This window comes from Sphingomonas sp. BE138 (assembly GCF_031456125.1).
Taxonomy (GTDB): domain Bacteria; phylum Pseudomonadota; class Alphaproteobacteria; order Sphingomonadales; family Sphingomonadaceae; genus Sphingomonas.
The window spans coordinates 514537-570212 of the sequence record NZ_JAVDUC010000001.1 but is presented as its reverse complement, the minus strand read 5'-3'; the positions used below and the strand labels follow the sequence as shown (position 1 = coordinate 570212).

Genomic DNA, 55676 nt, shown 5'->3' with positions numbered 1-55676 from the left:
AGCCGCCACGTCTCTCCCTGGAGCGGCACGCCGAACCGGTCGTGCATCGCCATCTCCACACAGCGGAAGCCCTGCGCGGCATAGATGCGGCGAGCGGACTGCAGCACGCTATGCGTCCACAACGTCAGCGCCGTGTAGCCGGCCTCGCGCGCGAACCCGACGCATCGCGCGACCAGCGCCTCCCCGATCCCGCGCCGCCGCGCGAAGAATTCGACGTGGAGCAGGCGCAGGCGGGCGAGACCGTCACCCTCGTCGGTCACGAACACGGCGCCGGCCATCACGCCGTCGATCTCCGCGACCCAGCATTGCTCGCGGGCGGGATCGAAGTCGCGCAGGAAGGCTGCGGTCACTGCGCCCTCGATCACCTCAAGCTCGCGCCCCCAGCCATGGCTTTCGGCGTAGAGGACCGATTGCCGGGCAGCGATCAGCGCCGGCTCGCCTGTCCGGAACGGCCGGATGTGGAACGGTCCGCCCGACGCCGGGTCAAGCAACAGGCGGGCGCGGGTCAGCGCTTCGACGAGGTCGCGCCGGCTCGTACCCGTTACCTCGTCCAGAAGATCGCTGACGGCAGCACGCTGGCGTTCGTCGATGATCGCGAAGGCGTCGCGTCCAGTCTCGGTCAGCCGCAGGTCCCGGGCGCGCGCATCATCCGCCCGCACCACGCGAACGACCCAGCCGCGCGCCTGGAACCGTGCGATCATACGGCTGAGATACCCCGCGTCCATGCCCAGCACATCCTGCAACACGCTGGCCGTGACGGGCTCGCGTGTCGCGATCTCGAACAGCAGCCGCGCTTCGAGCAGGCTCGCATCGGTGCCGAGGAAGTGCGCATCCAGCGCGCCGATCGTCTGCGTGTAGAAGCGGTTGAACCGGCGGACCGCGGTGACGTCTGCGTCTTCCATGGCCGGCAAGCTGGGCCCGATTAGTTGACGGAGTCAAGTATCAGGGTAGCGCTGGCTCCGGCACGAGCTGCTCGCGGATCGCTGCGGCATCCCTGCCCGGCGGTGCGCCGAACAGGCGGCGATAGTCGCGGCTGAACTGCGACAGGCTCTCATAGCCGATCGCGAAGCCGACGCGGGCGACCTCCTCGGCAGCGATCAGCCGGCGGCGGGCTTCCTGCAGGCGGACCTGCTTCTGGAACTGCACCGGCGTCATGGTCGTCACCGCCTTGAAGTGGCGGTGGAAGCCGGGGACACTCATGCCGGCCAGCGCCGCCAGATCGGCCACACGCAAGGTCTCGGCATAATGGTCGCGGATGTGGGCGGTGGCGCGGCCGATCCTGGCGGCGTGAGTGTCGGCAAGCCCGATCTGGCGCAGCGCCGGCCCCAGCGCACCGCCCAGCAGCCGCCACACGATCTCGCGCCGGACCAACGGCGCGAGCACCAGCGCGTCGCGCGGGGCATCGAGCAGGTCGAGTAGCCGCCTGAGAGGATCGCACAGCGCGGGGTCGTGGTTGGCAGTCGAGAGGGCGGCAAAAGCCGGCGCGTCCACTAGTGCCCCGGCCTGGTCGGCCAGCAGTTCGGTGACCACGGCAGGATCGATCGCCAGCGACAGCGCGAGATAGGGCACCTGCGCGCTCGCCTGCGTGATCCGCGCCGTCACCGGCAGGTCGACCGAGGCGAGCAGGCACTGACCGGCGGCGTAGCGATAGGGCGTCTCGCCCACAATCGTCGTCTTGGCGCCCTGCACGACGAGGCAGAAGGACGGGCGATAGACCGAGCGGATGATGCCGCTCGGCGTCTCCGCGCGGGTGAGCAGCAACCCGTCGATCGGCGTCTCGCGGCCATGCGCGAACCAGTGGCGCTCGATCAGCGGGGCAAGGTCGGTCAGCGTCGTCATCGGTTGCAAGCTAGCGCGTGACCCGCACCGATGCACGGGCCTGTCGGTCACGTTGATAGGATCGGGCAGGACATTGATCGGATCGGCGTCGCGAAGCCGCGCGTTCGGCGCCTATCTCCCCCTGCATCCGATCCCATCAGGAGAACGATCCATGCGTATGCGCCAGCTTGGCCACAGCGGCCTCTTCGTGTCCGAACTCTGCCTCGGCACGATGACCTTCGGTGGCAGCGAGGGCATGTGGGGCCAGATCGGGCAGCTCCGGCAGGAGGAGGCCGACGCGCTGGTGAAGACCGCGCTCGACGCCGGCATCAACTTCATCGACACCGCCAATGTCTATGCGGGCGGCGAGAGCGAGCGCATCCTGGGCCAGTCGCTGAAGAACCTTGGCGTCGCCCGCGACGATGTCGTGGTCGCGACCAAGGTGCTGGGGCCGATGGGCGACGGCCCCAACGCGCGCGGCGCCTCGCGTTCGCACATCATCAGCCAGTGCAAGCAGAGCCTCCAACGGCTCGGCCTTGACCATATCGATCTCTACCAGATCCACGGCTTCGACCCCGCGACGCCGATCGAGGAGACGCTGGAGGCGCTCGATACGCTCGTCCGCCACGGCCATGTCCGCTACCTCGGCCTGTCCAACTGGGCGGCGTGGCAGGTGGTGAAGGCGGTCGGTATCGCCAAGGCACGCCGGCTGGCACCGATCCTGTCGCTCCAAGCCTATTACACGCTGGTCGGTCGCGATCTGGAACGCGAGATCGTGCCGATGCTCCGGTCCGAGAAGATCGGGCTGATGGTGTGGAGCCCGCTCGCCGGCGGCTACCTGTCGGGTAAGTATGACGATGAGGGCAAGGCGGCGGACGGACGGCGTGCGACCTTCGACTTCCCGCCGGTCGACCGCACCCGCGGCTCCGCGGCGCTGGCGGAGATGCGGCGCAGCGCCGCGGCGAAGGGCTGCACCGTCGCACAGGTGGCGCTCGCCTGGCTGCTCCATCAGCCGGTGGTCACAAGCGTGATCGTCGGGGCGAAGCGGGTCGACCAGCTCACCGACAATATCGCCGCGACCCAAGTGTCGCTTGATGCCGACGATCTCGCCGCGCTGGACGCGGTGACGAAGCTGCCGGCGGAATATCCCGGCTGGATGCTCGAACGGCAAGGCGGCTATCGCGCGTGAGCAACTGCTGGAGTAACGGGTTGGTGCTTTCACCATGCGCGACCACCGTGGCTCCAGCGCGACAAGCGGGCCGCAGGCGTCAGTCATGCCGGATGCCAAGCCCGCCAGCCCGCCGATCTCACGACAGTAGCCTTGATGAAAAGCGTGCCACCGATCGATCATCGTCCCCTTGCCATTTTGAGCACCCTTTTGCACGCCTCGCTGTGCAACTCCGCTATTTTCAAGCGCCCGCGTATGATCCGAGCGCGTGGCGAGGCGCCGTCCGTCTCCGGCAACCGGGGCCGTGCACCAGCATCGCTTTGATCTTCCCCCGATGACGCGGAATTGCGCCGGAAATATTGGCCCGCATACGATGCGGCGGCTGTCCGTCATCAATATTCGACGTCTCCGCACCGCCGCGACGGTTACGTTCGCGTCGGCGGCTATCGCTGCGCGCGTTCCAGGAACGCGGACAGGCGATCGTCGTCGCTCATCGCGACGTTAAACCGCATGTGGTCGCGCCAGCGACCGCTGGTGCTGAACACCGGGCCGGGCGCCAGCACGATGCCGTCGGCGATGGCGCGGCGGGCGAGGTCGACGGCATCGACGCCGTCCGGCAGCCGTGCCCAGAGAAAGATGCCCGCCGCCGGCTCGATCCACGGCTCGATGCCGACTGCGCGCAGCCGCTGGCTCACCCGCGCCGTGGCACGCGCGAGCCGGGCGCGGACGCCCTCGACATGGCGGCGATAGCTGCCGTCGGTCAGCACCGCATGGAGCAGGCTGGCCGTCAGCGGGCTGCCCGCCATCGATGTGGCGATGCGCAGGTCGGCGAGCGCCGCGATCCAGTCGGGCCGCGCGGCGATATGCCCGCAGCGCACCGCCGCCGACAGCGACTTGGAGAAGCTGCCGATCCGGATCGTCCGGTCGAGGCCATCGAATGCCGCCAGACGCGGCGACGCCGCATGCTCGAAATCGGCGAAGATGTCGTCCTCGACGATGGCCATGTCGTGCGCCTCGGCGATCTTCAGCAGGCGGTGCGCGGTCGGTGCGCCGAGCGCGGCGCCGGTCGGGTTGTGGATGCCGGAGTTGGTCAGATAGAACCGGGGGCGATGCACCGCGGCGGCCTTGGCGAAGGCGGCGACATCGGGTCCCGTCGGCGTCATCGGCACGCCGATCACCTCGGCCCGGTGCGCCCGCAGCAGCGCGAGGAAATTGAAGTAGCAGGGATCGTCCACCAGCACCGCGTCACCCGGTTGCAGCAGGAAGCGACAGACGAGATCGAGCGCATGGGTGCCGCTGTCGGTCAGCAGGATCTGGTCGGGACCGACCTCGACGCCCTGATTCGCCATCCGCCGCGCCAAGAGCACACGGAGCGGCAGCGAGCCGCGTGGCGAGGCATAGCCGGCCAGCGCCCCGTCGCCGCCGGCCCGCGCGGCGCCGCGCATCGCCTTGCGCAACGCGTCGCTCGCCAGCCAGTCGTCGGGCAGCCAGCCGCATCCCGGCATCAGGTCATGCCGTTGCTCGCTCAGCGACTGTCGCAGCATCCACAACGGATCGACCTCGCGCTCCTGCGGGGCGCCGAGCCGGTCAAGCGCCAGCGGCGCGAGCGGTGCGGCGACATAGAAGCCCTATCCGGGTCGCGACCGGATCACCCCCTCGGCAGCGAGCCGGTCATAGGCGTCGACCACCGTCGAGCGCGCGACGTTGCTCGTCTCCGCCATCGCGCGGATCGACGGGAGCCGCGCCCCCGGCGTCAACGCCCGCGCCTCGATGCGGTCGCGGATCGTGCGCACCACCATGCCGGTGCGGGTCTCGTCGGGTTGGATACCCATCGTGCTGCTGTTTCCACCAATACGGTTCGGCACGATCGTATCGGTCCGTACCTGTTCGCACCAGCCGGCGCGGGGTAGCAGGCGTCACCATCCGCAGGAGAACCGAGACCGTGACCCGCCCCTTCCGCCTCGTCGACGTGTTCGGCACCGATCCGCTGACCGGCAATCCGCTGGCGGTCATCGCCGACGCCGAAGGTTTGTCGTCGCAGGAGATGCAGGCGATCGCCGGTTGGCTGAACTTTTCGGAGACGACCTTCCTGTTGCCGCCGACCGATCCGGCGGCGGACTATCGGGTCCGGATCTTCACCATGGCCCACGAATTGCCCTTCGCCGGTCACCCGACGCTGGGCAGCGCGCATGCTTGGCTGGAAGCCGGCGGGAAGCCTAAGCAGGAGGGCGTGATCGTGCAGGAATGCGGGGTCGGGCTGGTGACGATCCGGCGCGACGACGACCGGCTCGCCTTCGCCGCGCCGCCGTTGCTCCGCGGCGGCGCGCCGACCGAGGCGGAGATTGCCGAGGTGGCGACGTTGCTGCGCATCGACCGGACGGCGATCGTCGACGCGGCCTGGGCCGATAACGGCCCGGGCTGGATCGCGGTCCTGCTGGAGTCGGCCGAGGCGGTGCTGGCGGTCGATCCGGCGCGGCATCATCACGGACACATCGACATCGGCATCGTCGGGCCGCACGCCCCCGGCGGCGAGGTCGCGTTTGAGCTGCGCGCGATCTTCAGCGACGCGCATGGCGGGCTGATCGAGGACCCGGTCACCGGCAGCCTCAACGCCTCGGTCGGCCAGTGGCTGTTCGCCAGCGGCCGCGCGAGCGGCAGCTACGTCGCCGCGCAAGGTACCCGGCTGGGCCGCACCGGGCGCATCCACGTCTCGCAGGACGACACCGGACAGATATGGGTCGCCGGCACGACGCGGACCTTGTTCAGCGGTTCGGTGCACGGCTGATGCAGGTTGCGATCCTCAGCTTCGACGGCTTCAACGAGCTCGATTCCTTCGTTGCCGCCGCGATCCTCAACCGGCTGCGGCCGCACGGCTGGACCGCGCACATCACTGCGCCCACCGAGACGGTGACGTCGCTGAACGGCGTCATCGTCCACCGGCAACGGCCCCTCGAATGGGTCGAGCAGGCGGACGCGGTGCTGATCGGCAGCGGCTATCGCACCCGCGAGATCGCCGCCGACCCCGCACTACTGGCGCAGCTGCGCCTCGATCCGGCACGCCAGCTGATCGCGGCGCAATGTTCGGGCACGCTGCTGCTGGCGAAGCTGGGGCTGATCGGCGACCTGCCCGCGTGCACCGATCTCATCAGCAAGCCGTGGGTCGTCGAGGCGGGCGTCAGCGTCATCGACGCCCCCTTCGCCGCGCACGGCAACGTCGCCACCGCCGGCGGCTGCCTTGCGGCGCCGTACCTCGCTGCCTGGATGATCGCGCGCGGCGGCTCGCCCGACCTCGCCCGCGAGGCGCTGCACTATGTCGCGCCGGTCGGTGAGAAGGACCGGTTCGTGGACCACGCCCTGTCCGTGATCGGCGGCGCGTTCGCTCACGCCTGAAAAGCGGGTCGATCGGGCCGGATGAGCGCCCCGATGCGAACATCCGACAGGCCGAGCCATGTCGCCATCCGCTCCAGCTCGGCCTGCAGGCGCGGCAGCGTGTCGTCGGGCGCCCCCGGCTCGAGCGTGACGCGACGCGCCAGCAGCACGCCCGCTTGCCGATCCGCCTTGAGGTCGACCCGCGCGACCAGCGCCTCGTCCAGCAGGAAGGGGAGCACGTAATAGCCGTGCGTGCGCCGGTCCTGCGGCACGTAGATCTCGATGCGGTAGCGGATGCCGAACAGCCGCTCGGTGCGGCCGCGTTCCCAGATCAGCGGATCGAACGGCGCCAGCAAAGCCGCCCCGTGCACCCGCCGCGGCGGCGAAGCGTCACGATGCCGCCACGCCTTCTGGCTACAGCCTTCGACGCGGACCGGGACGAGCACCCCATCCTCTGCCAGATCGGCGATGGCATGATCGGCCTCGTCGGGCTTCAACCGGTAGTAATCGCGCAGGTCGGCCGCGGTCGCGACACCCAGCGCCCGTGCGCTACGCTCGATCAGGGCGCGCTGCGCCTCGGCAGCGGAGGGCGTGGGCATGGCGAAGACGGCGGGCGGCAGGACACGCTCGGGAAGGTCGTACACCCGCGCGAAGCTGCCCCGCCGCGTCGCGGTCGTGATCCGGCCCGACCAGAACAGCCATTCCAGCGCGTGCTTGACGTCGCTCCACTCCCACCATCCGCTGCGGCTCGACCCGTTCTCGAACTCGGCGGCGGTCAGCGGTCCCTCGGCGGCGATGCGCGCGAGCACCGCGTCCGCCTCGCCGCGGCGCTCGGCGGCGAAGCGGCGAAGCGCGCGATAGCCGATCTCGCCCCGCTCGGCGCGCGCCATCCGCCATCGCAGCAGCGGATGAAGGTCGAGCGGCAGCAACGACGCCTCATGCGCCCAATATTCGAAGAACCGGCGCTCCCGCGTCCGCCCCCAGGCGGCGCCTTCGAGCAGCGAGCGATCATAGTCGCCGAGACGTGAGAACGCCGGCAGGTAATGCGCTCGCGCAAGGACGTTGACGCTGTCGATCTGGAACAGACCGGTGCGATCGGCCACCCTGCGAAGGTGCGCCGCCGTGACCCGTGAAGGCCGTGGCTGTCCGAAGCCCTGGGCCTTGAGCGCCATGCGCCGCGCATCGGCCAGCGAGATGGTCATGGGTCGCTGCCCGTCGCGGTCGGGCACTGCCGTCAAACGTGGTGGCATCGACCCGTCACGTCTTCGCCCGCAAGGTGAAGCGGGTGATCTCCGATGGCACCCCGAGGCGAAGCGCGAAGCCCGGCCACAGGCCGGTGCCGTTGCTGACGTAAAGAGTCATGCCGCCGACCTGATAGCGGCCCGCGACGAAGCCGGCGTTGGCGCGGGCGACGAGCCGATCCAGACCGACGATCATGCCGCCATGGGTGTGACCGGACAATTGGAGCGCTACGCCCTTCGCCGCAGCGTCCCGTGCCCGCCGCGGCTGATGATCGAGGAGGACGATCGGTGCCCCGGCCGGCGCACCGCGCAGCGCCAGCCCCACGTCCGGGGCCGCCTCGCCGACGCTCGGCGCGGACAGATCGGTCACGCCGGCCACGACCAGCGCCGCGTCGCCGCGCCGGATGACGGTGTGGGCATTCGGCAGCATCCGGACACCGAGCGACGCCAGGTGCCGCATCCACGCGCCATAGTGGAAGAAATATTCGTGATTGCCCGGTATGGCCCAGACGCCGTCGGGAGCTTCAAGCGCCCGAAGCGGCTCTACATCCTTGCGCCGCATGTCGACCGAGCCGTCGATGAAGTCGCCCGTGACGACGATCACGTCGCTGCCCGCCGCATTGGCGCGCGTCACGACCGCGCTGGCCCAGGCGGCCGGGAACAGCTTGCTGATATGAAGATCGGTCAGTTGAAGGATGCGATATCCCTCGAACTGCGGCGGCAGACCCGCGATCGCCACCTCGACGTCCCTGATCGGCGGAACCCGCACCGCATGGACGACCGCGATCGCACTGGCGAGCGCCGCCAGACCGACCGCCCCATACCGCGCTGCATCCGGCAGCCCGGCGCGCTGCCACCGGACGACAGTTGTCGCCAGCAGGCCGAGATCGAGCACGATCTGGAGGAGCATGAGCAGCACCAGCGCGCCGAATGCCCAGTTGAAGAGGATTACCACCGGGCGCGGGAACTCGGGTGCGAAGACCGACCCCGACGATAGCCGGCTCCAGAGGTGATATTGCGAGACGCCGAGCAGGAGCACCGCCACGACGACCTTGCTCCACAATGGCAGCGTCAGCGGCCAGAGCGTGCGCGACGCGACGTAGATTGCCGGAACGAGGAAGACGAGGAAGATGATCGGCATCCTTCATGGAGCATCGGCAAGCAGGCTGCCGGCAGCCGCAACGCTTTAGCGCCGCTCGTCGCGCGAGGCGACCGGCGATTGCGAACGCCGGATACCGGGCGTCGATGTCCGGTTCACTCGGCGACCTCGACGATGGAGTCCTGCCAGCCACGGTGCCTGGCGGCCCGTCCGTTCAGCGTCTTCTTGCTCGCCGCCGCGCGGGCGGAGGTGGCGTAATCCTTGGGCACCTCGGTATTTCCGTCGTCGCCGGTCTCAATCGTCGCCGGGAAGGCCGATCCTGTAGGGTCCCGATCGCGTCGGCAGCCGCTGCCCCTTCCAACTCAGCCGCACTACCCCCTCGCGGACCAGCCGGTCGATCGCCGCGTGGACGATCGGCATCGCACCGCGCCAATCCTCCGGGGACAAGGCGCGCGCCACCTCGCTCGGACAGATCGTCGCGCCTGCCGCACGGCGCGCGAGTAGGTCCAGTGTCGCCGCGCGCGCATCGCTCATCCGCGTCACGTCGCCCCCGCACGCCCCCCGGTCAAGCCGCAGGCGGTTGCGCCGACCAGGCCGGCTCGCCTATGGGGCGGTCATTCGCAAGGACCCGGTGAAATCCCGGGTGGCTATTCCGGCCGCCGATCCGCCGGACAACAACACGCACCCCTGCCCCGCGCCGCCCGGCGCCCGTGCCCTGTTGTGGAAATCCAATGACCTTCGACTTCGCTACCTATCGCCGCCAGTGGTTCACTGACGGCGCCGCCGCCCGCCGCGACATCCTGGCCGGCATCGTCGTCGCGCTCGCGCTGATCCCGGAGGCGATCGGCTTCTCGATCATCGCCGGCGTCGATCCGCGCGTCGGCCTCTACGCCTCGGTCGCGATCGCGATCACCATCGCGCTGATCGGCGGACGGCCGGGCATGATCTCCGCCGCCACCGCTGCCGTCGCCGTGCTCGTCGGCCCGCTGGTGCGCGATCACGGTGTCGCGTATCTGTTCGCCGCCACGATCCTGATGGGGCTGATCCAGATCGTCGCCGGGTTGCTGCGGCTCGACCTGCTGATGCAGTTCGTGTCGCGCTCGGTCATCACCGGCTTCGTCAACGCGCTGGCGATCCTGATCTTCATGGCGCAGCTTCCGCAGCTGACCGGCGTCGGCTGGCAGACCTATGCGATGGTCGCGGGCGGGCTGGCGATCATCTACGGCGTGCCGCGGATCACCCGCGCCGTGCCGTCGCCGCTGGTGGCGATCCTGGTGCTCAGCGCGATCAGCATCGGGTTCGGGCTGCCGGTGAACACGGTCGGCGACATGGGGCGACTGCCCGACGGCCTGCCGAGCTTCGTCTGGCCGCAGGTGCCGCTGACATTCGACACGTTGCGGATCATCCTGCCCTATTCGCTGACGATGGCCGCGGTCGGCCTGCTGGAATCGCTGCTGACCGCGCAGATCGTCGACGACATGACCGACACCGACAGCGACAAGCGTCGCGAATGTGCCGGACAGGGCGGCGCCAACATCGTCGCCGCGCTGTTCGGCGGCATGGGCGGCTGCGCGATGATCGGACAGTCGGTCATCAACGTCACCTCGGGCGGGCGCGGGCGGCTGTCGACCTTCGTGGCGGGCACGTTCCTTCTGTTCCTGCTGGCGGTCCTGGGGCCGTTGGTCGGGCGAGTGCCGATGCCGGCGCTGGTGGCCGTCATGGTCATGGTGTCGATCGGCACCTTCAGCTGGAACTCGATCCCGAACCTGCGGCGGCATCCGCCCACGTCGTCGGTGGTGATGCTGACGACGGTGGTGGTGGTCGTCGCCACGCGCGACCTGTCGCTGGGCGTGCTGGCGGGCGTGCTGCTGTCGGGCATCTTCTTCGCGGGCAAGGTGCAGCGGATGTTCTCGGTCGAGCGGTCGATATCGCCCGACGGCACCCAGGCGACCTACCGCGTGGCGGGCGAGATCTTCTTCGCCTCGGTCGACCGGTTCACCCGCGCCTTCCAGTCCGGGGACAGCGCCCCGCGCATCGTCATCGACGTGGCCGCGGCGCATTTCTGGGACATTTCGGGCGTCGGCGCGCTCGACAAGATCGTCGCCCGGCTACGCCGCGAAGGGCGCGCAGTCGAAGTGGTCGGCTACAATCGGGCGAGCGCCGACCTGATCGACCGTTTCGCGCTCCACGACAAGACCGGCGTGGAAATGGGGCTGGCGCCGCACTGAGCGGTGGCCGGCCGCTGCGGCAGCGCGCGCACCATCGTCCGGCGCTACGATCGCAGGCGCGCCTCCTCCTCCTGCCGTTTCCACTCCGCGGTCCGCAGCACGACATAGTCACGCAGAAGCTGCACCCGGCGCGGGCGGAAACTGCGTTCGCCGCGCGCCAGCGCCTCGATCCGCGGCACCTCGAACGTTCGATGCGCCGCGCGCAACAGGCACCAGCCCACCAGCATCAGCGTCTTCGGGCTGTAGGACATGCCGAGCGGCAGGATCTCGCGTTCGGTCCGCCGCCCCTTCTTGTCACGATAGGCGATGCGGACGCTGAACTCGTCCCAGCAGGCTTCGCGAAGGAGGTCGAGATCGATCGTGATGGCGGCGCGCGGCTCCGGCGGGCGCCACGATCGAATCGTCGCGTGCGCGGCCTGCCGCGCCTGCCGGTCGGGCAAGGTGGCGACGATCCGGGCGAGCGCATTGCGCCCCGCCGTCGCCAGCGCCTCGTCGCCGAAGTCGCCGAGGGTCGAGACGCCGAGCATCAGTGCCTCGATCTCCAGCCGCGAAAAGCTTTGCGGCGGCAACGCCGGGTCCTCGGTCAGCGTGTAGCCGTAGCCCGCCGTTCCGTCGATCAGCACCCCGCCCGCGCGCAGCGTCGCGATGTCGCGATAGAGCTGCCGCGTCGACACCTCGGTCTCCGCCGCGAGGCGGATCGCCGTCACCGGCTTCGGCAACCGCCGCAGCACCTCCAGCAACCGCATCAGACGATCCGATCGTGCCATCCCTGCTGCCCGAAATTGTCAGGAGCGCCTCGGTAGATGGACGGCGTCATCCAACGCAAGGAGCAATCGATGCGCACCCTCTATTACTCGCCCAATTCCCGGTCCGACACGGTCGTCGCGCTCGTCCGGATGCTCGGCGCCGACGTCGGGATGCGCGAGGTGACCATCGCGCGTCAGGACGGTTCGGGCAGCCGCGATCCCGCCAATCCGCATCCGGAAGGCAAGGTGCCCTACCTGACCGATGGCGAGGTCGCCGTTCGGGAGCGTGGCGCGATCATGCTCTATCTGACCGACGCCTATCCTGCCGCCGGGCTCGGGCCACTGCCGGGCGAGGCGGATCGCGGCGCCTATCTGTCGTGGCTGTTCTACTATCAGGGCGTCATCGAACCGCTGCTGATCCTGAAATGGGCGAACGTCAGCCATCCCGCGATCACCGCGGGCCTGCGCGATGTCGACACGATGATCGAGCGGCTGGCCGAGCCGTTGCGCAAAGGGCCGTGGCTGCTCGGCGAGCGCTTCTCGGCGGCCGACATGCTGTGCAGTTCGCCCTTCTTCTGGTTCGCCGACATGATGCCCGCCGACCCGGCGATCCGCGCCTGGGTCGCGAGGTGCGCCGAGCGGATCAGCGGCGACCGGAAATAGCGCCCCGCCGACCCCGGCGGCGGCACGTTGCACGCCCTGCCTCCGAACGAGCAGCCGAAAGTCTGGCCTTTTTCCCTTTCCCCGATATCAAGGCACTCCGATCCCCTGGCCGCTGCGAAGACCTTGGGAGGGAACACCCCTCCCGGGTCGAGGCGGAGAATGAACGTGAGCCCTGATGTCTTCTCGTGATGACAGTCTTCTCTCGGACGCGCTCGGCTTTCTTGCCGGCGGCGGCGAGATGGGGGCGCGGATGCGCGCGCACGACTGGTCTTCGTCGCCGCTGGGGGCACCGGCCGATTGGCCCCAGTCGCTGCGATCGGCGTTGTCGATCTGTCTTCACTCCAGCTTCCCGACGGCGATCTATTGGGGACCGGAGCTCCGGCTGCTCTACAACGACGCATGGCGCCCGGTGGCGGGGGATCGCCACCCCTGGGCGCTCGGGCGGCGCGGGGACGAGGTCTGGCACGATATCTGGAGCGTCGTCGACACCCAGTTCGCGCAGGTCGTCCGCACGGGCGAGGGCTTCGCGACCTTCGATCAGATGCTCCCCATGGTGCGCGGCGGGGCGGTGCAGGAGACCTTCTGGAACTACAGCTTCACGCCGATCCGCGGCGAGGACGGCAGCGTGGCCGGGGTCTTCAACCAGGGTCACGAAACGACCGAGCGGGTGCTGGACGAACGACGCTCGTTCATGGAGCGCCAGCGCCTGCGCTTTCTCGGCGCGCTCGACGACCGGCTGCGAACCTCGCGCGACCCGTTGGAGGTGATGCAGGCGGCCGCGGAGCATCTGGCACGGCATCTGGGCACGTCGCGAACCGCGTACGCCGACGTCGACGCGGACAACGACCGCTTCGTCATCCGCGACGATTACACCGCACCCGGCGTGGAGACGTCGGCCGGCAGCTACAGCCTCGATCTGTTCGGTCCCCGCGCGGCCGCCGACATGCGCGGCGGCACGACGCTGGTCATCCGCGACGTGGCGGCCGAGCTTGCCCCCGGCGCGGGCCGGGACATGTTCCGCTCGATCGGGATTGAGGCGATCATCTGCTGCCCACTGCTGAAGCACGGGCGCCTGGTCGCGATGATGGCGGTACACCAGGCCGCGCCGCGCGACTGGCAGGAGGAGGAGATCGGCATCGTCGAGGCCGCCGTGGAGCGCTGCTGGGCCTATATCGAACGCGCCGGTGCGGAGGCGCGGCTGCGCGAGTTGAACGAGACGCTGGAGGAACGCGTCACCGCGGTGCTCGCCGAGCGCAAGGTGTTCGCCGACCTGTTCGAGACGACCTCGGCCTTCGTCCAGATCCTCGATGCCGACTATCGTTTCCTCGCCATCAACAAGGCGTCGACCGACGAATACCAGCGCGTGTTCGGCTTCCGGCCGGCGGTGGGCGACAATCTCCTCGATCTTCTGAACGGGTCCCCGCAGTACGAGGCGGTCCGCGACCTATGGAGCAAGGTGCTCGCAGGCGACAGCTTCGGCCAGATCGCCGAGCTCGGCGAACCGCGGCTCGGCCGTCGCTGGTACGACATGAAATTCGCGCCGGTCGCGGACCGCACGGGGCAGATCATCGGCGCCAGCCTCTTCGGCTACGACGTCACCGACCGCGTCCACGAGCAGCAGCAACTCGCCGCGACCGAGGCGGCCCGCCGTGACGCCGACGCGCTGTACCGCGCCTATTTCGAGCATACCGCCGAGGCGCTGTTCGTCGTTCGCGTCCTCGTCGACGGCGGCTTCTCGATTGAGGAGCTGAACCCGACGCACGAACGGCTGACCGGCCTCAGCACGGCGGCGATCAGGGGCAAGCCGTTGAAAGAACAGCTGCCGGTGCAGGTGGCCGACGCGGTCACGGCGAATTTCCGGCGCGCGGTCGGCGAAGCGCGCCCGATCAGCTATCGCGAGGTCGTCGACCTTCCCAACGGCGAGCGTCACTGGGACACGATCCTCGTGCCGGTCACCGGACCGGACGGCGTCGTCTCCCGGATCATCGGCAGTTCGCGCGACGTCACCGCGCGGGTGCACGCCGAGGAACAGCTGCGGCAGAGCCAGAAGCTGGAAGCGATGGGCAGTCTGACCGGCGGGGTCAGCCACGACTTCAACAATCTGCTCGCACCGATCATCGGCGCGCTGGATCTGTTGCAGCGCAAGGGGCTGGGCGGCGATCGCGAGCAACGGCTGATCGATGGCGCGCTTCAGTCCGCGGAACGGGCACGCGTGCTGGTCCAGCGGCTGCTGGCATTTGCGCGCCGGCAACCGTTGCAGACTGTGTCGGTCGACATCGCCGAGCTGGTGAACGGCATGGCGGACCTGCTCGGGTCCACGCTGGGCCCGCAGATCAGGATCGCTGTCGAGGTCGACGACGATTTGCCGGTCGCCTCGGCCGACCCCAACCAGCTGGAAATGGCGCTCCTGAACCTCGCGGTGAACGCGCGTGACGCGATGCCGGAAGGCGGAACGTTGCGGATCACCGCCCGCGGCGAGAACGTCGATGCCGAGAACCGCGAGCATCTCGCCCCCGGTCGCTACGTCCTTCTTTCGGTGGCCGACACCGGCGACGGCATGGATCCGGAGACGCTGAAGCGGGCGGTGGAGCCGTTCTTCTCGACGAAGGGGATCGGCAAGGGGACCGGGCTGGGGCTCAGCATGGTGCACGGTCTGGCCGGGCAGTTGGGCGGCCGGCTGACGATCGCGAGCCGGCCCGGGCTGGGCACCAATATCGAATTGTGGCTACCGGTCGGGAGCGCGCCGGCCGTCGCGGCGGTGCCCGGAAACGGGGCGGCCGGCGGCCCGCGGCACAGCGGCACCGCCTTGCTGGTCGACGACGAAGCGCTGGTGCGAGCGAGCACCGCGGACATGCTGACCGATCTGGGCCTGAAGGTCGTGGAGGCGAGTTCGGCCGAGGAGGCAGTGCGCGTGATCGAGGACGGGTTGCGCCCCACCGTCATCGTCACCGATCACATCATGCCGGGACGTTCGGGAAGCGAATTGGCGGCGCAGGTGCGGGCGCGCTGGCCGGACATCCCGGTGCTGCTGATCTCGGGCTACGCCGACCTCGCCGGCGTCGATCCGTCGCTGCCCCGCTTGACCAAGCCGTTTCGCCAGGCGGAGCTGGCCGAGCTTATCGCGATGTCCAACCGGCGCTAGCGATCACCGCCGCAGAGGTCGGCAACGCCCCGTTCGTGGTCGGACGCGGGCGGCTTGCGGCGCCCCCCCCTCCCCAACCGTCCACGTCACCGATAGCGATAGAGCCGGACGCGGTAGACCTTGTTGTCGCCGGCATCATCGGCGAACAGCCGCAGCGACTGCCCCTGCCCCGTTTCGTCGCCGTTGAGCCGCCGGCCGGCGACCATCTGCCCGTCGCGCAGCCATTGCTCGTCGATGCTCTCGATCCCGACGATCGGCGCCCCCGGACGATCGGTGGCGAAGCTGAGCTGCGCGTCGCCGCTGCCGACGATCAGGAACTCGTCGGCGCCGGTCTGCAGGAACATCGCGGCGATCCGGCTGGTCTGGTCGACATCGCCCTTCGCGCCGCTCGCGCGGGTCATGTTGACGATATAGTCGCCGATCCGGCCGCGACCGGCACGTTGCGCCCCGCCCTCCATCAGCACGGTCGAGATACCGCCCTCGGCCTGCTTTTCGAGGATCAGCGGCGCGATCCGCGCGAGCTGGCCGTAGAGCGCCGTCATCGCGGGATCGCCCTCGCCGGCCGCACTCAGCCCGATGCTGGCATCGCCTTGCAGCACCACGCCCTGCCCATCGATCCCGAACGGCGAGAAGCCGACCGCCTTCAGCGCGCCGAAGCTGTAGAGCGCGTTCGCCGCCCCGACCATGCCGCCGCGCGCTTCGGGTACGAACAGCGGATTGTCGGCGCGCGCATATTGCGACGCCCAATTGGCGTAATCCTCGAAATAGATGTCGGGTGCGAGGAACTCGAGCGACGGCGCACCGGCCTTGTAGACGTCGATCGCGAACGGCAGCGGCCCGCCCGAATTGTACTGGCCGGGTTCGTAGTTCGGGCGGATCAATGCCGCGTTGGTGAACATCGGCAGCGGGTAATGCGCCTTCCCCGCCGCGGTCACGCCCTCGATGAACGTCGCATAATGCCAGGCCATGAACAGCGAATCGGTCATCGCCGCGTCGCCGAACACCTCGTGCCACGTTCCCGCGGTCCGTGCGCCGGCGGTCTCCCACGCGGTGCGCAGCGTCGGGTGAAGCGTGGTGCGATGCGCGGCCAGATAGCGCAGCAACGGCTCCGGCACCGGTGCGGCCAGCGCGGCGTCCGCGGCGGGCGAGTGATCGCGCGCCTCCGGGATGACGCCGACCTCGTTCTCGACCTGCACCATCAGCACCGTGTGCTGGGTGCCGTCGACCGCGCGCAGGTGGCGCATCAACGCGGCAAAGGCGCGCGCATCCGCGTCGCGCGTCGTCGTCGAGAAGGGCGACAGCCGCTCGGTCCCGCGCCCGTCGCTGGTCTGCGCCCGTGCGAAGCGCGCCTGATCGCGCTTGACCCAGGCCGGCACGTAGCTGGAATAGGTGTTCTTCCACGCCCCGAACCACAGCAGCACGAGCCGCAGGTTCTGCGCGCGCGCGCCCTTCAGCAAGCCGTCGACGTTGCTGAAGTCGAACCGTCCCTCCTGCGGCTCGATCGTCTCCCATGCCACCGGCGCCAGCACGGTGTTGAGGTTCATCGCCTTCAGCTTCGGCCAGATCGGCGCCATATAGGCCAGGTCGCTGCTGCTCGAATTGTGCAACTCGCCGCCCAGCACCAGGAACGGCTTGCCGTCGACGATCAGCTGCGTCGCCTTGCCGCGGCGTTCGAGGCGCGGGAGGTCCGCGGCCCGCGCCTGCGTGCCCAGCCCGAAGGACAAGGCCAGAACGGCGACGACCAGACGCGCCGACCACATCATGCGAAACATCGCAACCCTTTGCTTTACTGCACCGATCCCGGCCTTGTGACGCCCCGGGGCGCTCTGCGCAACGAGGTGCGTCGTTTGCGCCGGGTGACGGCCGGTCGTCCACGTCGCCTTTCGGATGCCGCACGGCGTCAGGCCGGGATCGGGTTGCGGATCCGCGACCGCACGCCGGCTGCGTCCGAGAGCGACCGCGTACCGCCGCCGGTGCCCGGCCTTCAGACGCTCCGCCGGTCTGGCTGGCTCGCGTCCGGCCGGTCGACGCCGCTCGTCGTCGCGGCCTGATCGCCGCGCCGATCCGCCGCGGCGCGCTTAGCCCGCCCGGCACCGAACGCCCCCGCGACCGCGATCGACAGCGCGCCCGCTGCCCCGACGAGCAACAGGCTCGGGCGGACCCCCGCGGCGCGCGCCGCCCGGTCCAGCGCCACCTCGGCGGCGCCGGTGGCGTCGACCAGCCGCGGCAGCACCTCCGTGTCGAGGAAGAATTTCGGCGCCGACGGGCCGGCGCCCTTGCGGACCATGTAGTCGCGACCGACCGACATCCGAAATCTCCTTTATTACCAGCCACCTGATCGATGTGATCGACGGCGGTACCGATCCGGGTGTCAACGTGGCGCGACGGCGAACGTTGCGACCATGCGACCCTGCCGCGACCGGAGGTATCCGATGAAGCCCACCTTCAAACCCTATCGTCTTCCCTCCGGCGGCTGGGGATCGGCGCGATCGGTCGGCAACATCCTGCGGCGCGAGGGAGTCGTCGGCAGCGCCGGGATCGCCTTGTCGCGCCACAACAAGGTCGACGGGTATCAATGCAACAGCTGCGCCTGGGTGAAGCCCGCCACGCCGCTGCCGTTCGAATTCTGCGAGAACGGCGTGAAGGCGGTGGCGTGGGAGCTGACCGCGCATCGCTGTACCCCCGCCTTCTTCGCCGAGCACACTGTGACCGAGCTGCGCGGTTGGGACGATTACCACCTCGAACAGCCCGGCCGGCTCACCCATCCGCTGCGCTACGACGCGGCGACCGACAAATACGTCCCCGTCTCGTGGGGGCACGCGATCGAGGAGATCGCGCGCGAGCTGCGCGCGGTCGACGACAAGCGGAAGGGCACCGTCTTCTACAGTTCGGGGCGGCTCTCCAACGAGGCGAGCTACCTTTATCAGCTGTTCGCGCGGCTCTACGGCAACAACAACCTGCCCGACAGCTCGAACATGTGCCACGAGACCACCTCGGTCGCGCTGCCGGTCAGCATCGGCCAGGGCGTCGGCACGGTCGACCTCGGCGACTTCGCCGAGACCGAATGCATCATGTTCTTCGGGCAGAACCCCGGCAGCAACTCGCCGCGCATGCTCCATCCGCTCCAGGAAGCGAGCCAGCGCGGCGTGCCGATCATCACCTACAATCCGTTGCGCGAGCGGGGGCTGGAGCGGTTCCTCAATCCCCAGTCGCCGACCGAGATGCTGACCGGCAAGGAAACGCGGATCAGCTCGCAATATCATCAGGTGAAGAACGGCGGCGACCTCGCCGCGCTGGCCGGCATCGGCAAGGCGGTGCTGAGCGCGCACGACGAGTCGCTCGCGCGCGGTGGTCCGGCGGTGCTCGATCTCGCCTTCATCGCCGAACACACCACCGGCTTCGATCGCTACGCCGCGTGGCTGCGCGCGCAGGACTGGGACGAGCTCGAGCGCCGCTCCGGGCTGCACCGCGCCGATATGGAGGCGACCGCACGCGTCTATGCCGCCGCCGGCTCGGCGATCGGCATCTACGGCATGGGGCTGACCCAGCATTGCGCCGGCGTCGAAACCGTGCAGATGCTGGTCAATCTGCTGCTGATGCGCGGCAACATCGGCAAGCGCGGCGCGGGGATCTGCCCGGTACGCGGCCATTCCAACGTGCAGGGCCAGCGTACCATGGGGGTGACGGAAAAGCCGGAGCTGTTCCCGCTCGACCGGCTGGGCGAACAATTCGGCTTCGTCGCGCCGAAGGAGCCGGGCTACAACACGGTGGAAGCGTGCGAGGCGATCCTGCGCGGCGAGGTGAAGGCCTTCTTCATGCTCGGCGGCAATTTCGTCCGCGCCATTCCCGACCATGGCCTGATGGAGCCGGCGTGGCGCACGCTGCGGCTCACGGTCAACGTGCTGACCAAGCTCAACCGCAGCGCGTTGCTGCCCGGCGAGGTGAGCTACATCCTGCCGGTGATCGGCCGGCTGGAGAAGGACGAGACCGCCGCGGGGCAGCAGGTGCTGTCGATGGAGGACACGTCGGGCTGCGTCCACGGCAACCGCGGCCTGCGCGCCCCCGCCTCGCCGCATCTGATCAGCGAGATACGGCTGCTGTGCGAACTGGCGGGCGCGGTCCTGCCGGCCAATGAGAAGGTGCGCTGGGCCGATTACATGAACGACTATGCGGAGATCCGGAAGGAGATCGCGACCACGCTGCCCGACAACTTCCATGACTATGAGACGCGCATGTGGGAGCCGGGCGGGTTCCAGCGCGACCTGCCGGCGAAGCGGCGCGAGTGGCATACAGACAGCGGTCGCGCGCAGTTCGTCACGCCCGAGGCGCTCGACGAGGATCTCGACATGCCCGGCGTCGGTCATGACGTGCTGCGGCTGATGACGCTGCGCTCCAACGATCAGTTCAACACCACCGTCTACGGCTACGACGACCGCTTCCGCGGCATCAACGGCATCCGGACGGTGGTGCTGATGAACCGCTCAGACATCGACCGGCTGGGGCTCAAGGTCGGACAGGCCGTGACCATGCGCACCGTCGCCGACGACGGTGTGGACCGCCACCTCTCCGGGCTGATCGTGGTCGCCTATGACATTCCGATCGGCTGCGTCGGCGGCTATTATCCGGAATGCAACGTGCTGATGCCGATGTGGCATCATGCCGTGGGCAGCAAGACTCCCGCCGCCAAGTCGATCCCGGTGACGATCCACAGCGATGGCGACGCGGTACTGGAGCCGCAGATGGAATATGCCACCGGATGAAGGGAAAAGCCGGGGCGCGGCGCGAACGTCACCGGCTCACCTCAGCGTGTAGAGGTACGCCGTCATGTCCCGCGCATCGCGGCCGCTGACGCCCTGCTCGGGCATGCCGTTACCGGGAACCACCCGTTGCGGGTGTTCGAGCCAGCGCATCATGGCGTCCGGCGTGTTCGGCAGCTTGCCCGCGATCGTCGCGCGCACCGCGACCTTTCCCAGCGCGGGTCCTACCTGTCCGCTCGCGCCGGCGATCCCCGGGATGACGTGGCAGCTGCCGCACCCGTAGCCGACGATCGCGACGCGGCCCGCCGCGCTGCTGCCGCCGCTCACCTGCTCCGCCATGACCCGCGTGTACGCGCGACGTTGCGCGACCATCGCCCCGCCTGCCAGGGCGGCGGCCAGCACGCTGGCGGCGACCAGCGCGCCGAGCCACTTGAGACTAGCGGGCATCCGACGTCCCCAGGCGCGGATCGGCGAGTAGCCGCCGCATCAGCAACAGCGCGGCGCCGGCATGGACAAGCCCGCCGGGCACCCACATCAGCAACCCCGCAAGCTGCTGGTCCTCCGCCGGAGACAGCCCGAACGGCGCCATGCCGAGGCTGGCGTAACCGGCATACCAGGGGCTTGTCGCGAACGCCATCAGCGCGCCGAGCGCGCCCGAGACGATGGCGGTGGCGACGAGGCACAATGCCGCGATTCCCGCTGCGGTACGCCGGTGCAGCATCGCGGTCCAGAACAGCAGGGCGGCGACCAGGAACGAGAGATGCTGCGCGACGTGCCAGCCCTCGCTCGCCAGCGCGCGGTCGAACAGCGCGGGGGCGTGCCACAGCCATAGCGCGACGGCCTGGAGCACCGTCGCGGTCACCGCGCCGGTCAGCCATCGCCACGGCGTCGCGATCACCGGCACGGCCGCCGCCAGCGCGCGACGCCCCGACGGCGGAAAGGCCCAGAGCATCACCGCCAGCGGCTCGGCCAGCACCAGCAGCGGCGCGCCGACCAGCATCAGCAGCTCATGCTCGAATATATGCGCCGCAAAGGAGCGCTCGCCCGCCTCGTGAAGCGGCGACACCAATGCGGCGGCGAGCACCAGCAGCCCCGTCGCGAAGAGCGCGGCGCGACGGCGAAGCGCAGCACTCCCCTGCCCCGACCGCGCGTACAGCCGCCACCAGCCACGCGCGAACAGCAGCGCCGCCAGCACGAGCGGCGCGACGATCCACGGGTCGAGCGTCCAGCCCGGCCGCGCATGATGATCGCGCGCGCCGGCCGCGTGCGCCGCCGCCGGCACCGCGCGCAGCAGCGCCGCGGATGCGATCAGCCCGATCAGCCGACGCATGGCGGCACCAGCAGGATCGCGAGCGTCTGAAAGGCGATCGCCACCGCGAAGATGCCCGCGAGCACCAGCGCCAGCCGCGCCAGCCACGAGGTCGCGAGCAGGTCGCCGCCGCGCCGCGCCAGCGGCCGGGCGAGCCAGGCGGCCAGCGCGCAGGCGACGAGGCTCGCCGCACCCCAGACGAGCCCCCAGCCCGCGAGATCGCAGCGCGCGTGGAGCAGCGCCGGCAACCCCTGCTCGAACGCGAACCATGCCACCGGCGGCAGCACCAGCGCCGCCCGGCTGCGCGCGCGCGGACTCACCATAGCCGCGCCAGCCCGTAGACGATCGCGCCGATCGGCAACCACGTGAGCACCACGAAGGTCCAGTAATTGGCATTGTCCTCGACGTCGGCGAACTGGTCGTCGCCGATCTCGTGCGTGAACAGCCACGCCGCCTGCACCACGGTGTCGCCGCAGTCGGTGACGACGTGGCTGGTGTGCAGGATCATCAGCATCCACACCACCGAACCATAAGCGTCGCTGTCCCAGCGCGTGTTGAGATGCGCCAGCTCCAGCCCGCGCGGCACCATCAGCAGCAGGCCGATGATCGTCATCGCCGCCACCCCGATCCGCACGCCCCGCGCATCCTTGGCGAGCGCGCGGCGACGCACCCACAGGTTCGGCAGCTCGCTCGCCAGCAGCCCCAGCGTGAAGACGAGTCCCCAGGTCAGGTCGGGCGGCCGCGTCCCGGCCGGCGGCCACGCCGGCGCCTGCTGCGTCATCAGATAGAGATAGGCGGCGGCGGCAAGCGCGAAGCCGGTGCCCTCGATCAGCATGAAGCCGATATTGCCCCACCAGACGAGGTGCCGCGCGCCGCTGGCGCTGGCGGGAAGCGCGGAAAGGTCGCCGACGATCTCGACGGCGCGTGGCGGTGTCGGGGTCATGACCGCACCCGCAGCGGGCCGGTCGTGGCGCGCCCCCGCTGCGGCCAGAACCAGCCGGTCAGCGCCGCCGCGATCGGCAGCGCGCCGATCGTGACGGCCCAGGCGGTGAAGATGCTCCCGAGGAACATGGCGGTCACCGCCAGCGCGGCGAGGAACGGCCAGATCGACGGAGCGGCGCTCTTCTGCCGGTACAATGGTGCTGCGTCGACGACCGAGGTGACGAGCACCTCGCGCCGCTCGGTCGCGATGCCGTCCACCACGCGCAGCACCGGCGCATCCCATAGCGGCGTCAGGCTGTCGACCACCGGCGTGTAGGCCAGGTTCCACGCCGGCGCCGGCGACTCGCCTGCCCATTCAAGCGTCGACGCGCCCCACGGATCGGCCCCCGCGGGTGCGCCCCGCCAGTAGCTCAGCAGCGCGTTGGCGACGAAGACCACACCCCCCGCCACCGCGATCGCGCTGCCCAGCGTCGCGACCTGGTTGAGCCCGTCCCACCCCATGCCGGCCGGATAGGTATAGACGCGCCGCGGCATCCCCAGCAGGCCCAGCAGGTGCATCGGCGCGAAGCCGAGGTTGAACCCGCCGACCACCAGCACGAACGCGATCCGCCCCCAGCGCTCCGACATCAACCGCCCGGTCGCCTTGGGATACCAATAGCAGAACGCGCCGAAGAGCGGGAACATCGCCCCGCCCACCAGCACGTAATGGAAGTGCGCGACGACGAAGTAGCTGTCGGTCAGTTGCAGGTCGAGCGCCGCCGACGCGGTCATCACCCCCGACAGTCCGCCGAGCACGAAGGTCGCGACGAAGCCGAGCACCCACAGCATCGGCGTCGCCAGCCACGTCCACCCGGTCGCGATCGTCGCGATCCAGCAGAAGATCTGCAATCCCGCCGGCACCGCGATCGCCATGCTCGCCGCGGTATAGAAATCGTTGCCGAGCCGCGGCAGCCCGACCGCGAACATGTGATGCACCCACAGGCCGAAGGCGAGGCAGCCGATCGCCAGAATGGCCAGCACCAGCACATGGTGCCCGAACAAGCGCCGCCGCGAAAACGTCTCGACGATCGACGAGACGAAACCGGTCGCGGGGATGAAGATGATATAGACCTCCGGATGGCCGAAGAACCAGAACAGGTGCTGGAACAGCAGCACGTCGCCGTTCGCGGCCGGCGCGAAGAAGTGGGTGGAGACGAGCCGGTCGGCGATCAGCATGCTCGTCACCAGCATGATCGCGGGCATCGACAGGATCGTCATCAGCGACGCGACCAGCATCGCCCACAGGAACACCGGCATCCGCGCCAGCGTCATGCCCGGCGGCCGCATCTTCAGGATCGTGGCCGCGACGTTGACCGAGGCGCACAGCGCCGCGACCTCGGTGAAGGTGATCATCTGCGCCCAGATGTCGGCCCGGTGCCCCGGCGCGTAGTTCGGCCCGGACAGCGGCGGATATTCGAACCAGCCGAGATCGGGGGTGATGTCGAGCGCATGCGCCACCCACAGCGTCAGCACGCCGCCCAGGTACAGCCAGTAACTGAACGCGCCGAGCCGCGGGAAGGCCATGTTGCGCTGCCCCAGCATCAGCGGCACCAGCCACAGCGCCATCGCCTCCATCGCCGGCACGGAGACGAGGAACAGCATCGTCGATCCGTGGAGCGAGAAGCTCTCGTTATAGAGCTGCGGCCCCATCCGCGTGTTCTCCGCCCACGACAGCTGCCAGCGCATGTCGAGCGCGAGCATCCCGGCAAGGAACAGCAGCAACAGCGCGGTGACGATATAGCGCGCCGCAATCCGCTTGTGATCGACGGTGGTCACGAAGCCCCACCAGCCCGGCGGATCGCGCCAGGTGAGCGAAAGCCGGTCGCGGCGGTCGAGGTCGGGGGTCATCGCAAGCCTGCCAGATAGCCGGCCACCGCATCGGCGTCGGCGGGCGTGAGGGGGACGGCCGGCATCGACGTGCCGGGCTTGATCGCCTGCGGCTGCGCGATCCAGCCCTGGAGATTGCCGCGCGTCATCGTCAGCGTGCCCGCCGCCAGCGTGCGACGCCCGGCGACGTGGGTCAGGTCGGGGCCCGCCCGGCCGCCCGCCGCGGTGCCGCGGACTGCATGGCAGGCGGCGCAGACGGTGGCGAACACCGCGCCGCCGCGCCCCGCCGCCCGACCGGCGGGCGCTGCCTGCGCGGCCAGCCACGTGCGGAACGCGTCGCTCGGCTCCACCTTCACCGCCAACGCCATATGCGCGTGCTGCAACCCGCAGAACTCGGCGCATTGGCCGCGATACCAGCCGGCGCGACGCGCGGTGACGTCGAGGCGATTGGTGCGTCCCGGAATCATGTCGAGCTTGCCCGCCACACCCGGCACCCAGAAGCTGTGGATCACGTCCGCCGATTCCAGCACCAGCCGCACCGTCCGCCCCTGCGGCAGATGAAGCTCGTTGGCGGTCTCGGTCCACCCGCCGCTCGCCGGGTCGCGGTACCGGATCCGCCACCACCATTGGTGACCGGTGACGCGCACCTCCAGCGCCGGCGCGGCGCGCGTGGCGAACAGCGCGCGATCGGCAAGGAAACTGCCGGTGATCAGCACCGTCAGACCGATCAGGATCGCCCCCGCAGCCACGGGCAACAGGCGCCTCAGTCGTCCGTCCGTACGGTGCGTGGCGTCGCCGTCACCCCGTGCGTCCGCCCCCCGCTGCCGCCACGCACGCCACAGCGCCCAGCCGAGCGCGGCGACCACGACGACATAGACGACGCCGCACACCCACATCATCAGCGCGAAGAGCGAGAACAGCGCCTGCGCCTGGTCGCCGCCTGGATCCAGCGCGCTCTGCGCCCCGGCACATCCGGACAGCAGCAGGCAGGCGACCGGAAGACGCGCGCTCACCTGACCGGCCCCGACCAGCTGCGCCCCTGCGGCTCGCCGACCTGCTCGACGCTCAGCCGCCGCCGCTTTTCCGGCGTATGCCGCGACAGATCGCGCGTGTAAGCGGTCAGCTGCCACAACGGTTCGACCGGCACGCGCGCGGCGTAGCGGAACGCGCCGTGCCGGTGCGCGACCGATGCATAGACCTGATCGAAGCCGCCGCCGTACCGCCACCGCCCGTCCGCAAGGTCGCGGACCCCGGGCGCGCCGTCGCGGTGGCACGCCGCACAGCCGTACCACGCGAAATAGCGGCCCCCCTGCGAGACCTGATAGACGTTGTCCTGGTAATAGCCGATGCGGGGATCGGCGCTTCCGCGGGGCGCGGTCTGCGGCAGCGACGGCCCGATCTCACGCGCTTCGCGCTGGCACCCTGCCAGACACAAGGCCGCCGCCGCGCCCGCCGCCACATCGCCCCATCGGATCCGCATCCCGCTCCTTTGCGCCGGCCTTTCGACATGAAATGTCACACAATCGGAAGGTCGCGCATTGTGCTGGATCAAGCCGCGACGCAGGTTCCTCCGCACGGGCCGGACCGACCCCCGCAACGCCGACGGCGGCCGGCATCAACGGAAACCTTCCCGCCGCCGCGCGCGGATCGACGTCACTCGTGCAGCACGCGTCCGATCGCCTGCGTTATCAGCCGGATGGTCGTCGGCTTCTCGCATCGAGCAACGGCTTTGAAGCGATCCGGCAGCGACGTGCCGTCGTAGCCGGTCGTGAACACCAGCGGCACCCCGCGCGCGATCAGGACATCCGCGACCGGATACGCGGCCTCGCCACCGAGGTTCACGTCGAGGATCGCGCCGTCGATCCGCTGCTCCGACCGCGCCATCGCCAGGGCGTCCTCGACCGTACCGACAGGACCGAGCACCACCGCGCCGGCTTCGTCGAGCTCCAACTTCATTTCGTCGGCCAACATGAACTCGTCCTCGACGATCAGGATGCGGCAGTTGCACAGGGTCCGCTCAGGCATGTTCCGGTACCTCCGTGCTCGCGGAAACGGGGATCGAGATCGTACAATGAACGCCGTCCGGCTTCAGCTGATAGGACGTGCGCGCGCGCAGCTGATAGGGGAGCGCTCGTTCGATCAGCTCGCGGCCTTGTCCGGTCCCGGTCGGTCTCGTTCCCTCGGGCGCGATCGTGACGCCGCTCTCGCGCCAGTCGATGTGTAGCCACGGCCTCCCGCCGTCTTCCGCGCGATCGAGCGACCATGTGACCGCCAGCTGACCGCCCGGTTGCTTGAACGCGCCGTACTTGACCGCGTTCGTCGCCAGTTCGTGCAACGCCATCGCGAGCATCTGGACCGTCGAGGACCGCAAGCGCACGCCGCTCGGCCCCGCGAGGTGCGCACGGTCCAGGCTCCCGCTCACCGCCGACAGCTCGGTCCGGATCAGATCGTCGAAGGACACGCGATCGGCCTCGTCGAGGCGCGACAGCAGCCCCTGGACGCGCGCCAGCGCGTCGAGGCGATCACGAAAGCGCGCCCGGAAATCGTTGAGATCGGCGCTGCTGCGCGCGGTCTTGTCCGCCACCGAGCGCACCACCCCGATGAGGTTGCGGGTCCGATGCTGGAGTTCGTCGACGAGCACCGCCTGACGCTCCTGCAACTCCTTGCGCTGCTGCACGTCGGTGGTGGTGCCCAGCCATTCCACGATCCGGCCCGAAGAATCGCGGACCGGCATCGACCGCGTATGATGCCACAGATACGCGCCGTCGCCGCCACGCCGGACCCTGAACTCCACGTCGATGCCGCCCGCTGCATCGGCGTCGTGCCATGCGCGCAGGGCGACGGCATGGTCGTCCGGATGGACCGCGTCGAGCCATCCGCGCCCCAGGCTGGACTCCGGGCCTTGCCCCGTGAACGACTGCCACTGCACGCTCGACCAGGTCCAATTGCCCCCGTCCAGGGAACGCCATACCAGTTGCGGTATGCCCTCCACCAGCACGCGCAGGCGCTCCTCGCTTGCCCGGATGCGCTCCTCGATCTGGCGGCGGGGGGTGATGTCGAAGCTGACACCGTTGATGATCCACGGCTTCTCGCGCTCGGCCCGCCCGCGCATCTCGACCCAGCGCCCCGCCGCCGGCCCGGCGGCCACTTGAACCTGCACCTGGAACTCCCCGCCGGGGGGGAACCCCTGCGCGGCGACGGAGCGGAACCAATCCACTCCCTCCAGAAACATCAGGTCGGCATAGATCGACACCGGGTGCGGCTGTTCGGGCGACGACACGCCCCACAACGCCTGGACGGTCGCGTCGGTCCGCACGGTGCCTGCGCGCGTGTCCCATGTCCACGCCCCCATCCGTCCGCTGTCGAGCGCGACACGCCGGATCGCCTCGCTTTCGCGCAGCGCCGTTTCGACACGGCGCCGCGCATCGATGTCGATATTGATGCCGATCCATTTTGCGATCGCACCATCGGCGTCGAGCACGGGGCTGGCACGAACGTTCGTCCAGCGCCAGCCGCCGTCGGGCGCGCGGAGGCGGAACTCCGCATCGACCAGCCCGCGCGCCGCGATCGCCTCGCGCCACTGGCGCTCGGCATAGGCGCGATCATCGGGGTGGATCGCGTCCAGCCATCCGTAGCCGAGCCACTCGTCCTCCGTCTGCCCGGTGAAGGCGCGCCAGCTCGGGCTGTCCACGACGACCACCCCCTCCGGGCTGGTCTCCCACACCGCCTGCGCCCAGCTGCCGATCAGCAACCGGTGACGCGCCTCGCTTTCCTGCAGGGCGCGGGCAGCCAGGACCTGCGTCGTCGTTTCGCGCAGCGTCCAGAGCACACCTGCGACCGCCCCGCCCTCGTCGCGCACCGGCGCATAGTCGACATCGAACCACGCGTCCTTCAGCTGGCCGTCGCGAAGGACGGGGTAGCGCTGTTCCGTCAGCCGCGCCGCCTTGCCCGCCATCCCGGCGGCGACATCGGCGGCGAACACGTCGCGCGACCGGGCGAACGTCTCGAACGCCGATCGCCCGAGCGCCGGCGCGTCATGCTCGCGCAGCAGCTCGGCGAAGGCGTCGTTGTAGAGGTGGATCGCCCCGGCACCCCATAGCAGGCTGGTCATGCCCGGCGATGCGAGCATGAAGTCGACGACCGTCCTCAGGCTTTGCGGCCAGCCTTCGATGGGGCCGAGCGCGGTCGCCGACCAGTCGAACCGGCGGATGCGCGTGGCCATCGCCGTGTCGCCGCAGGGCCATTGCGGCGGCGTCTCGGTATCGCTCCCCGCCATGCCGCCCCCCCTCCGGTCAATGGCTCCTTCGACCCGCGACGCGCGCCGGCCGCGCGGCGAGCACCTCCACCACCGCGTGCCGGCTCACCGGCTTCTGCAGGCACAGCGTGTCGGCCAGGTCGCGCGGCAGGACGAACGGGTCGTAACCGGTCACGATGACGCTGTGCACCCGGCGGTCCTTCAGGCGGCGCGCGACATCGAACCGCGCGCCGGAACCGTCGAGGTTGAGGTCGAGCACGGCATGCGACGGCGTGCACTCGTCGATCATTCGCAGCGCCTCGTCCGCGCTCGGACACGGTCCCAGAACAACAGCCCGGGCGTCTCTGAGCGCTTCGGCCGTATCGTCGGCGATGAGATATTCGTCCTCGACCACCAGGACGACACAGCCTGCCAGTTCGCGGTCCATACCACTTCCTCATCCCCGGCGGATCGATCCGCCTCGCGTTGCGACGACTATCACATGGCTGAAATCGACGCCGTCACAACAAAGGATAGCAAAGTTGATCGGAATCAAAAGCTTTCCGGAGAGGCGCCACCGTGTCGATCACGCTCCCGCTTTCCGTACCAAGAGTACGTCGAGATCGACGGGCGCGAAGTCGTGGACGTCCACCCCGACGTCGAACTGCCGCGGCATCGGCTTCAGCCGCCCGTGGCTGTGCCCGTGCAGGTTGATCGCGCCCTTGTGCTGCCCGTTCCAGCTGCGAAAGGGATAGTGGCAGAGAACGAGGCGCCGTCCACCCTCCTCCACCTCCGCGTAATCGCCGACGCTCGCCCAGCCCGCCGCGGCAAGCGTCCCGTCGGGATCGTTATTGCCGCGCAGCAGGTGCTTGGTCCCGTTCAGCCGCGCCAGCAACCCCGCCACGTCGCCCGCGCGCCGCGCCACGTCGCCCAGGTGCCACACCACGTCGCATGGGCCCACCACCGCGTTCCAGCGCGCGACGATCGCGGCGTCCATGTCCGCGACATTCGCGAACGGCCGGCGCTGGATATTGATCGTGCGGTGATCGCCGAAGTGCGTGTCGGCGGTGAAGAAAACCGTCATGTCCAGTACAGCACCCGCGCCCGCGGCAGCACCGCCGCGATCCGTTCCTCGAAGAAGGTGCGCAGCAACCGCATCGTCGCCGCGTCATAGACCTGCTTTTCCGCGCCGAACTTCGTCCGCTTCGTCGTGCGGTTCGCATCCGTCATGTCGAGCGCCGAGCCGGGATACCAGCTTTCCAGCACCCCCTTCGACCCGGCGGTGAAACGGTGCGTGATCAACTCGATGGTCAGGTCGACGTGCTCCACCCCCTCCAGCGCCTGCGCCGCCTCGTCGAGCAATGCGCCATACGCCGCCTGCCAGCCCTCCGCGGCGATGATCGGCGCGATGGTCAGCCCGATCGGATATCCGGCCGCCGCCATGTCGCGCAGCGCGGCCAGGCGGCGCGCAACCGGCGCGGTGCCGCCCTCGAACCGCGCGAACCCGCGCGGGTTGACCGAGGCGCGCATCCGCGTGCGTCCGGCATGATCGAGCGCCAGCAGCGGCGTCACATTGGCGAACTTGGTGGTGAAGCGCAGCTGGACGTCGGCATCCCACCGCCCGAACCACGCGATCGCCGCCGACAGCGATCCGGTGAGCGGCTCCAGGGCCAGCGGATCGGTATAGCACGACGCCTCGAACGTCGTTCCCTCCCCGGCGCGGCTGCGGCTGCGCGAGGTGACGGTGCCCTTCCCCAGATACGCCGACAGCCCGTCCAGGATCTCGTCAAGGTTGGCATATACCCGCGTGATCGGCGGCCCCTTCAGCGACCCGGCGAGATAGCAATACCCGCAATGCGCCGGGCACCCCTCGGCCAGGTCGACGCGCCAGTCGGCGCTCGGCGCGATCGGCTGCAAGCGCCGCTTGGACGGCGGCGCGACGACCAGCGCGAGCGTCGCCTTCGCCTCGGCATAGGCGCGGCGCGGGTCGGCCGAGAGATCGAGCGACAACCGGTCGCCGGGTAGCGCGACCACCTCGATCCCCCGCGCCGCCGCGCGCTCCGCGATCGCCCGTCCATGCGCGAAGGTCAGCGCCGAACGTGTCGCCAGCACGCGCTTCGGCGTCCATCCCGCCGCGTCGGTGCGCGCGGCCTGCCCTTCGCTGCTCATGCCCCGACAACGCCCGACCGGCACCGGCGGTGCCGCAACCGCAAACACCGTGCCCGACGTCCGGCGCTACTGCGAGCGGCGGTTGGTCAGCGCCGCTCCCACGCGTGTTCCGTCTCCAGCGACAGCCGGTCGCGTCCCGCGGTCAGGATGGCCTGCTCGCGCCCGTCCTCGGCAAAGCGGACGGCGACGTCCTGCTCCGGAACATCGCCGTCGATCGCGCGATCGGCGGGCGAGGCGACATGGCCGACGTAGCGCAGGCTCAGGTCGTAATGCCCCGACCAGAAGAACGGCACCGCATCATAGCCGCGTGCCTCCTGCCCCAGCAGGTGCCGCGCCAGCCATTGCCCCATACGCTGCGCCACCACCCAGTGTTCGACGCGGATCGGATGCCCCAGCCGACGATCGGGGACGCTCGCGACGTCGCCGATCGCATGGATCGCGGAGTCGACCGTCCGCAGATGATCGTCGACGCGCACCCCGCCGCCCGCCGCGTCGTCGGCCAGCGTCAGCCCCGCGGCCTCCGCCAGCGCGGTCCGCGGCCGGACACCGATTCCGGCGACGATCAGGTCGCCCTCTACCCGCGTGCCGTCGTCCAGCATTGCGGCACGGCCGTCCCAGCGCGCGACGCGGCGGTTGACGTGAAAGGTCACGCCCTTGGATTCGTGCAGGTCGCGGACCATCGCCCCGACCTCGGGACCCGCGGTCTTCTCCAGCGGCAGGTCGGTATCGGACACGACCGCCACCTCCAGCCCGCGCGCGACCAGCGAGGCGGCGACCTCCAGCCCGATATAGCTCGATCCGACCACGATCGCGCGCGCCGCCTGTTCGGCTGCGGCGATCAGGTGATCGGCATCGGCCAGCGTGCGGACGAGATGCACGTCGTTGCGGTCCGCGCCGTAGAAATCCGGCGCGAACGGCTCGGCACCGGTGGCCAGCACCAGCGTGTCATAGTCCAGCGTCACGCCGTCGCCGAACACGACCGCCTTCGCTTCCCGGTCGATCGCCGTCACGCGCGCGCCCGTATGCAGCGTCACCCCGTCCAGATCCGGCAGCGCCGCCGCGTCGCGATCGGCCTTCCCCGCCAGATACTGCTTCGAACAGAAGGTGCGATCGTAGGGCCCCTCGCCTTCCTCCCCGATCAGCGTGACGGACGCCCCCGCCCCGTGCCGCGCCAGCATCTCGGCGCAGGCGTGACCCGCCGCACCCGCACCGACGATCACGACGCGCCCGATGTCGGACCCGGCCGCCGCCGGCCCCGCGTCGGCCGCGCGCGGCGTCGGATCGATGCGGACGTGCCCGGCCTCCTCGACCACCTCGAACCGGTCGAGCGCGGCGAACGCCGGCGCACCCACCGCCTCGCCCGTCTTCACGTCGAACCGGGCATGATGCCACGGACAGCGGAGCGTGCCGTCGACGACGATGCCGTCGGCCAGCGGCGCCTTCAGATGCGTACAGACGCCCGACAGCGCGCACACCCGCCCGCCGTGTCGCACCAGCACCACATCGACGCCGTCCACCTCGCCCGCGACGATCTGCCCTTCGGCCAGATCGGTCGAGGCGATGCCGCTCGCCAGATCACGCTTCGCCATCAACGCTACCCTTCTGCCGCTGCCGTCGTTCAGTCCGCACGCTGCAGATCGGTCGCGGCCAGATGCTCGCTGATGAACCACACCTGCGGCTCGCCGGTGCGGATGATATCGCTGACCAGCAGGTCGTTGGTGCCGTCGTCGCCCGACTCGTCCGCGGCCTTGGCGCCCTCATGCGCCTCCTCCAGCACGATCCGGTGCGCCTCCATCAACCGCGCCAGCATCGTCGGCACATCCTCGCGGCCGCGCGGCGGGCGCGCGATCTTCGTCATCTCGGCGACGTCGTGCGGGGTCGCGATGCTGATCCCGCCCAATGCCTGGATCCGCTCGGCGACCATGTCGACCAGTTCGGCCTGCTTTTCGTAATGCGTGTCGAGCAGCAGGTGCAGCTGATAGAAGGTCGCGCCCGACATCTGCCAGTGGTGCTTCTTGTACAGGTCGCGCAGCATCATCGTATCGGCCAGCACCTGGTTCAGGATCGCGACGCTTTGCTTGCGCGCATTGTCCGACAGGCCGAGCGGCAGTTCCTTCAGCGTGCCGAACGGCTGGATTTCACGATATTCGATCTTGTAGTGCGGCTGCGCCTGATCGTTATGGGCCACGAACTCACTCCGGTATCGTTGCAACTCGGTGCCGAAGCGCTCGCATCGACGCAGAGTTCCCACGCGGATCGCTTAAACGCGTAAAGCATTGACCCGATGTGCCTTGATGCGAATTAATTTCTAGTCTGTGGCCGAACCGGGGAACGCAAGCGCCTCTGCATCGTCCAGCAGGGGATTTTGCTCCGCGAGGCGACGTGACCCAACCGACATTGGTTTTTCTTCATGCGCTCGGCGCCAGCGCGCGGGCATGGGACCTCGTGCGCGGCCATTTGCCCGATCACGCGTGCCTCGCGCTCGACCTGCCCGGCTTCGGCGATCGCGCCGGTCGGGGCTATGCCGATGTGGCGACGATGGCGGACGACGTTGCGGAGGCGATCCGCGCGCATCGGCTCACCGCCTGCGTCTTGGTCGGGCACAGCATGGGCGGCAAGGTCGCCTCCGTGGTCGCCGCGCGCGCGGCGGCGGGTGAGCTCGGCCTCGCCGGTGTGCTCGGCATCGTGCTGGTCGCCGCCTCGCCGCCCGCGCCGGAGCCGATCGCCGACGAGCGCCGCGCGCAGATGATCGGCTGGCCCGCCGCTGGCGAGATCGGGCGCGCGGACGCCGAAACCTTCGTCGACGCCAACACCGCCGTGCCTTTGCCCGTGCCGTTGCGCGAACGGGCGATCGCCGACACCCGCCGGTCGAGCCGCGAAGCGTGGCTCGGCTGGCTGGAGCGCGGCAGCCGCGAGGACTGGCGCCCGCGCGCCGCGTCGATCCCGCTTCCCGCACTGATCGTCGCCGGCGCGGAGGACGGCGACCTCGGCGAAGCGGCGCAGCGCCGCCTCAACCTTCCGCATTATCCGCATGCCGAGGTGCACGCCGTCGCCGATGCCGCCCACCTTATCCCCTACGAGCAGCCCGCGGCGCTCGCCGCGCTGATCGCCGGGCATGTCGCGGCGGTGCGCGACCGCGCGCTGCCCGACCGCTTCGTCCGCCTGCTGGACTCGGACCGCGTCAGCCGCCGCACCCGCGCGGCGATGCTGGACCGGACCCGCCCGGTCTCGGACGCGGAGGCCGGCTGGTCCGACCCGCAACTGCGATCGGTCGCCGCGCTCGTCGCGCAGGTGCTGCCCGACCAGGGCCATGATCGCGCGCTTGCGCGCCGCGTCGGCGTCGCGGTCCACGGCCCGGGCGACGGCTGGCGCTTTGCCGACCTGCCGCCGGACCCCGACGCCTGGGCGCGCGGGCTGGCGACGCTCGACGCGCTGAGCGGCGGCTTCGCCGCGCTGTCTTCGCCGGATCAGGCCGCGTGGCTCCACCGGATCGACGCCGGGGAAGCCGGGATCGCCGACGACGCGCGTTATCTCTCGCCCACGCAGATGCGCTTGTGGTTCCAGGACGCCCGTGCCGAGATCGCGCGGCAGTGGATCGCCGCGCCCGGCGCGATGGCGGCGATCGGCTACGACGGGTTCGCGGTCGGCGGCGACGGCCCGCGCCAACAGGGCTTCACCCGCACCGCCGCCGACGACATCGAACACTGGCAGCACGCCGCGGAGCCGACCGCATGAGCCGCGCACCCTATGCCGAAAACGAACAGGTCGACGCGGTCGTGGTCGGGACGGGTGCCGGCGGCGCCCCGCTGCTGGCGCGGCTGGCCGAGGCCGGGCTGTCGGTCGTCGCGCTCGACGCCGGTCGCGCCTTCCGCCCCGAAGAGCATGTCGCCGACGAACTGGCGGCCGACATCTATTGGATGGAGGAGCGGCTGAGCGGCGGCGCCGATCCGACCGCGTTCGGGTCCAACAACTCCGGGATGGGGGTCGGCGGATCCACGCTGCATTGGGGCGCCTTCTGCCCGCGCCCCGATCCGCGCGACCTGACACTGAAAAGCACGACCGGATTCGGCACCGACTGGCCGATCCCGCATGCCGAATTGATCGAATATGTGCACCGTGCCGAGTATTTCACGGGTGTCTCCGGTCCCGCGCGCTATCCATGGGACACCGAACGCCACTACGCCTATCCTCCGGTCGCCCGCAACGCGTCGGCGGACGCGATGGCGCGCGGCTGCGCGGCGCTCGGGATCACCGCCACCGACGCCCCCGCCGCGCTGGTGTCGCGCGATCGCGAACAGCCGCACTGGGGTCAGCGGCAAGCGTGCGTGAACTGCGGCACCTGCCATCAAGGGTGCAGAAACGCTGCAAAAACCAGCATGGACACCAGCTATCTTCCCCACGCCGTCGCCCACGGCGCGGAGATCCGCGCCGGTGCCCGCGTCCTGTCGGTGGAGTTCGATAGCGCCGGCCAGATCACCGCCGTCGTCTATCATCAAGGCGGAGAAACCCGCCGCCAACGCTGCCGCACCCTCTTCCTCTGTGCGGGAGGCGTTGAAACACCACGATTATTGCTCAATCTCGGCATCGCCAATTCCAGCGGACAGGTCGGGCGCAACTTCATGGCGCATGTCGCCACGCAGGTGTGGGGCACGTTCGATGCCGAGATGCGGATGAACCGCGGCTATCCGTCGTCGCTCATCACCGAAGACCTGCTGCGCCCCGAAGATGCTGATTTCGCAGGCGGTTATCTGATCCAGAGCCTGGGCGTGCTGCCGGTCAATCTCGCCAACGGTCTGGCGAGAGGTGCCGGCTTCTGGGGGAAGCGATTGCAGAACCTGCTGCGACGGTACAATCGCATGGCGGGTATCGGTATCAACGGCGACTGCCTGCCGCACCCCGACAATCGCCTGTCCCTGTCGGACGAGACCGATGCCTTCGGCCAGCGCAAGGCCCGCATCGACTTCGGCTATCACGCGAACGAGCGCGCGATCGACCGCCACGCCCGCCGCACGATGACCGCGATCTGGGAAGCCGCGGGTGCCCGCGACATCTTCGCCGTCGACCGCTCCGCCCACACGATCGGAACGTGCCGGATGGGCTCGAACGGCGACGAGGCGGTGGTCGACGCCGACGGACGCAGCTTCGACATCCCTAACCTGCTGATCTGCGACAATTCTATCTTCCCCAGCGCGCTGGCCGCCAATCCGGCGTTGACGATCATGGCGCTGTCGCTGCGCACCGCTGACCGCTTCCTGCGGGCCGACGCGCAAGAGGGTCGTCATCGACGTTGAAGCTGCCCGCCGGCACGGTCGGCCGGTTGCGTCGCGGCCGATACCGCCATCTCTATCCTTGTTGCCGGTGCGCGCAATCCCTAGGACGCCCGGATGAGAAAGGCCGCCTCCGCGCTCGATTATCGTGAACTGGCGCGGCGGCGCCTGCCCCCGTTCCTGTTCGAATATATCGACGGCGGCAGCTATGCCGAGGTCACGTTGAAGCGCAACGTCGCCGATCTCGAGGCGGTCGCGTTGCGTCAGCGCATTCTGACCGATGTCTCGACGCTGGATCTGTCGACCGAGCTGTTCGGGCAGGCGCTGGCGATGCCGGTCGCGCTCGCGCCGGTCGGCCTCGCCGGCATGAACGCGCGTCGCGGCGAAGTGCAGGCCGCACGCGCGGCGGAGGCGGCGGGCATCCCCTTCTGCCTGTCGACCGTCTCCGCCTGTCCGCTGCCCGAGGTGACCCGCGCGGTGAGCGCGCCCTTGTGGTTCCAGCTCTACATGATCCGCGATCGCGGCTTCATGCGCGATCTGCTGGAACAGGCACGCGCGTCGGGCTGCTCGACGCTCGTCTTCACCGTCGACATGCCCGTACCCGGATCGCGCTACCGCGACTATCATTCCGGGCTCGCCGGCGCATCGGGCATGATGGGAGCGGCGCGCCGGCTGTGGCAGGGCGTCACTCATCCGCGCTGGGCGTGGGACGTCGGCATCCACGGCCGCCCGCACCAGCTCGGCAACGTCGCGCCCGTCCTCGGCAAGAACACCGGGCTGGAGGATTTCTTCGCCTGGATGCGCAACAACTTCGACCCGACGGTCAGCTGGCGCGACATTGACTTCATCCGCGAACACTGGGACGGGCCGCTCGTCATCAAGGGCATTCTGGACGTGGAGGATGCGCGGGCCGCGGCCGATCTTGGCGCGGACGGCATCGTGGTGTCCAATCACGGCGGGCGCCAGCTCGACGGCGTTCCCTCCACCGCACGCGCGCTGCCGCCGATCGCCAAGGCGGTGGGGGAGCGGTTAACGGTGCTGGCGGACGGCGGCGTCCGTTCGGGGTTGGACGTGGTGCGGATGCTCGCGCTCGGCGCGCGCGGCGTGCTGCTCGGGCGCGCGTGGGTCTATGCGCTGGGCGGCGGCGGCGAGGCGGGAGTGCGCCACGTGCTGAAGCTCGTGGAAGCGGAGATGCGCGTCGCGATGGCGCTGACCGGCCGGACCCGGATCGCCGATATCGATCGCACCGCGCTCGTGACATAGCCTCGCCGGCTCCGCGTCAGCCCTCGCCGTCGGCCCACGCACGCAGTAGCGAATGCGCGATCGCATAGGGCGGCGGCGCGCCGAATGCCCCCGCCTCGCCCGCCAGCGCCGCGCGCACCTCGTCACGCGTCACCCACATCGCATGCTCCAGTTCGTTGGCGTCCAGCGTGATCGCATCGTCGTCCGCCCGCGCCACACATGCGATCATCAGCTGCGACGGGAACGGCCACGGCTGGCTCGCGACATAGCGGACGTCGCGCACCCGCACCCCGGCTTCCTCGCCGATCTCGCGCGCCACCGCCTCCTCGATCGACTCGCCCGGCTCCAGGAACCCGGCCAGTGCGGAATAGCGCCCCGCCGGCCACGCCGCCTGTCGCCCGACCAGCGCGCGCCCGTCATGCTCGGCGATCATGATGACGACCGGATCGACGCGCGGGAAATGCTCCGCCGCACAGTTCGGGCAGGCACGCCCCCAGCCGGCGCGGAACATCGCGGTGGCATGGCCGCAGCGCGCGCAGAACGGATGCCGCGCATGCCAGTCGATCAGCGCGCGCGCCGCCGCGAAGGTCGCCGCCTCGCCGTCGCGCAGCCGGTCGAGCAAGGCGAACAGCGTCGGCGAGCGATAGGGCGGCGGCGGCGCGTCGCCCGGCACCACCGCGGCGAAGTGCGCCCGCCCCTCGCCAAGCCCGAGCAGCACGAACTCGGCCGCGCACGGCGCGTCCGCGATCGTGCCCCAGCCGAGCAGGCCGTCGTCGCCCACCACCGGCTCGAACCCGCTCAGCAGCAGCAGCCGCGACGACGGATCGGCCAGCAGCGCCGCCACCGCCGCCGGGTCGTGCCGCAGCGCGTCGGCGCGATCGAGCGTTCCGCCGGTGAAGCCGGTCGCGATCGTCACCAGCGTCCCCCGTGCAGCCGTGCCGCATCGTTGCGCAGCGCCGCGAACGTTTCCTTGGCGAGCGGCCATTTCTCTGCCGGGAAGTAATTGACCATGATCGTGCTGCGAAAACGCTTGGCCGGATCGACCAGCGCCAGCGTTCCGGCCGCCCCGGCCCAGCCATAGCTGCCCTTCGACGCGCCGTTCGGATCGTCGGCGATATAGACGACCCCACCCGCACCGAAGCCGCGCACCTGCCCGTCGCTCTCGAACGTGACGCCCGCCGGCAGGAGGTTCGACATGCCGAACCGCGCGGTCGCGTCCTTCATCACCCGCACGCCGTCCAGTGTGCCGTAGTTCTGCAGCATGTGGAGGAAGCGGTCGTAGTCGCGCGCGCTGCTCACCAGCCCGGCACCGCCATACGGGAAACTCGGCGCCTCCAGCCATGGCGAGCGCGCGGCGGGATCGGCCGGCGACAGGTTCTCGCCCACGAACGCATAATTGGTCGCGAACCGGCCGACATCGCGCCGCGGCACCTGCCAGAAGGTCGAGGTCATCTTCAGCGGATCGAGCAGCCGCGTCTGCACGAAGCGCTCGAACGACATCCCGCTCGCCTTCTCGACCACCGCCGCGAGCACATCCAGCCCCATCGAATAATGCCACTTCGTACCGGGCTCGGCGACCAGCGGCGCCTGCGCGACCCGCTCGGCGAAGGCGGCGAGCGAGGCCGGGCGAGTCGGCCGCGCCTGCGCCTCGACCTGCGCATTGACCGTCGCGGGGATCAGCCCGAGCCGCTCATATTCCTTCAGCAGCGGCCCCTTGGCGTTGATCTGGTAGCCGATCCCCGAGGTATGCGTCATCAGTTCGCGGATCGTGATCGGCCTGGTCGCTGGCCGGGTGTCGAGCGACGTGTCGGGGCTGGTCAACACACGCATCTTGCCGAACGCCGGGAAGTATCTGGAAAGCGGATCGTCGAGCGACAATTTGCCGTCCTCGATCAGCAGCATCGCCGCCATGCCGGTGATCGGCTTGGTCATCGAATAAATCCGCCACAGCGAGTCCGGCCCCGCCCTGGCGGCACCGGGATCGAGCGCGATATCGCCCGCGGCGACGAACACGGTCGGCAAGTCGCCCAATCCGAATGCCCCAACGATCCCCGGCATTTTGTGCGCGCGGACATAGCCGTCGTAGAGTGCCTGCGTCGCGGGCAGCAGTACCGCCGCCGAGGCTGCATCGGCGTTGCGCGGGGCCGGCGGACGCGGCTGCGGCGCGGGTTGCTGCGCCGCCACTGCCGTCGTCAGCAGGGCCAGCGCCATCGTGGTCCCCACGCTCCACCGCTTCGTCGTCATGCTTCTCTCCTCACCACATCCGCTGCCTTGGCGAACAGCGTCGGCAACCCCGCTTCGTCCAGCCGCGCGATCGGCCACCATTCGCCAGCGTTGCGCAATGTGTCGCTTCGCGCCACCGCAATCGCGAGATCGAGCGTGAAATGCGTGAAACCATGCGAAACGGTCCTGTCGATCATCCGCCAGTCTGCCTCGGCAGGCGCCTCCGCCAGCCCCGGCGGCGCATCGCTCCACGGCCCGGTCGGCAGCGCGCGCATCCCGCCCAGCAATCCCTTGTCGGGCCGCCGCACGAGCAGCACCGCGTCGTCGTGCTCCAACCAGAAGATCGTGCCATGCCGATGCGGGCGGGGCGCGTTGGGCTTCTTGACCGGATAGCTCTCGGGCGCGCCGGTCGCCTGCGCCGCGCAGGCGTGGTGCAGCGGGCATAGCAGACAGCGCGGCCGCCGCGGCGTGCAGATCGCGGAGCCGAGGTCCATCATCGCCTGCGCGAAATCGCCCGCCCGCGCGTCCGGGGTGATCGTTTCCGCCGCCGCACGGATTGCCTTGCGCCCACCCGGCAGCGGATCGGCGATCGCGAACAGTCGCGCCACCACCCGCTCGACATTGGCGTCGACCACCACCGCGCGCCGCCCGAACGCGATCGCCGCCACCGCCGCGGCGGTATAGTCGCCGAACCCCGGCAGCGCGCGCAGCGCCGCCTCGGTATCGGGCAGTTCGCCGCCATGCTCCGTCGCGATCGCCCGCGCCGCCGCCAGCAGATTGCGCGCCCGCGCATAATAGCCGAGCCCTGCCCAGGCCGCCATCACGTCCGCTTCGTCGGCGGCGGCCAGGTCGGCGAAGGTCGGCCAGCGCCGCACCCACTCGGCGAAGCGCGGCCGCACCGTCGCCACCGTGGTCTGCTGGAGCATCACCTCGCTCAGCCACACGCGGTATGCATCGGGCGTCTCGCCGGCCTTGGCGCGCCACGGCAGATCGCGGCGATGCCGGTCGTACCAGTCGAGCAACGGCGTCGCGATGTCGATCCGGTGCTTGGCGTCCATGCCCCGGCTATGGCATGGGCGACGGAATGAGCAAGCGCGCCGGCATTCCCCCTTCCGAATCCCCGCGCCACAATCGTTCGCGGCAGGTCGCCGAACTGTTGCCCGCGGTCGGCGGCGCCGCCTTCCGCCGCTTCGGCTTCGTGCAGTCGGCGATCGTCACGCGCTGGCCGGAGATCGTCGGCGAGCGGCTGGCCTCCGCCAGCACCCCCGAATCGATTCGCTTTCCCGCGGGCAAGAAGCAGGACGGCGTCCTCACGCTCACCGTGCGCGGCGCGCATGCCGCGATGATGAGCCATCTGACCGAAGAGATCATCGAGCGGGTCAACCGCTTCTTCGGCTATGCCGCCGTCGTGCGCGTCGCGATCCGCCACGGCGAGGTCACGCGCCGCCCCGAACGCCGCGCGCCGCCGACGCTCGCCCCCGCCCCGCCCGAAATGGGGCAGAGCTTGCGCGGCATCGCCGATCCCGAACTCAAGGCCGTGCTCGAGGCGCTGGCCTCCGGCGTCGCCACCCCCCGCCCCGTCCTGCCCAAGGTCCGCTGATGCGCTTCCTCCTTCCCCTTATTGCCGGCACCGCCCTGGCCGCCGCTACCGCACCCGCCACCGCCGCGCCGCGCCCGTGGACCGCGGTCGCGACGCCGGTGGCCACCGGCAGCTACCTGATCGGCAACCCCAAGGCGCGCGTGAAGCTGGTCGAATATGTCAGCTACACCTGCCCGCATTGCGCGCACTTCGAGCATGAGGCGGAGCCGACGCTCGCCGCGATGGTCCGCTCCGGCTCGACCAGCGTCGAGATCCGCAACCAGGTCCACGACGGCATCGACCTTGCCGCCGCGACGCTCGCGCGCTGCGCCGGGGCGACGGCTTTTCCGAAAGTCCACGCCGCCTTCTTCGCCCAGCAGGAGCAATGGGTGTCGCGCGCCGACACCTGGGCGCAGGGCAATCGCGAGCGGATCGCCAGCTGGCCGCAACTGGCGCAGCTTTCGGCCATCGCGGAAGGTGCCGGGCTGACGACGATCGCGCGCGCGGCCGGGATGCCCGCCGCCGCGATCACCGCGTGTTTCGCGAACGACGCCGCGGTCAAGCGGACGATTGCGGCATCGGAGGCGACCGCGAAGGTGTCGGGCACCCCAGCCTTTGAAATCAACGGGCGACTGATCCAGAATGTCGGCTGGACGCAGTTGCAGCCGCAGTTGCGCGCGGCGGGCGCGAAGTAAGCGACGGAGTGACACGATGAAGCGTATGGCAATCCCGATGGTCGCGGCGCTCGCGCTGCTCGCCGCATGCGGCGGCGCGGCGAGCGACGGCAATAGCAGCACGCCCAGCGCGCCGGCCGGCTCGGTAAAGGCGGTCGCCGCTCCGGCCGGGCAGGACTGGACGCAGGTCGTGTCGCAGACCCCCGCCGGCGGCTTCGTCGTCGGCAATCCCGACGCCAAGCTGAAGCTGGTCGAATATGGCTCGCGCACCTGCCCGACCTGCGGCGCGTTCGGTCAGACCGGGATGCGCCCGCTGGAAGATAATTACGTGAAGACCGGCAAGGTCTCCTACGAATTCCGCGACTTCCTGGTCCACGGCCCGCCCGATCTCGCCGCCGCGCTGCTCGGGCGCTGCGCCGGACCGCAGCCGTTCTTCCCGATCCTGGAACAGATGTACATCGACCAGCCCAAGTTCCTGGATACGCAGATGAAGATCGCGCAGGATCAGGCGTTCCTGCAACAGACGCAGAACGCCACCCCGCCACAGGTCGCTACGGCCTGGGCAGAGAAGATGGGCTATCTGGAGTTCATCAAGCAGCGCGGCGTGCCGGAGGCGCAGGCACGCGCCTGCCTGACCGACGCCAAGGCGATCGATGCGCTGACCAAGATGATGCAGGACGGCACCGACAAGAACGGCGTCACCGGCACCCCGACCTTCATCCTCAACGGCGCGAAGGTCGACGGCGTCACCTGGGCCCAGGTCGAGACGGCATTGAAGAACGCGGGCGCGTGATGCTCGCCGGCGTCCGTCGCCACGGACGCCGCCCGGCGGGTGCTCGCGGCACCCGCCTCCAGCGTCTGCTATTCCCGCTCCCATGCGCCTGAAGCGTCTTCGCCTCGCCGGCTTCAAGAGCTTCGTCGATCCCGCCGACCTGCGCATCGAGCCGGGGCTCACCGGCGTCGTCGGCCCCAACGGCTGCGGCAAGTCGAACCTGCTCGAAGCGCTGCGCTGGACCATGGGCGAGAACAGCGCACGGTCGATGCGCGGTGCGGGCATGGAGGACGTGATCTTCGCCGGCACCGCCACCCGGCCGCCGCGCGACTTTGCCGAGGTCGCGCTGCTCGCCGAGCGTGATGGCCCGGACGGCATCGAGGAAAGCGAGATCGTTCGCCGGATCGAGCGCGGCGCGGGTTCCGCCTATCGCATCGACGGCCGCGACGTGCGCGCGCGCGACGTGCAACTGCTGTTCGCCGACGCCGCCACCGGCGCGCACTCCCCCGCTCTGGTCAGTCAGAACCGTATCGGCGCGGTCATCGCGGCGCGTCCTGCCGAGCGCCGCGCGATGCTGGAGGAAGCCGCCGGGATCGCCGGGCTCCACGTCCGCCGCAAGGATGCCGAGGCCCGGCTGCGCGCCACCGAGGCCAATCTCGCGCGGCTCGACGAGCTGCTGGCCGATCAGGCGACCCGCATCGCCGCGCTCCGGCGGCAGGCGCGCGCCGCCGAACGCTATCGGCTGCTGTCCGAGCAGATTCGCATCGCGGAGGCGCGGATGATCTTCGCGCGCTGGCGCGACGCCGCCGCCGCCGCGACCGCTGCGACCGCCGAGGCGGAGGCCGCCGAGGTGGCGGTCACCGCCGCTACCGCGCAGGCCTCGGCCGCGCATCAGGCACAGCGCGCCGCCGCCGAACGCCATGCCACCGCGCGCGCCGCCGCACTCGCCACCCGAGACGCCGCCGCCGATCTGTCGCATCGTCTCACGCGCCTGCACGAGCAGCGCCACGGGCTCGAGCGTCAGCTGGCGGATGCGCAGGCCGCCCGCGCGCGTATCGACGAGGATCGCGCGCGCGAGGATGCACTCGCGCACGATGCCGCCGCCGCGCTGACCCGGCTCGCCGCGGAGGCGACGGAGCTCGATCGACGCATTGCGGACGGCACCGCAGCGCTCCCCACACTCGACGCCGCACTCGCCGAGGCCGAGCGCCGCGCGCGCGATGTCGAGGTGACGCTCGCGCAGGCGATGTCGGCCGAGGCTGCGCAGATGGCCGAGCGCCGGGTCGCCGCCGCCGCACATGCCGCCGCGACCGCGCGCCATGATCGCGCCCGACAGGAAGCGATCGCGCTCGCCGCCGCGATCGAGGCGCTCGACGATCCTGAGCAGTTGGAGGCGCAGCGCACCGCCGCCCGGGCCGCGCTGGACGCCGCGCGACAGCAGGCCGAAAAGGCGCAGGCCGCGCTGACCTGGGCCGAGACCAGCGAAAGCGACGCGCGCGAGGAGCGCGACCCGGCGGAGGCCGCCCGCGCCGCCGCTTTGGCCGCGCTGGCCGCGCTGGACGGCGAGGTCGCCGCGCTCACCCTCGCGACGGCGCGCGAGGGCGACCGCTTGCTCGATGCGGTCCGCGCCGAGCCGGGCTTCGAACGCGCGCTTGCCGCCGCGCTCGGGGACGAGCTGGAAACTGCCCTTGCCGACTGGACCGGTGCCGCACCCGAGCCCGCCGATCCGCCCGCGCCGATCGGCACGCTACCGCTCGCCGCGCGCGTCACCGCCCCGCCTGCGCTCGCCCGGCGCCTGTCGCAGGTGTTCGTCGTCGAGGCCGATTCCGGACAGCCGCTGCACGCCGGCCAGCGGCTCGTTACGCGCACCGGGCGCGTGCGGCGCTGGGACGGCTATGTCAGCGAGAGCGGCGGCGTCGCCGCGGCCGAGCGGTTGCAGCGCCTTAACCGGCTCGCCGCGCTGACGGAATCGCGGCCCGCCGCGGTCGCCACGCTGGAGAAGGCTGGCGCACGCCGCGCCAGGATCGACGAGCGGATCGCGCGCGCCCGCACCGCCGCGCAATCGGCGCGCACATTGCTGGCCGATGCCGAAGCCGCCGCTCGCACGGCGCAGCGCGACGAGGATCGCGCCACCTCGCTGATCGACCGGCTTGCCGCGCAGCGCACCGATCTCGCCGCCCGCGCCGCGCGCGTCACCGCCGAGGCCGAGGATGCCCGCACCGAGCTGGAACGCAGCGCCGATGCACTCGCCGCGCTGCCCGACACCGCCGCCGCCACCGGGCAGACGGCACGGCTGCGCGGCGAGGCCGAGGCGGCGCGCGCGCATGTCGCCCTCGCCCGCGCCGACCGTACCACGCAGGAGCGCGCAATCGCCGATGCTCGTGCGCGCGCCGCCGCCGCGCACGAGGAGGCGGAGGGCTGGCGCACTCGCGCCGGCGCGGCGGCGCGACGGATCGCCGACATGGCCGACCGCGCTGCCGCGCTCGACGCCGAGCTCGCCCGGCTCGCCGACCGCCCCGCCGCGCTGGCGAACGACCTCGCCGAGCTGGACACCGCCCACACCGACGCGCGCACCGCCGCGGAGGCGACGCAAGCCGAGGAACGCGAGGCCGATCTCGCCCTGCGCGCCGCCGACGCCGCGCAGGCCCGCGCCGCCGAAGCGCTCGCCGCCGCCCGCGAGGCGCGCGCCGCGGCCGGCGCGCGCGCCGAGGGCCACGAACTGCGCCGTGTCGAAATGGGGCGCGTCTCGGGTGAGCGTTTCGAATGCCCGGCGCCGCTCCTCCCCAGCAAGGTCGGGTTCGATCACGCGTCGGTCGGCACGCCCGCCGGGGAGTCGGCCGCGCACGAGCGGCTGACGATGGACCGGGAACGGCTCGGCCCCGTCAACCTCGTCGCCGAGCGCGAGTTGGCCGAGCTGGAGACCGCCGGTACCGCCACCGCCGCCGAGCGCGACGAGCTGAAACAGGCGGTCCACCGGCTGCGCGGGTCGATCGGCACGCTCAACCGCGAAGGGCGCCAGCGGCTGCGCGCCGCCTTCGAGGCGGTCGACGCGCACTTCCGGCGCCTCTTCACGACCCTGTTCGACGGCGGGCAGGCGCATCTCGCGCTGGTCGACTCGGACGATCCGCTCGAGGCCGGGCTGGAGATCATGGCGCAACCGCCCGGCAAGCGCCTGCAATCCCTGACGCTGCTGTCGGGCGGCGAGCAGGCGCTGACCGCCATCGCACTGATCTTCGCGCTGTTCCTGACCAACCCTGCGCCGATCTGCGTACTCGACGAGGTCGACGCCCCGCTCGACGACGCCAATATCGAGCGCTTCTGCGATCTGCTCGACCGCATGACCCGCGAGACCGAGACCCGCTACCTGATCGTCACCCACAATGCGGTGACGATGAGCCGCATGCACCGCCTGTTCGGGGTGACGATGGTCGAAAAGGGTGTCAGTCGGCTGGTATCGGTCGATCTGCAGGCGGCGGAACTGCTCGCCGCCGAATAGCGGTCCATGCCGGTGCGGGATCGTTGACCGCGCCATGGATCAGCCACAGCATCGCCGTCCCGCGCACGATCGCCGCCGCCAGGATGTCCGCGTGCGTCGCGGACGGCCAGGCCCCCTCCATTCCCGCGAACATCCAGAACTCCGCGAAATACGCCGCCACGTCGCCCAGCAGGAACAGCGCCGCCGCGCGCACCCGCGTACCGGTCAGAACGATCATCGGCCACAGCCACAGGTCGAATTGCGGCGAATAGACCTTGTTGGTCAGCAGGAACCACGCCAGCACCGGCATGAACAGCACCCATGGCCGTTCGCCGTGCCGTTTCCACCCGGCCGCGACGATCGTCGCCGCGCCGCCCGCGAACAGCACGAACGACCAGAAATTGCGCGTTGGAATGTCCGTCGCCCACCAGCCGAACTGCGCCATCAATTCCCACACGCTCGCCGCGGTCCCGCTGCGCTCGCTGGAAAAGGCGTAGAACTCGCGCCAGTTGTCGTACGCCAGCACCGCCACCGGCAGGTTCACCGCGCCCCAGGCGACCACCGCCACGCCGACCAGCGACGCCGCCCGCGCCAGGCGCTGTCCCCATGTCCGCCCCGGCTGGAACAGCGCTCCCAGCCCCAGCAGCGGCAGCATCAGTACAGGAAACAGCTTCGCCGCGCCGCCCAGCGCCGCCAGCGCGGTCGCCTTCACCGTCTCCGCGCGCCGCGCCGCCAGCAGCGCCGCGGTCGCAAAGGTCACCGCCAACAGGTCCCAGTTATGCCCCAGATAGAGCACCAGCGGCGGCGCGAGCGCCCAGCCATATTGCCGTCGCACGCTCACGCCGGCGCTGCGCAGCAACTCCAGGACCGTGAACGCCAGGATCGTGTTGCCGAGCGTCACCGCGTTCAGGAAGTCGGCGGCATCCGCCCCGCGCCCGCCCGCCACGCGCGCCAGCAATCCTTCGGCCCAGATCAACGCGCCGGTCAGCACCGGATATTCCATCCGCGCCTGCAGATACGGTAGCTGCCCCGCCGCTACCCCGCGCAAGCCCCAGAACGGCACCGCGTCGCTGTAGCAGCCGGTCGTATATTGCTCGGCAAAGGTCCAGCCGGCGCCGCAATGCGCCTTGAAACCCCAGCCGAGCAGACACGTCAGCGCCAGCGCGAGATAGGGGCCGTTGGGGCCGAGCCGGTCGAAAAGCCGCTGCACAGGGTTGATCCATGGCAAAACGATCCGCCCTCGACAAGCGGGATGAGCGAACATACATCGAACGCGATGGCGCAACTCGATGTCCGACAGAAGCTGGAGATTCTGGCCGACGCCGCGAAGTACGACGCCTCCTGCGCGTCGTCGGGCACCGCGAAACGCAATTCGGCGGACGGCAAGGGGATCGGCTCGACCGAGGGTATGGGCATTTGCCACGCCTATGCGCCGGACGGCCGGTGTATCTCGCTGCTCAAGATCCTGCTGACCAACAGCTGCATCTTCGACTGCCATTATTGCATCAACCGCAAGAGTTCGAACGTGCGGCGTGCGCGCTTCACCGCCCAGGAGGTCGTAAGCCTCACCCTCTCCTTCTATCGCCGGAACTATATCGAGGGGCTGTTCCTTTCGTCGGGGATCATCAAGTCCTCGAACTACACGATGGAGCAACTGGTCGAGGTTGCGCGCTCGCTGCGCGAGGATCACCATTTCCGCGGTTATATCCACCTCAAGACGATTCCCGATGCCGATCCGGAGCTGGTGCATCAGGCGGGTCTTTATGCCGATCGCGTGTCGATCAACGTTGAGTTGCCGACGGTCGGCGGGCTGAAGCGGCTCGCCCCCGAAAAGGACAATGCGCGTATCGAGGGTGCGATGGGCGACATGCACGCCGCCATCGCCGACACCGCCGACGCGCGCACTCGTTACAAGTCGGCGCCGCGCTTCGCCCCGGCCGGCCAGTCGACGCAGATGATCGTCGGCGCCGATGCCGCAACCGATGGCGACATCGTCACCAAGGCGTCGACGCTGTACGATCGCTTTGGCCTGCGCCGCGTCTATTATTCGGCGTTCAGCCCGATCCCCGACGCGTCGAGCGTCCTGCCGCTGCAACGCCCGCCGCTGATGCGCGAGCATCGCCTCTATCAATCCGACTGGCTGATGCGCTTCTACGGTTTTCAGCCGCGCGAGGTGGTCGCCGCCACCGACAAGGCGACGGGGATGCTGCCGCTCGACATCGACCCGAAGCTGGCCTGGGCGCTCAAGTTCCGCGATCAATTTCCCGTCGACGTCAACCGCGCCCCGCGCGAGCTGCTGTGGCGCGTGCCAGGGCTCGGCACCAAGGCGGTCAAGAGCATCCTGGCAGCACGACGCTGGCGGCGGCTGCGGCTCGACGATGTCGCGCGTCTTACCGTGTCGATTGCGCGCGTCCGCCCGTTCATCGTCGCGGAGGACTGGCGCCCGGTCTCGCTGACCGACCGCGCCGAACTGAAGCCGCTCGTGGCCCCGCGACCCCCCCGGCAGCAGCTCGAGTTGTTCGGCGCGTGAGAATGAATCGCGGGTGAAACGGCCTGCCGCGTCATGCGCTTGCCCCCACGAAGGAGACTGGCATGGCGCACGCCGGCGATTACGCGTCCGTGAGGCGTGACCTCGGCAAGCAGCGTAACGTGCGCAAGCAGTGCGGCGACCTGCAAGGTGCCGACGCGAAGTGCCGCAACTCGTTTGACGCGTCGGCTCGGGGTGCAGAGCCATGCCGCCGAGGAGAAGCTCGGTGACGCGACCGGGGAACGGCTGGCGGAGACCTATGAGGAGCGCAAGCCGGCCGAACTGGAGCTTGCCCGCGCCAACCCGCCGGGCAGCGACGAGCGCGACTGATTGCCGTTGATGCGCGCCGTCACGCTTCCCGCCCCCGACGACATGGACGCGTGGCGCGAGGCGGCGCGCGCACTAGTGGCCGACGACGTACCGCCCGAACGGGTCGTGTGGCAGGTCGGCGCCGTGGCGGAGGACCTGTTCGCCGCCACGGCCAACACGCCGGCCCCCACGCCGCCACCCGCCTCGCCGCTACGCGTGTCGCGCGCCTTTATCGCACTGGCGGGCGACGCGATCCTGCATCGCGACCCCGAACGCTTCGCCTTGCTCTATACGTTGCTGTGGCGGCTGCGCGACACGCCGCGGCTGGTCGAGGATCACGCCGACCCGCTGGTGCGGCGTCTGGAAGGTTTCGCCAAGGCGGTGCGCCGCGACATCCACAAGATGCGCGCCTTTCTCCGCTTCCGCAGCGTCGCCGACGATGACGGCACGGAACGCTACGTCGCATGGTTCGAGCCCGAACATCACATCGTCCGCGCCAACGCCGCATTCTTCGTCAACCGCTTCGCCAGCATGCGCTGGTCGATCCTGACGCCCGAGGTGTCGGTCCACTGGGACGGCGCGATGCTGAGTGAAGGACCCGGCGCGACCCGCAGCGACGCGCCCGACGGCGACCCGATCGAGGAAGTGTGGAAGACCTATTACTCCAGCATCTTCAACCCCGCGCGCGTCAAGGTGAAGGCGATGCTGAAGGAGATGCCGCGCAAATACTGGAAGAACATGCCGGAAACCGCGCTGGTCCCGCAGCTGCTGGCCGGCGCACAGGCACGGGAGAGCGGCATGATCGAACGCGCACGCGGTGACATCGGCGGCAACGCGCAGGCGGCGTGGGAGGCACTACGCGAGGAAGCGCTCGCCTGCACGCGCTGCCATCTTCACCGTCATGCGACGCAGACGGTGTTCGGCGAAGGCCCGGTATCGGCATCGATGATGTTCGTCGGCGAGCAGCCCGGCGACCAGGAGGACCTCGCCGGCCATCCGTTCGTCGGCCCCGCCGGCCAGGTCTTCGACCGCGCCCTCGCCGCCGCCGGGATCACGCGCGCCGAAACCTACGTGACCAACGCGGTCAAGCACTTCAAGTTCGAGCCGCGCGGCAAGCGCCGCATCCACGCCAAGCCCGACGCCGGCGAGATCGAGGCCTGCCGGTGGTGGATCGAGCAGGAACAGATGCTGCTGCGCCCCAAGGTGACGGTGGCGCTCGGGGCGACGGCGGCGCGCAGCCTGTTCGGCAAGGCGATGACGATCGGCCGCGAACGCGGCCGCGAACAGCGGCTGCCGGACGGCGGCGCGGCGTGGATCACCGTCCATCCCAGCTACCTGCTCCGACTTCCGGACGAGGATGCGCGCACCACCGAGTTCGCGCGGTTCGTGGAGGACCTGAAGCTGGCCCACGCCGCCGTGGCGGGGTGATCTTTACTACCCGATCGTGCTGAGCCTGTCGAAGCACGTGTTCCAAACCCGCCCTTCGACACGCTCGGGACGAACGGAAGATTACCTATTCGTCCGTATCCGCAACGCCACCGACTGCGCATGCGCCGGCAATCCCTCGGCCCGTGCCAGCGCGATCGTCGCCGGCCCCAGCTCGTTCAGCGCGCTTTCGTTCAGCTGCAGGAAGCTCGTCCGCTTCATGAAATCGGTCACGCCCAGCCCGCTGGCGAAGCGCGCCCGCCGCCCGGTCGGCAACACGTGGTTTGGCCCCGCGACATAGTCGCCGATCGCCTCGGGCGTGTGCCGCCCCAGGAACGCCGACCCGGCATGGCGCAATCGGTCGAACAGCGCCTGCGGATCGTCGCACGCCAGCTCGACATGCTCGGGTGCCAGCCGGTCGACCAGCGGCATTGCGTCTTCCAGGGCCGGCACGACGACGATCGCGCCGTTATCCTCCCACGCCACCCGCGCGACGGCCTGCGTCGGCAGCGCCTGCAACTGCCGCTCGACGGCTTCCGCGACGCGCTCGCCGAACGCCGCATCGTCGGTGAACAGGATCGACTGCGTGGTGGTGTCGTGCTCCGCCTGGCTCAGCAGGTCTGCGGCGATCCACTCCGGATCGTTCGCGCCGTCCGCGACGACGACGATCTCGCTCGGCCCCGCGACCATGTCGATCCCGACCACGCCGTACACCTGCCGCTTGGCTTCCGCGACCCAGGCGTTGCCCGGCCCGGTCACGACGTCGACGCGCGCGATCCGCTCGGTGCCGTAGGCGAGCGCCGCGACCGCCTGCGCCCCGCCGACCCGCCACACCTCGTCGGCGCCGACCAGATGCGCGGCGGCCAGGACGAGTGGATTGACCTCGCCATCCGGTGTCGGGGTCACGACCACCAGCCGCTCGACTCCTGCCACCCGCGCCGGGATCGCATTCATCAGCAGTGTCGAGGGGTAAGCGGCGCGCCCGCCCGGCACGTACACTCCGGCCGCATCCACCGCGCGCCACCGCGCGCCCAGCCGCACGCCCGCGGTATCGGTGAAGCTCGTATTCTCCGGGCGCTGCTTTTCGTGATAGGCCCGGATCCGCGCCGCCGCCAATTCCAGCGCCGCGCGCAACTCCGGCTCCAGCGCGTCGAACGCCGCCGCGCACGCCGCCGCATCGATGCGCCATCCGGTCTCGTTCAGGTCATGCCGGTCCAGCTTCTGCGTGAACGCCTGTAGCGCCGCATCGCCGTCGTCGCGCACCGCGCGCACGATGGTCGCCACATCGCGTGCGACGTCGCTCGCCGCTTCGCGCCGATCGTCCACCAGCGCCGCGAACCGGCTGCCGAAATCCGCGTCGCGCGTGTCGAGCCGGATCATGCCGCGCGCTCCGCCACCGCGGCGCGGAACGCCTCGACCAGCGGGAATACCGCGCCCCGCGTCTTCATCGCCGCGCGATTGACGATCAGCCGCGCCGACACCTCCATGATCCGCTCCACCTCGACCAGGCCGTTTTCCTTCAGCGTCCGTCCCGACGACACCAGGTCGACGATCCGCGCCGCCAGCCCCAGCGTCGGCGCCAGCTCCATTGCGCCGTTCAGCTTGATGCACTCCGCCTGCACCCCGCGCCGCGCGAAGTGCGAGGCGGTGACATGCGGATATTTGGTCGCGACCCGTACGTGGCTCCACCCGCGCGGATCGTCGGTCGCGGCCATGTCGGCCGGCTCGGCGATCGACAGCCGGCAATGTCCGATGTCGAGATCGACCGGTGCGTACAATTCGGCGTAATCGAACTCGGCGAGCACGTCCGACCCGACGATCCCCAGTTGCGCCGCGCCGTGCGCCACGAAGGTGGCGACATCGAACGCGCGCACCCGGATCAGCTCGATGCCGGGACGATCGGTGCGGAAGCGCAGCGCCCGGCTCTTCTCGTCCCCGAACGCCGGCTCGGGCACGACGCCTGCGCGCGCGAGCAGCGGCAGCGCTTCCTCCAGGATGCGCCCCTTGGGAACGGCGATGACGATCGGCGCGGCGGCGGACGGTTCTGACATGCGCGCGGCTTTACGAAGGCACTGTCATCGGCGCAATGAGGCGCGATGGCCGACGAAGAGAACAACCGCGCCGCCTTCGAGGTGCAGGCGCGATATTGCGACGCGATGGCCGCGCCGCGCACCGCCGCGCTGTGCCGCGCGCTCGGCCGCGTCCTGACCCGCGGCACGTTGGTCGGCACGCGGCTGCTCTACTGGGCGGGCGAGCCGGTCGCCGACGCCACCGTGCTGCGGATCGTCGGCGGACTCCATGCGCTCGCCCGCCGCGGCGTCGCCGACCCGTTCGCCGCCGACGACGCCGCGCTGGCGGCGATCCTCGCCATCCACGACGCCGCGCTGCTGCCGTGGCTCGACGGCCCGCCGCAGACCAACGAGGCGCAGCGCTCCGCCGGGCTGATGACCGGCCTGCTCCACGTCGCCGCCACGCTCGGCCTGCGCCTCGAGATCCTCGAGATCGGCTCCAGCGCCGGGCTGAACCTGCTGATCGACCGGATGCGCTTCGATCTCGGCGGCGTCCGCGTCGGCCCTGCCGATTCGCCGCTCGCGATCGTCCCCCACTGGCGCGGCCCGCCGCCACCTGCCGCGCCGATCACGGTCGTCCGTACCCGCGGCGTCGACCTCGCCCCGGTCGACGTGCGCGACCCGGCGCAAGCCGAACGGCTCGCCGGCTACGTCTGGGTCGACGCGCAGGACCGTCTCGACCGGCTGGCCACCGCAATTGCCATGGTTCGCGCGCAACCGGTCGACCTGACGCAAGGCGACGCCGCCGACTGGGTCGAGCAACGCCTCGCCGAGCCACAGGAAGACGGCACGGTGCGCGTCCTGATGCATTCGGTCGTATGGCAATATCTCCCGGCCGCCGGCCGCGCGCGCATCCGCGCCGCGATGGCTGCCGCCGGTGCCCGCGCCACGCCGGCGCGCCCGCTCGGCTGGGTCATGATGGAGCCCAACCGCGATCTCCACCGCCACGAGGTGCGCGTGCAATGTTGGCCGTCCGCCGAGCCGATGCAGCTGGTCGCGCTCACCCACGCGCACGGCGCCTGGGTTGAGGGCCTGCCCGCCCCCTACGAGACGCGCGACTATGTCATGCGGCGCGGCGCGTATGAGTAAGCTCCCTCCGTCATTCCCGCGCAGGCGGGAATCCAGAACCCCTGACGTCGCGCCTCCATCGCCAAACCTGCGCGTCTGGATCCCCGCCTCCGCGGGGATGACGGCATCGAACGAACAATGACCGAGGCGGACTTCCTCGCCCGTCTCCGCACGCTCCCGCTCCATCCCGGTGCGGGCGGCCTGCGCGACGATACCGCCGCGCTCGCCGGCCTTACGCTCACAACCGACACCCTGGTCGAGGACGTTCACTTCCTCTCCGGCGACCCGCCGCGCGACGTCGCGTGGAAGCTCGTCGCCACCAACCTGTCCGATCTCGCCGCCAAGGGGGCGCTGGTGGAGGGTATCCTCCTCAACTACCCGCTCCGCGATCCCGCGTGGGACGTCGCCTTCCTCGACGGCCTCGACGACGCACTCCGCACCCTCGCCTGCCCGCTTGTCGGGGGCGACACCGTCACCTTGCCCGCCGGAGCACCGCGCATCCTTACCGTCACCGCGATCGGTCGCGATGCCGCCGCCCCGCCGCGGTCGGGCGCGCGGGCTGGCGACGCGCTCTGGGTCACCGGCACGATCGGAGACGCCGGTGCCGGTCTCGCGATCGCGCAGGCCGGCCACGGCGACCCAGCGCTTCTCGCCCGCTACCGCCGCCCGGTGCCCCGCCTTGCCGAGGGCCGCGCGCTCGCCCCGCTGGTCCACGCCATGATGGACGTCTCGGACGGCCTCCTGATCGACGCCGCGCGCATGGCGGCCGCCAGCGGCCTTGCCGTGACGGTCGATCTCGCCGCGGTCCCGCTCGCGCCCGGCATCGCCGACCCGCTTGCCGCCGCCACCGCCGGCGACGATTACGAACTGCTGTTCGCCGCCCCCGCCGCGCTCGCGCTCCCCTTTCCCGCCACCCGCGTCGGCACGTTCGCCACCGGCACCGGACTATCCCTGACGCAGGATAACCGATTGATCCCCCTGCCCGCGCGCCTCGGCTATCAGCACGGCTTGCGCTGACGCGACCACCTGTTAGCCTCGGTCCCCCGCGCGACGTACCGGCGACAGACCGGACGCGCCATTAGGAGGGATGAAGGGCATGACGATCGTCTATCTTGCCATCGTCTGCGGCCTGATCGCCGTACTCTATGGCTTCGTGACCAGTCGACAGGTGTTGTCCGCCTCGCCCGGCAACGAGCGGATGCAGGATATCGCCAGCGCCATCCAGGAGGGCGCGCGCGCCTATCTGGGGCGGCAATACACCACGATCGCGATCGTCGGCGTCGTCGTCGCGGTCGTGCTGGCGGCGACGCTGGGCGCCTTGTCGACGATCGGCTTCGTCATCGGCGCGCTCCTGTCCGGGGTCGCCGGGTTCGTCGGCATGACGATCTCGGTGCGCGCCAACGTCCGCACCGCGGAGGCGGCGCGCGGCTCGCTGCAAGGCGGCCTGACCATGGCGTTCCGGTCAGGCGCGGTCACGGGGATGCTCGTCGCCGGGCTCGGGCTGCTCTCCATCGCGCTGTTCTTCTGGTACCTCACCGGCCCGTCCGCGCTGCTCCCCAACGACCGCGCGATCATCGAGGCGCTGACCGCGCTGGCGTTCGGCGCATCGCTGATCTCGATCTTCGCGCGGCTGGGCGGCGGCATCTTCACCAAGGCCGCCGACGTCGGGGCCGATCTGGTCGGAAAGGTCGAGGCCGGCATCCCCGAGGACGATCCCCGCAACCCCGCGGTCATCGCCGACAACGTCGGCGACAACGTCGGCGATTGCGCGGGCATGGCCGCCGACCTGTTCGAGACCTATGTCGTGACGCTCGGCGTCACGATGGTGTCGATCGCGCTGCTGATCCAGGCCGGCCCGGCGGAGCTGATGCGGCTGATGAGCCTCCCGCTCGCGATCGGCGGCGTGTGCATCATCACCTCGATCATCGGCACCTACATGGTCCGGCTCGGCCGCGGGGGCTCGATCATGGGCGCGCTCTACAAGGGGTTCTGGACCTCGGCGCTGCTGTCGGTTCCCGCGATCTGGGCGGTGACGCACTGGGTGCTGGGCGACATGGGCGCGACGATCGGTGGCGCCGGCTTCCTCGACGCCGACCGCGACGCCGCCTTCGACGCGATCACCACCGGCGGCAGCGACGCGGCGGTGGCCGGCGTCCCGGCCGCGGCGGCCTTCACCGGCACCGACCTGTTCTGGTGCATGATGATCGGCCTTGCGGTCACCGGGCTGATCGTCTGGATCACCGAATATTACACCGGCACCAACTATCGCCCGGTCAAGTCGATCGCCAAGGCCAG

The 55676-nt window shown here is 70.2% G+C and carries 50 protein-coding genes and 1 other annotated feature (2 of these 51 only partly in view); of the genes, 20 read left to right on the top strand and 30 right to left on the bottom strand.

Annotated elements, in window-relative coordinates; genetic code table 11:
- Together J2Y58_RS02495 and J2Y58_RS02490 are read right to left on the bottom strand one after the other, a co-directional pair.
- On the bottom strand, window positions 1-902 hold the 5' portion of the coding sequence (locus tag J2Y58_RS02495) for a helix-turn-helix domain-containing GNAT family N-acetyltransferase (RefSeq protein WP_310098183.1). The gene continues 16 nt to the left of window position 1, outside the view; 902 of the gene's 918 nt are visible here — the first part of the coding sequence; its start codon is at window positions 900-902; its stop codon lies beyond the left edge, outside the window.
- A 40-nt stretch (window positions 903-942) separates the two neighbouring features.
- Window positions 943-1839, bottom strand: coding sequence for an AraC family transcriptional regulator (locus J2Y58_RS02490; protein ID WP_310098180.1), 897 nt, complete (start codon window positions 1837-1839; stop codon window positions 943-945).
- 151 nt (window positions 1840-1990) lie between these two features.
- Here J2Y58_RS02490 and J2Y58_RS02485 point away from each other — a divergent pair, with 151 nt between their 5' ends.
- Window positions 1991-3007 carry an aldo/keto reductase gene (locus J2Y58_RS02485; protein WP_310098177.1) on the top strand — a complete coding sequence of 339 codons (1017 nt, stop codon included), beginning with the start codon at window positions 1991-1993 and terminating at the stop codon, window positions 3005-3007.
- A 422-nt stretch (window positions 3008-3429) separates the two neighbouring features.
- On the opposite strand, the gene J2Y58_RS02480 is transcribed toward J2Y58_RS02485, so the two are convergent.
- Together J2Y58_RS02480 and J2Y58_RS02475 are read right to left on the bottom strand one after the other, a co-directional pair.
- Window positions 3430-4530, bottom strand: a complete 1101-nt coding sequence (locus tag J2Y58_RS02480) for a PLP-dependent aminotransferase family protein (RefSeq protein WP_310098174.1) — start codon at window positions 4528-4530, stop codon at window positions 3430-3432.
- Between the two features lie 84 nt (window positions 4531-4614).
- Complete coding sequence (locus J2Y58_RS02475) at window positions 4615-4818, bottom strand: winged helix-turn-helix domain-containing protein (protein WP_310098172.1); 204 nt, start codon at window positions 4816-4818, stop codon at window positions 4615-4617.
- A 110-nt stretch (window positions 4819-4928) separates the two neighbouring features.
- Between J2Y58_RS02475 and J2Y58_RS02470 the strand changes: the two genes are divergently transcribed.
- Together J2Y58_RS02470 and J2Y58_RS02465 are read left to right on the top strand one after the other, a co-directional pair.
- A complete protein-coding gene (locus J2Y58_RS02470; protein ID WP_310098169.1) occupies window positions 4929-5771 on the top strand; it encodes a PhzF family phenazine biosynthesis protein in 843 nt (280 codons plus the stop codon).
- Entirely contained in the window at window positions 5771-6376 is a 606-nt protein-coding gene (locus J2Y58_RS02465; RefSeq protein WP_310098166.1) for a DJ-1/PfpI family protein, read from the top strand. The genes J2Y58_RS02470 and J2Y58_RS02465 overlap by 1 nt, the downstream gene beginning before the upstream one ends.
- Here the strand turns inward: J2Y58_RS02465 and J2Y58_RS02460 are convergent.
- From J2Y58_RS02460 to J2Y58_RS02450, 3 genes are all read right to left on the bottom strand, one after another.
- Window positions 6367-7557, bottom strand: coding sequence for a DNA glycosylase AlkZ-like family protein (locus J2Y58_RS02460; RefSeq protein WP_310098163.1), 1191 nt, complete (start codon window positions 7555-7557; stop codon window positions 6367-6369). The two genes, J2Y58_RS02465 and J2Y58_RS02460, sit on opposite strands and share 10 nt — an antisense overlap.
- Before the next feature lie 55 nt (window positions 7558-7612).
- A complete protein-coding gene (locus J2Y58_RS02455; RefSeq protein WP_310098160.1) occupies window positions 7613-8737 on the bottom strand; it encodes a metallophosphoesterase in 1125 nt (374 codons plus the stop codon).
- A 252-nt stretch (window positions 8738-8989) separates the two neighbouring features.
- A complete protein-coding gene (locus tag J2Y58_RS02450; RefSeq protein ID WP_310098157.1) occupies window positions 8990-9229 on the bottom strand; it encodes a DUF3253 domain-containing protein in 240 nt (79 codons plus the stop codon).
- An 87-nt stretch (window positions 9230-9316) separates the two neighbouring features.
- Window positions 9317-9372 (top strand) — a sequence feature (sul1 is cis-regulatory element that is thought to sense ions involved in sulfur or methionine metabolism; They are found in Alphaproteobacteria).
- Window positions 9373-9426: 54 nt separating this feature from the next.
- Here J2Y58_RS02450 and J2Y58_RS02445 point away from each other — a divergent pair.
- The gene (locus J2Y58_RS02445; RefSeq protein WP_310098154.1) at window positions 9427-10923 is read left to right on the top strand and encodes a SulP family inorganic anion transporter; all 1497 of its coding nucleotides are present in this window, start codon (window positions 9427-9429) and stop codon (window positions 10921-10923) included.
- Window positions 10924-10967: 44 nt separating this feature from the next.
- On the opposite strand, the gene J2Y58_RS02440 is transcribed toward J2Y58_RS02445, so the two are convergent.
- Window positions 10968-11669 (bottom strand): WYL domain-containing protein, encoded by a 702-nt coding sequence (locus tag J2Y58_RS02440; RefSeq protein WP_310098151.1) that lies wholly within the window; start codon window positions 11667-11669, stop codon window positions 10968-10970.
- A 90-nt stretch (window positions 11670-11759) separates the two neighbouring features.
- Between J2Y58_RS02440 and J2Y58_RS02435 the strand changes: the two genes are divergently transcribed.
- Together J2Y58_RS02435 and J2Y58_RS02430 are read left to right on the top strand one after the other, a co-directional pair.
- Window positions 11760-12332: a glutathione S-transferase family protein gene (locus tag J2Y58_RS02435; RefSeq protein WP_310098149.1), complete on the top strand. Its 573-nt coding sequence runs from the start codon at window positions 11760-11762 to the stop codon at window positions 12330-12332.
- A 175-nt stretch (window positions 12333-12507) separates the two neighbouring features.
- Window positions 12508-15474, top strand: a complete 2967-nt coding sequence (locus J2Y58_RS02430) for a PAS domain-containing protein (RefSeq protein ID WP_310098147.1) — start codon at window positions 12508-12510, stop codon at window positions 15472-15474.
- A gap of 86 nt (window positions 15475-15560) precedes the next feature.
- Here the strand turns inward: J2Y58_RS02430 and J2Y58_RS02425 are convergent, their stop codons facing one another.
- Both J2Y58_RS02425 and J2Y58_RS02420 read right to left on the bottom strand, forming a co-directional pair.
- The gene (locus J2Y58_RS02425) at window positions 15561-17246 is read right to left on the bottom strand and encodes a DUF5597 domain-containing protein (protein ID WP_310098144.1); all 1686 of its coding nucleotides are present in this window, start codon (window positions 17244-17246) and stop codon (window positions 15561-15563) included.
- A gap of 212 nt (window positions 17247-17458) precedes the next feature.
- Window positions 17459-17782 carry a hypothetical protein gene (locus tag J2Y58_RS02420; protein ID WP_310098141.1) on the bottom strand — a complete coding sequence of 108 codons (324 nt, stop codon included), beginning with the start codon at window positions 17780-17782 and terminating at the stop codon, window positions 17459-17461.
- Between the two features lie 124 nt (window positions 17783-17906).
- Between J2Y58_RS02420 and J2Y58_RS02415 the strand changes: the two genes are divergently transcribed.
- Complete coding sequence (locus tag J2Y58_RS02415; protein WP_310098138.1) at window positions 17907-20234, top strand: FdhF/YdeP family oxidoreductase; 2328 nt, start codon at window positions 17907-17909, stop codon at window positions 20232-20234.
- A 36-nt stretch (window positions 20235-20270) separates the two neighbouring features.
- Here J2Y58_RS02415 and J2Y58_RS02410 read toward each other — a convergent pair whose 3' ends face one another.
- The 14 genes from J2Y58_RS02410 to J2Y58_RS02345 all read right to left on the bottom strand — a co-directional run bounded on the left by J2Y58_RS02410 (window position 20271) and on the right by J2Y58_RS02345 (window position 32939).
- Window positions 20271-20678: a c-type cytochrome gene (locus J2Y58_RS02410; protein WP_310098136.1), complete on the bottom strand. Its 408-nt coding sequence runs from the start codon at window positions 20676-20678 to the stop codon at window positions 20271-20273.
- The gene (locus J2Y58_RS02405) at window positions 20668-21561 is read right to left on the bottom strand and encodes a cytochrome c oxidase assembly protein (protein WP_310098133.1); all 894 of its coding nucleotides are present in this window, start codon (window positions 21559-21561) and stop codon (window positions 20668-20670) included. The genes J2Y58_RS02410 and J2Y58_RS02405 overlap by 11 nt, the downstream gene beginning before the upstream one ends.
- Window positions 21549-21863, bottom strand: coding sequence for a hypothetical protein (locus J2Y58_RS02400; protein WP_310098130.1), 315 nt, complete (start codon window positions 21861-21863; stop codon window positions 21549-21551). The genes J2Y58_RS02405 and J2Y58_RS02400 overlap by 13 nt, the downstream gene beginning before the upstream one ends.
- Window positions 21857-22483, bottom strand: a complete 627-nt coding sequence (locus J2Y58_RS02395) for a cytochrome c oxidase subunit 3 (RefSeq protein ID WP_310098128.1) — start codon at window positions 22481-22483, stop codon at window positions 21857-21859. Before J2Y58_RS02395 ends, J2Y58_RS02400 begins: the two co-directional genes overlap by 7 nt.
- Entirely contained in the window at window positions 22480-24369 is a 1890-nt protein-coding gene (locus tag J2Y58_RS02390) for a cbb3-type cytochrome c oxidase subunit I (RefSeq protein WP_310098125.1), read from the bottom strand. The genes J2Y58_RS02395 and J2Y58_RS02390 overlap by 4 nt, the downstream gene beginning before the upstream one ends.
- The gene (gene coxB, locus J2Y58_RS02385) at window positions 24366-25361 is read right to left on the bottom strand and encodes a cytochrome c oxidase subunit II (RefSeq protein ID WP_310098123.1); all 996 of its coding nucleotides are present in this window, start codon (window positions 25359-25361) and stop codon (window positions 24366-24368) included. Before coxB ends, J2Y58_RS02390 begins: the two co-directional genes overlap by 4 nt.
- Entirely contained in the window at window positions 25358-25828 is a 471-nt protein-coding gene (locus tag J2Y58_RS02380) for a hypothetical protein (RefSeq protein WP_310098120.1), read from the bottom strand. Before J2Y58_RS02380 ends, coxB begins: the two co-directional genes overlap by 4 nt.
- Window positions 25829-26001: 173 nt before the next feature.
- Window positions 26002-26373 (bottom strand): response regulator, encoded by a 372-nt coding sequence (locus J2Y58_RS02375; protein WP_310098117.1) that lies wholly within the window; start codon window positions 26371-26373, stop codon window positions 26002-26004.
- Entirely contained in the window at window positions 26366-28624 is a 2259-nt protein-coding gene (locus J2Y58_RS02370) for a PAS domain-containing protein (protein WP_310098115.1), read from the bottom strand. The genes J2Y58_RS02375 and J2Y58_RS02370 overlap by 8 nt, the downstream gene beginning before the upstream one ends.
- A gap of 16 nt (window positions 28625-28640) precedes the next feature.
- On the bottom strand, window positions 28641-29030 hold the full coding sequence (locus tag J2Y58_RS02365; protein ID WP_310098111.1) for a hypothetical protein: 390 nt from the start codon (window positions 29028-29030) through the stop codon (window positions 28641-28643).
- A 138-nt stretch (window positions 29031-29168) separates the two neighbouring features.
- The gene (locus J2Y58_RS02360) at window positions 29169-29666 is read right to left on the bottom strand and encodes a metallophosphoesterase family protein (RefSeq protein WP_310098108.1); all 498 of its coding nucleotides are present in this window, start codon (window positions 29664-29666) and stop codon (window positions 29169-29171) included.
- On the bottom strand, window positions 29663-30751 hold the full coding sequence (locus J2Y58_RS02355) for a spore photoproduct lyase family protein (RefSeq protein WP_310098106.1): 1089 nt from the start codon (window positions 30749-30751) through the stop codon (window positions 29663-29665). The genes J2Y58_RS02360 and J2Y58_RS02355 overlap by 4 nt, the downstream gene beginning before the upstream one ends.
- A gap of 86 nt (window positions 30752-30837) precedes the next feature.
- Window positions 30838-32340, bottom strand: coding sequence for an FAD-dependent oxidoreductase (locus tag J2Y58_RS02350; protein WP_310098103.1), 1503 nt, complete (start codon window positions 32338-32340; stop codon window positions 30838-30840).
- A 29-nt stretch (window positions 32341-32369) separates the two neighbouring features.
- Entirely contained in the window at window positions 32370-32939 is a 570-nt protein-coding gene (locus J2Y58_RS02345; protein WP_310098100.1) for a DNA starvation/stationary phase protection protein, read from the bottom strand.
- 194 nt (window positions 32940-33133) lie between these two features.
- Between J2Y58_RS02345 and J2Y58_RS02340 the strand changes: the two genes are divergently transcribed.
- The 3 genes from J2Y58_RS02340 (at window position 33134) to lldD (ending at window position 37281) form a co-directional block, all read left to right on the top strand.
- Complete coding sequence (locus J2Y58_RS02340; protein WP_310098097.1) at window positions 33134-34486, top strand: alpha/beta fold hydrolase; 1353 nt, start codon at window positions 33134-33136, stop codon at window positions 34484-34486.
- On the top strand, window positions 34483-36042 hold the full coding sequence (locus J2Y58_RS02335; protein WP_310098094.1) for a GMC family oxidoreductase: 1560 nt from the start codon (window positions 34483-34485) through the stop codon (window positions 36040-36042). The genes J2Y58_RS02340 and J2Y58_RS02335 overlap by 4 nt, the downstream gene beginning before the upstream one ends.
- A 93-nt stretch (window positions 36043-36135) precedes the next feature.
- Window positions 36136-37281, top strand: a complete 1146-nt coding sequence (gene lldD, locus J2Y58_RS02330) for an FMN-dependent L-lactate dehydrogenase LldD (RefSeq protein WP_310098092.1) — start codon at window positions 36136-36138, stop codon at window positions 37279-37281.
- Between the two features lie 16 nt (window positions 37282-37297).
- Here lldD and nudC read toward each other — a convergent pair whose 3' ends face one another.
- Genes nudC through mutY form a run of 3 tightly spaced genes read right to left on the bottom strand, consistent with a single transcriptional unit; the run spans window position 37298 to window position 40541 of the window.
- Entirely contained in the window at window positions 37298-38176 is an 879-nt protein-coding gene (gene nudC, locus J2Y58_RS02325) for an NAD(+) diphosphatase (protein WP_310098090.1), read from the bottom strand.
- Window positions 38173-39504, bottom strand: a complete 1332-nt coding sequence (locus J2Y58_RS02320) for a serine hydrolase domain-containing protein (protein WP_310098088.1) — start codon at window positions 39502-39504, stop codon at window positions 38173-38175. The genes nudC and J2Y58_RS02320 overlap by 4 nt, the downstream gene beginning before the upstream one ends.
- Window positions 39501-40541 (bottom strand): A/G-specific adenine glycosylase, encoded by a 1041-nt coding sequence (gene mutY / locus J2Y58_RS02315; RefSeq protein ID WP_310098086.1) that lies wholly within the window; start codon window positions 40539-40541, stop codon window positions 39501-39503. Before mutY ends, J2Y58_RS02320 begins: the two co-directional genes overlap by 4 nt.
- A 26-nt stretch (window positions 40542-40567) precedes the next feature.
- Here mutY and J2Y58_RS02310 point away from each other — a divergent pair, with 26 nt between their 5' ends.
- From J2Y58_RS02310 to J2Y58_RS02295, 4 genes are all read left to right on the top strand, one after another.
- Window positions 40568-41083 (top strand): DciA family protein, encoded by a 516-nt coding sequence (locus tag J2Y58_RS02310; RefSeq protein WP_310098083.1) that lies wholly within the window; start codon window positions 40568-40570, stop codon window positions 41081-41083.
- Window positions 41083-41757, top strand: coding sequence for a thioredoxin domain-containing protein (locus J2Y58_RS02305; RefSeq protein WP_310098081.1), 675 nt, complete (start codon window positions 41083-41085; stop codon window positions 41755-41757). The genes J2Y58_RS02310 and J2Y58_RS02305 overlap by 1 nt, the downstream gene beginning before the upstream one ends.
- A gap of 16 nt (window positions 41758-41773) precedes the next feature.
- Complete coding sequence (locus J2Y58_RS02300; protein ID WP_310098079.1) at window positions 41774-42529, top strand: thioredoxin domain-containing protein; 756 nt, start codon at window positions 41774-41776, stop codon at window positions 42527-42529.
- An 82-nt stretch (window positions 42530-42611) separates the two neighbouring features.
- Window positions 42612-46004 (top strand): AAA family ATPase, encoded by a 3393-nt coding sequence (locus J2Y58_RS02295; RefSeq protein ID WP_310098078.1) that lies wholly within the window; start codon window positions 42612-42614, stop codon window positions 46002-46004.
- Here the strand turns inward: J2Y58_RS02295 and J2Y58_RS02290 are convergent.
- Entirely contained in the window at window positions 45949-47193 is a 1245-nt protein-coding gene (locus J2Y58_RS02290; RefSeq protein WP_310098076.1) for a hypothetical protein, read from the bottom strand. The two genes, J2Y58_RS02295 and J2Y58_RS02290, sit on opposite strands and share 56 nt — an antisense overlap.
- Window positions 47194-47259: 66 nt before the next feature.
- On the opposite strand from J2Y58_RS02290, the gene J2Y58_RS02285 reads away from it, so the two are divergent.
- The 3 genes from J2Y58_RS02285 (at window position 47260) to J2Y58_RS02275 (ending at window position 50247) form a co-directional block, all read left to right on the top strand.
- Complete coding sequence (locus tag J2Y58_RS02285) at window positions 47260-48513, top strand: putative DNA modification/repair radical SAM protein (protein WP_310098358.1); 1254 nt, start codon at window positions 47260-47262, stop codon at window positions 48511-48513.
- Window positions 48514-48687: 174 nt separating this feature from the next.
- Window positions 48688-48840 carry a hypothetical protein gene (locus tag J2Y58_RS02280; protein ID WP_310098073.1) on the top strand — a complete coding sequence of 51 codons (153 nt, stop codon included), beginning with the start codon at window positions 48688-48690 and terminating at the stop codon, window positions 48838-48840.
- A gap of 9 nt (window positions 48841-48849) precedes the next feature.
- Window positions 48850-50247: a UdgX family uracil-DNA binding protein gene (locus tag J2Y58_RS02275; protein WP_310098070.1), complete on the top strand. Its 1398-nt coding sequence runs from the start codon at window positions 48850-48852 to the stop codon at window positions 50245-50247.
- An 81-nt stretch (window positions 50248-50328) separates the two neighbouring features.
- On the opposite strand, the gene hisD is transcribed toward J2Y58_RS02275, so the two are convergent.
- Window positions 50329-51624 (bottom strand): histidinol dehydrogenase, encoded by a 1296-nt coding sequence (hisD, locus tag J2Y58_RS02270; RefSeq protein ID WP_310098068.1) that lies wholly within the window; start codon window positions 51622-51624, stop codon window positions 50329-50331.
- Window positions 51621-52295 (bottom strand): ATP phosphoribosyltransferase, encoded by a 675-nt coding sequence (hisG, locus tag J2Y58_RS02265; protein WP_310098064.1) that lies wholly within the window; start codon window positions 52293-52295, stop codon window positions 51621-51623. The genes hisD and hisG overlap by 4 nt, the downstream gene beginning before the upstream one ends.
- A 45-nt stretch (window positions 52296-52340) precedes the next feature.
- Here hisG and J2Y58_RS02260 point away from each other — a divergent pair, with 45 nt between their 5' ends.
- From J2Y58_RS02260 to J2Y58_RS02250, 3 genes are all read left to right on the top strand, one after another.
- Window positions 52341-53402, top strand: coding sequence for a DUF2332 family protein (locus tag J2Y58_RS02260; RefSeq protein ID WP_310098061.1), 1062 nt, complete (start codon window positions 52341-52343; stop codon window positions 53400-53402).
- Between the two features lie 117 nt (window positions 53403-53519).
- Window positions 53520-54398 carry a thiamine-phosphate kinase gene (gene thiL, locus J2Y58_RS02255; RefSeq protein ID WP_310098059.1) on the top strand — a complete coding sequence of 293 codons (879 nt, stop codon included), beginning with the start codon at window positions 53520-53522 and terminating at the stop codon, window positions 54396-54398.
- A 79-nt stretch (window positions 54399-54477) separates the two neighbouring features.
- Window positions 54478-55676, top strand: the 5' portion of a protein-coding gene (locus J2Y58_RS02250) for a sodium-translocating pyrophosphatase (RefSeq protein ID WP_310098058.1). It continues 985 nt past the right edge of the window; 1199 of the gene's 2184 nt are visible here — the first part of the coding sequence; it begins with the start codon at window positions 54478-54480; its stop codon lies beyond the right edge, outside the window.

Excerpts from the sequence above, each read along its gene's own strand:
- J2Y58_RS02490 (WP_310098180.1), bottom strand. The coding sequence starts at position 1,839 with ATGACGACGCTGACCGACCTTGCCCCGCTGATCGAGCGCCACTGGTTC.
- J2Y58_RS02485 (WP_310098177.1), top strand. The coding sequence starts at position 1,991 with ATGCGTATGCGCCAGCTTGGCCACAGCGGCCTCTTCGTGTCCGAACTC.
- J2Y58_RS02480 (WP_310098174.1), bottom strand. The coding sequence starts at position 4,530 with ATGCTGCGACAGTCGCTGAGCGAGCAACGGCATGACCTGATGCCGGGA.
- J2Y58_RS02475 (WP_310098172.1), bottom strand. The coding sequence starts at position 4,818 with ATGGGTATCCAACCCGACGAGACCCGCACCGGCATGGTGGTGCGCACG.
- J2Y58_RS02465 (WP_310098166.1), top strand. The coding sequence starts at position 5,771 with ATGCAGGTTGCGATCCTCAGCTTCGACGGCTTCAACGAGCTCGATTCC.
- J2Y58_RS02460 (WP_310098163.1), bottom strand. The coding sequence starts at position 7,557 with ATGACCATCTCGCTGGCCGATGCGCGGCGCATGGCGCTCAAGGCCCAG.
- J2Y58_RS02455 (WP_310098160.1), bottom strand. The coding sequence starts at position 8,737 with ATGCCGATCATCTTCCTCGTCTTCCTCGTTCCGGCAATCTACGTCGCG.
- J2Y58_RS02450 (WP_310098157.1), bottom strand. The coding sequence starts at position 9,229 with ATGAGCGATGCGCGCGCGGCGACACTGGACCTACTCGCGCGCCGTGCG.
- J2Y58_RS02445 (WP_310098154.1), top strand. The coding sequence starts at position 9,427 with ATGACCTTCGACTTCGCTACCTATCGCCGCCAGTGGTTCACTGACGGC.
- J2Y58_RS02440 (WP_310098151.1), bottom strand. The coding sequence starts at position 11,669 with ATGCGGTTGCTGGAGGTGCTGCGGCGGTTGCCGAAGCCGGTGACGGCG.
- J2Y58_RS02435 (WP_310098149.1), top strand. The coding sequence starts at position 11,760 with ATGCGCACCCTCTATTACTCGCCCAATTCCCGGTCCGACACGGTCGTC.
- J2Y58_RS02430 (WP_310098147.1), top strand. The coding sequence starts at position 12,508 with ATGTCTTCTCGTGATGACAGTCTTCTCTCGGACGCGCTCGGCTTTCTT.
- J2Y58_RS02425 (WP_310098144.1), bottom strand. The coding sequence starts at position 17,246 with ATGTTTCGCATGATGTGGTCGGCGCGTCTGGTCGTCGCCGTTCTGGCC.
- J2Y58_RS02420 (WP_310098141.1), bottom strand. The coding sequence starts at position 17,782 with ATGTCGGTCGGTCGCGACTACATGGTCCGCAAGGGCGCCGGCCCGTCG.
- J2Y58_RS02415 (WP_310098138.1), top strand. The coding sequence starts at position 17,907 with ATGAAGCCCACCTTCAAACCCTATCGTCTTCCCTCCGGCGGCTGGGGA.
- J2Y58_RS02410 (WP_310098136.1), bottom strand. The coding sequence starts at position 20,678 with ATGCCCGCTAGTCTCAAGTGGCTCGGCGCGCTGGTCGCCGCCAGCGTG.
- J2Y58_RS02405 (WP_310098133.1), bottom strand. The coding sequence starts at position 21,561 with ATGCGTCGGCTGATCGGGCTGATCGCATCCGCGGCGCTGCTGCGCGCG.
- J2Y58_RS02400 (WP_310098130.1), bottom strand. The coding sequence starts at position 21,863 with ATGGTGAGTCCGCGCGCGCGCAGCCGGGCGGCGCTGGTGCTGCCGCCG.
- J2Y58_RS02395 (WP_310098128.1), bottom strand. The coding sequence starts at position 22,483 with ATGACCCCGACACCGCCACGCGCCGTCGAGATCGTCGGCGACCTTTCC.
- J2Y58_RS02390 (WP_310098125.1), bottom strand. The coding sequence starts at position 24,369 with ATGACCCCCGACCTCGACCGCCGCGACCGGCTTTCGCTCACCTGGCGC.
- J2Y58_RS02380 (WP_310098120.1), bottom strand. The coding sequence starts at position 25,828 with ATGCGGATCCGATGGGGCGATGTGGCGGCGGGCGCGGCGGCGGCCTTG.
- J2Y58_RS02375 (WP_310098117.1), bottom strand. The coding sequence starts at position 26,373 with ATGCCTGAGCGGACCCTGTGCAACTGCCGCATCCTGATCGTCGAGGAC.
- J2Y58_RS02370 (WP_310098115.1), bottom strand. The coding sequence starts at position 28,624 with ATGGCGGGGAGCGATACCGAGACGCCGCCGCAATGGCCCTGCGGCGAC.
- J2Y58_RS02365 (WP_310098111.1), bottom strand. The coding sequence starts at position 29,030 with ATGGACCGCGAACTGGCAGGCTGTGTCGTCCTGGTGGTCGAGGACGAA.
- J2Y58_RS02360 (WP_310098108.1), bottom strand. The coding sequence starts at position 29,666 with ATGACGGTTTTCTTCACCGCCGACACGCACTTCGGCGATCACCGCACG.
- J2Y58_RS02355 (WP_310098106.1), bottom strand. The coding sequence starts at position 30,751 with ATGAGCAGCGAAGGGCAGGCCGCGCGCACCGACGCGGCGGGATGGACG.
- J2Y58_RS02350 (WP_310098103.1), bottom strand. The coding sequence starts at position 32,340 with ATGGCGAAGCGTGATCTGGCGAGCGGCATCGCCTCGACCGATCTGGCC.
- J2Y58_RS02335 (WP_310098094.1), top strand. The coding sequence starts at position 34,483 with ATGAGCCGCGCACCCTATGCCGAAAACGAACAGGTCGACGCGGTCGTG.
- lldD (WP_310098092.1), top strand. The coding sequence starts at position 36,136 with ATGAGAAAGGCCGCCTCCGCGCTCGATTATCGTGAACTGGCGCGGCGG.
- J2Y58_RS02320 (WP_310098088.1), bottom strand. The coding sequence starts at position 39,504 with ATGACGACGAAGCGGTGGAGCGTGGGGACCACGATGGCGCTGGCCCTG.
- mutY (WP_310098086.1), bottom strand. The coding sequence starts at position 40,541 with ATGGACGCCAAGCACCGGATCGACATCGCGACGCCGTTGCTCGACTGG.
- J2Y58_RS02310 (WP_310098083.1), top strand. The coding sequence starts at position 40,568 with ATGAGCAAGCGCGCCGGCATTCCCCCTTCCGAATCCCCGCGCCACAAT.
- J2Y58_RS02305 (WP_310098081.1), top strand. The coding sequence starts at position 41,083 with ATGCGCTTCCTCCTTCCCCTTATTGCCGGCACCGCCCTGGCCGCCGCT.
- J2Y58_RS02300 (WP_310098079.1), top strand. The coding sequence starts at position 41,774 with ATGAAGCGTATGGCAATCCCGATGGTCGCGGCGCTCGCGCTGCTCGCC.
- J2Y58_RS02295 (WP_310098078.1), top strand. The coding sequence starts at position 42,612 with ATGCGCCTGAAGCGTCTTCGCCTCGCCGGCTTCAAGAGCTTCGTCGAT.
- J2Y58_RS02285 (WP_310098358.1), top strand. The coding sequence starts at position 47,260 with ATGGCGCAACTCGATGTCCGACAGAAGCTGGAGATTCTGGCCGACGCC.
- J2Y58_RS02275 (WP_310098070.1), top strand. The coding sequence starts at position 48,850 with ATGCGCGCCGTCACGCTTCCCGCCCCCGACGACATGGACGCGTGGCGC.
- hisD (WP_310098068.1), bottom strand. The coding sequence starts at position 51,624 with ATGATCCGGCTCGACACGCGCGACGCGGATTTCGGCAGCCGGTTCGCG.
- hisG (WP_310098064.1), bottom strand. The coding sequence starts at position 52,295 with ATGTCAGAACCGTCCGCCGCCGCGCCGATCGTCATCGCCGTTCCCAAG.
- J2Y58_RS02260 (WP_310098061.1), top strand. The coding sequence starts at position 52,341 with ATGGCCGACGAAGAGAACAACCGCGCCGCCTTCGAGGTGCAGGCGCGA.
- thiL (WP_310098059.1), top strand. The coding sequence starts at position 53,520 with ATGACCGAGGCGGACTTCCTCGCCCGTCTCCGCACGCTCCCGCTCCAT.